The following is a 48,388-nucleotide window of genomic DNA, read 5'->3' on the forward strand; positions in this document are numbered from 1 at the left end:
CACCACGGCGGTGGTCACCGGCACCCCGGCCGGCAGGCCCTCCAGCGTCGCGACCAGTGCGGGACCGTGCGACTCCCCCGCCGTCAGCCAGCGCAGACTGCCCACGGTCATCGGCCCTCGCCGTCGAGGGGCAGGCCGGCCTTGCCGCCGTGCAGCCACTCGACCTTCTGGTACAGCTCCTCGGGGGTGAAGGCGGAGAGCATGGCGTTGCGCTCCTTCGCCGCCTCGCCGATCGGGTGGTAGAGCTGCCTGCCCATCTCGCGGGCGGTCAGCTGGGTGGCGCCGGTGCGCTCGCTGCGCTCGCCGTTGAACTTCTCGAAGCGCTGCCCGAAGTCGGCGGGCTCGGTGCCGATCAGGTCGCCGAGCCAGACCGCGTCCTCCAGGGCCTGGCAGGCGCCCTGGGCGGCGTACTGGAGCATCGGGTGCGCGGCGTCGCCGATCAGGACCACCCGGCCGTCGGTCCACTTCTCGACCGGGTCGCGGTCGCAGAGCACCCAGGACTTCCAGTCCTCGCCCAACTCCAGGAGCTGGCGCGGGATCTCACCGAGGTCGGGGAACTCGTTCAGCACGAAGTCCTTCTCCACGGACTTGCCGATCACGGCCTCGGTCGCGGCGTCGTCCCGGGTGGCGGCCAGGTTGAAGTACTTGCCGCTGCCGATCGGGTAGTGGACGAAGTGCCACTTCGGCCCGGCCCACAGGGTGACGGTGTTCCAGCGCAGTTCCTCGGGCACCTTCTCCATCGGGATCACCGAACGGTAGATGGTGTGGCCCGAGACCTTCGGGTAGCCGTCGCCGATCATCTGCTTGCGGACGTAGGAGTTGATGCCGTCCGCGCCGACCAGGGCGTCGCCGTGGACCTCCTCGCCCGAGGCGAGGTGGGCGGTGACCCCGGCGGCGTCCTGCGTGTAGTGGGTCAGCCTGGCGTCGGTGCGCAGCTCGATGGTGTCCAGGGCGCGGCAGGCGTCCAGCAGCGGCTCGTAGATGTCGATCCGGTGGACCACCGCGTACGGGTTGCCGAAGCGGGTGCGGTAGTCGCCGGTGAGCGGCATGGAGGCGACCTGCTCGCTGGTCGTGCCGTCCATGAAGCGCAACTCGTCGATGAAGACGGCGCGTTCGCGGACCTGGTCGCCGACCCCGAGCCGGTCGAGGGCGTAGAAGGCGTTCGGGCCCAGCTGGATGCCCGCGCCGATCTCGGTGAAGGTGTCGCGGGACTCCAGCACCACCACCCGGTGGCCCTGGCGGGAGATGCTGAGCGCGGTCGCCAGCCCGCCGATGCCGCCGCCGGCAATGACTATCTTCGCCATCCTGGCTCGTGTTCCTCTCGTGTGTCGTCCGGCCGGTGGCCGGCGAATCGTGGGCTTGGGGGTCGGCCGTGCGGGCTCCGGCAACGCGCCGCCGGGGACGGGGCGGGCCCGCCGGGAGCGCGGGAGCTGCGCCGGCCGGCACCGGCGGATCGCGCTAGCGGGCCTGCTCCCCGAACAGGCGCCGGAGTTCGCGGTGGAAGTCGGGGAAGGTCTTGGCCACGCAGTGGGGGTCGTCGAGGACGATGCCCGGGGAGCGGAGGCCGAGGACCGAGAAGGCCATCGCGATGCGGTGGTCGCGGTGGCAGGCGATGGTGGCCGGTCCCGGGGTGCCCGGGTGGACGGTGATCCGGTCCGGGCCCTCCTCGACCCGGATGCCGAGGGCGCGCAGGTTCCGGGCGACCGCGGCGATCCGGTCGGACTCCTTGAGGCGGGCGTGGGCGATGCCGTGGATGGTGATCGGCGCATCGGCGAGCGGGGCGATGGCGGCCATGGTCATGAAGGTGTCGGAGATGTCCCCCATGTCGACCTCGAAGCCGCCGCGCAGCTGCCCGCCGCCGGTGACGGTGGTGGCGTCCTCGCCGATCTCCACCCGGGCGCCCGCCTTGGCCAGGACGTCGACGAAGTGCAGGTCGCCCTGGAGGCTGTCGCGGCCCAGGTGGGGTACGGTCACCCGTTCCCCGGTGACCGCCGCGGCGGCGAAGACGTACGAGGCGGTGGAGGCGTCCGGCTCGATCCGCAAGCTGGTCGCGGTGTAGCCGCCGGTCTCGACCCGCAGGACCAGCTCGCCGTCCGGGTTCTGGGTGGCCGTCACCCGCCCGCCGAAGCGGCGCATCAGGGCGATGGTCATCTCGATGTACGGGCGGGAGACGAGGCCGGAGACGGTGACGGTCAGCGGCTCGCGCATCAGCGGGGCGGAGAGCAGCAGGCCGGTCAGGTACTGGCTGCTGGTGGAGGAGTCCAGGTGGAGTTCGCCGCCGCGCAGTCCTCGGGCGGTGATCCGCAGGGGCAGGCCGCCGCCGGCTCCCGCCTCGACCTCGGCGCCGAGTTCGGCCAGGGCCCGGGTGAGCGGGCCGAGCGGGCGGGCGGTCAGCTGGGCGGAGCCCTCGAAGAGGAACTCGCCGTCGCCGGTGGCCGCGAGGACCGGCAGGAAGCGGGCAGCGGTGCCCGCGTCGTTGCACCAGATCCGGGCCGGGCCCGCCGGTCCGTGGCCGCAGCCCTGGACCTCCCAGTGGGCGGCGTCCACGGTGACGTCCAGACCGATGTCGGTGAGCGCGGTGCGGAAGGCGACGGTGTCGTCGCTCTCCAGCGGGTCGAGCAGCCGGGTGCGGCCGGTGGCCGCTGCGGCGAGCAGCAGTACCCGGTTGGTGATGCTCTTCGACCCGGGGATCCTGGCGGTCTTACCTGTCACGGTTTGGCTCCGGTCATCGCTCTGCGGTCCTCGGTCTGGCTGCGGTCTGCGCGGGTCCGGCCACGGCGGCCGGCCGGCGGCTCTCAGCGGCGCTTGTCGAGCTGGACGGCGATCTCGTCCAGCAGCTCGGCCCAGGAGGCGTCGAACCTCTCCAGGCCGTCCTGCTCCAGGGTTTCGAGCAGCTCCGGGTAGGAGATCTCGAACCAGTTCAGGTAGTCCCTCACCCGCTGGGCGTCGGCGTAGTACCGCTCCATCCGGTGGCGGCACGGCACCCTGCCGTGGTCGGCGACCGCGTCCAGGGTGGCCTCGGGCATGGTGTTCACGGTGTCCGGGGCGATCAGCTCGTCCACGTACCTGGTGTCGGAGTAGCCGGGGTCCTTGACGCCGGTGGAGGCCCAGAGCAGGCGCTGCGGGCGGGCGCCGTGGGCCGCCAGGCGGTCCCAGCGACCGGTGCCGAAGACCTGCCCGTGGTGCCGGTGGGCGAGGCGGGCTCCGGCGATCGCGGCCTGGCCGCGCAGTGCCCTGGTCTCCGGGGTGCCGAAGGCGTCCAGGCGCTGGTCGACGGCGGTGTCGACGCGGCTGATGAAGAAGGAGGCCACCGAGGCGATCCGGCTCAGGTCCCGGCCGGCCCGGTGGGCCTGCTCGACACCGGCCAGGAAGGCCTCGGCCACCTGCTCGTACCGCTCCGGCGAGAAGATCAGCGTCGCATTGACGCCGATGCCCTCGGCCAGGCAGCGGGTGATCGCGGGCAGTCCCTCGACCGTGGCCGGGATCTTGATCAGCAGGTTGGGCCGGTCGATCGCCCACCACAGCGCCCTGGCCTCGGCCACGGTGGCGTCGGGGTTGCGGGCGAACCTGGGGTCGACCTCGACGGACACCTGCCCGTCCCGGCCGCCGGTCTCCCGGTGGACCGGGCGCAGCAGGTCGCAGGCCCAGCGGATGTCGTAGGTGGTCAGTTCGCGGACGGCCTCCTCGGCGGTGGCCCCGCGGACGGCCAGGTCCTGCAGCTGCTCGGCGTAGGCCTCGGCGTCGGACGCCAGGGCCTGGGCGAAGACGGTCGGGTTGGAGGTGACCCCGACCACGTGGCGCTCGCGGATCAGCCGCGCGAGCCCTCCGCCGGCCAGCCGTTCCCGGCTGATGTCGTCGAGCCAGACCGACACGCCTTCGCGGGACAGTCTGCGCAGGATGTCACTCATCAGAAGGTGACCGCGACGTCGAGCACCATGTCGTGCCCGACCACGAAGGCGGCGTCGTCGCTGGCCAGCCAGAGGATGGTGGAGGCGACCTCGTCCGTCTTGGCGATCCGGTCGGTCGGCAGGTCGGCGCCGGCCCAGGTGGTGGGCCCGGCCGCGACGGCCTGCTCGGCGAGGCTGCGCTCCAGCTCGGGGTCGACCGAGCCGGGGCTGATCGCGTTGATCCGGATGCCGTCGGCGATGTACTCCTGGGCGGCGGCGCTGGTCAGGGTGGAGAGCGCCGCGGTGGAGGCGGCGAAGGCGCCGAAGCCGGTGTTGCGGGCGTGCAGGCCGACGTTGGCCGCGGTGTTGATGATGACGCCGCCGCCGTTGTCCTTCATGTAGGCGATCTCGTGCTTCATCAGCTGCCAGACGGCCGTCAGGTTGGCGGAGAGCAGGTCGCCCCAGGCGGCCTCGCAGACCTCGGCGAGCGGGCTCGGGTTGCCCTTGGCACCGGTGTTGTTGAAGGCGATGTCCAGGCCGCCGTGGCGTTCGACGGTGGTGCGGATCACCTTCATGACGTCCATGCTGTGGGTGACGTCGGCGGGGATGGCGTCGACGACGCCGCCCTCCTTCTCGATCAGCTCGACGGTCTCCATCAGCTCGTATGGTTCTCGCCCGGCCACCATCACCGTGGCACCCTCACGGGCGAAGGCCAGCGCGGTGGCCCGGCCGATGCCGGTGCCGCCTCCGGTGACCAGGGCGACCTTGCCGGCGAATCGTGCGGTCATCAGGTTCCTCCTGTGATGGGGGCTGGTGCTGTGCGCGCTCCGCGGGGCGCGGGTCAGGAGCGCCCGAAGACGAGCGCGGGCGGTGTCACGCCGCTGCGGGCAGAGGGGTGAGTTCACCCGCGGTGGCCCGGATCTCATCGACCACTGCCCGCAGTGCGTCGGTGAAATAGGCATCGGTGGCCTCGAGGAACCGGCTCTCCCGGATCACCTTCTCGATGCCCTCCGGGGCGAGGTGCACGGAAATGGTCAGCGTCGGGCCGCCGTTGTCGTCCCGGCCCACCTGGTTGACGATGGATTCGACGTCCGGGTCGCCCGGCTGGTGGTAGACGATCGACCGGCCCGGTTCGATCTCGACCCGCTGGAACACCCAGCTGCCGTCCCGGACGATCTCCCGGGTGAAACCACCGGGAAAGCGGTCCAGAATCGTGCACTCGGTGATCGCGGGGACGTACGGGACCGGATTCTCGGCTTTGCGGAGGAGCTGTTCCCAGAGCTGGACCGCGGTTATCCGCGCCGCGTCCCGGGTGCTTCCGGTATTCACCGGAACGTCCCAGGAGATCACCATCGCCGACATCGAACTCCCCCTGCCGAACCCGCCGGAATCCTTTTCCGGTAAAACTCTGCGGCAGCCGGGGCGAATGCGGCAACATGCCTTGGTCGACTTCGTCAGCTGCTCGCGCGATTCACCGGAAAACCGGTGCGGCCCGAAAACGGCGCAAGGGGACTCCGGCGAACCGGAATCCCCTTGCGCGGAGCGGGTGCGGCGGATCAGGACGCCTGCAGGCCGATCTTCAGCGCCGTGGCGATCTCGACCGCGCGGCGGGCCTGGAACTCGACCGCGCCGAGGTTCTCCTCGCCGGGCGGGTTGGTGTTGTTCGAGACGTGGCTGGCGCCGTAGGGGTTGCCGTTGCTCTCGGCGAACTGGATCGGGTCCGCCCAGCCCGGGGCCACGATGATCGCGCCCCAGTGGTAGAAGGTGTTGTTGAGGGCCAGCAGGGTGCTCTCCTGGCCGCCGTGGACCTGGCTGGTGGAGACGAAGGAGGAGGCCACCTTGTTCACCAGCTTGCCCTGGAACCACAGGCCGCCGGCGGTGTCGATGAACTGCTTGAGCTGAGCGGCCGGCAGGCCGAAGCGGGTCGGGGTGCCGAACAGGATGACGTCCGCCCACTCCAGGTCGGCCAGGGTGGCCTCCTCGACGTCGGCGGTGGCGGCGACGTGCTCGGCCCAGGCCTGGTTGCTCGCGATCGCGCCCTCGGGGGCGAGCTCGCGGACCTTGCGCAGACGGACCTCGGCGCCGGCCTTCCCGGCGGCTTCCGCGGCCGCCGCGGCCAGGGTGTGGGTGTGCCCGGTGGACGAGTAGTAGATGACGGCGACGTTGGTCACGTCCGCACTCCATTTCGGGGTGTAACTGATGGCCGGATGCAGAGAAGTCCTCGCTCGACTGTCGCCCGCCCGGACGGGGACCGGCAAACCTGCCGCGATGACTTCATCACCTTGCTTCCGCCCTGCGGAAGCGGGGAGTCGGTGCCGCGGGCGCCCGTTCAGCTGATCTGCATGTTGCCCATCATCCCCATCGCCCCGTGGTCGAAGAGGTGGCAGTGGTAGGGGTAGACGCCTTCGTAACTGTCGAACGTGATCAGCAGTTTGACGATCTCTCCGGGGAAGAGCCGGACGGTGTCCTTGAGGCCGCCCTCGGACGGGTCGGGGGCCTTCCCGTTGCGCTCCAGCACCCGGAACTGCACCTGGTGCAGGTGGAAGTTGTGCGGCGCGTACTGGTTGGCGTTGCTGACCGTCCAGACCTCGGTGGTACCCCAGGCGATCTTGGTGTCGATCCGGTTGGCGTCGTAGGTCCTGTCGTTGATGTAGGCGGCGGCGTCCGGCCGGCCGTCCTCGTCCATCCGCAGGACGAAGGTCCGGTTCACGGTTGCGACCTGCGGAGCCGCCAACTCGCCGAGCTGGTCCGGGACTTCGCTGGGGTCCGGCGCGGTGCGGGTGACGTCGAAGCGCAGCACCTGGCCGGTCTCCGGCGGCCCCGGCATCCCGGGGTTGGTCAGCACCAGCCGGGTGCCGATCGGGTATCCGGAGAAGTCGATCACCACATCGGCGCGCTCGCCCGGCGAGAGCATCAGGCCCGCGGTGGTGTGCGGCTTCTCCAGCAGGCCGCCGTCCGAACCGATCTGCACGAACGAGGTGTTGTCGGAGAGCGCCAGCGAGAAGATCCGCGAGTTGCTGCCGTTCAGGATCCGGAAGCGGTACTTGCGCGCCGCCACCTGGAAGTAGGGCCACGGCCGGCCGTTCACCAGGATGGTGTTGCGCAGGAGGTGGTCGTCCAGCTCGTAGACCAGCTGCCCGTTGGCGTCGAACCGGCCGTCGCGCAGGATCAGCGGGACGTCGTACTCCCCGCCGGGCAGCGGGAGCGAGCGCTCCAGGTCGTCGCTGAGCAGGTAGAGCGAGGTCAGACCCCGGTAGACGTTCTCGGACTCCATGTGGTGGGCGTGGTCGTGGATCCAGAGCGTCGCGTTGTCCTGGTCGTTCGGGTAGGTGTAGTTCTTCGCGCCGCCGGGAGCGATCAGGTTCATCGGCGAACCGTCGCTGTCCTGCGGGACGTTGCCGCCGTGCAGGTGGACCGAGACCGGGGTGCCGAGGTTGTTGATCTGCTTGACCACCACCCGCCGCTGGAACCTCGCCTTGATGGTCGGCCCGGGAAAGCTGCCGTTGTAGGTGTACACCTCGGTCTTCGTCTCGGGGACGATCGAGGCGTACGCCTTCTGCATCGTCACCGTGTAGTAGTCCGTGGTGGCCGACGTGGAGGTCGGGGCGAGCACCGGCGGAACGGTCAGCGGGACAGCGAACTGCGGGATCACCGCGGGCGGCGCCGTGCCGGTCGCGGTGGGGCCGGGCGCACCGGCGTCCGCGCCACCGCTGGTGTCGGCCGCGGCGTGCGGCAGGTACGGCACCAGCAGACCCGCGCCACCGACCAGCCCGGTGGTCACGCCGGCTTTCAGGGCATTTCTCCGTGACAGCATCGCTCCCCGTTCCTCCTGCGTCAGCCACGACCGGCCGGTACCAGTCGGTCAGGCCGAAACCATGCAGAGATTGTGAAGATTCGATCAACCGTCCATCGCTGATCGTGTCAGATGTGTGAAACGCCATGACAATTCCTTGTTAAACAGAGTTGTCCGGGGCACGGCGAAAGGGGCTGCGGGGCCCTCGCGATCTGACGGAGTAAGGCAGGATATGTGTCGAATCACAGACGGAGATGACTCTGTGTCAACGCGTTCCTTTAGGAGAGCGACCGGCTGCCTAAGCTGAGAAATACCAGGGGGAGATGGCGGGTCGAACCCAGTCCGACCCCGTCCCCACCTCTGCAGAAGGAGTTCCACCGACCATGCGTGCAGATCACAAGTCAGTGGTGGACCACACGAGGTTGTCCCGCCAGGCAGCCACCCGCGCGGCGGTACTCGGCTCCCCGGTCGACCAGTCCCTCTCACCCACCCTGCACCGGGCCGCCTACGCGGCCATGGGCCTCGACTGGGGCTTCGAAGCGATCGAGTGCGACGAAACCACGCTGTACGGGATGCTCGACTCCCGGAACAGCACCTGGGCCGGTCTCACCCTCGCCATGCCGCTCAAGCGGGCCGCCCTGCCCTGGCTCGACGACGTCACCGATCTCGCGCTGGACGTCGGCGGCGTGAACACGGTCGTCTTCCGCAAGGGCCGCAGCTTCGGCGACAACACCGACGCCCACGGGATCACCCTCGCACTGCGCGAGGCCGGGGTGGACGCCCCCGCCTCGGCCCTGGTGCTGGGCGGCGGCGCCACCGCCTCCTCGGCCCTCGCCGCACTGCGCGACCTCGGGATCAGGGAACCCAGCCTGGTGGTCCGCGAACACCGGCGCGCGGCCGAGGCCGCCGCCGCAGCCGGACGGCTGGGCATGGCCGTGGACGTCCACACCTTCGACCGGCTCGACGAACTGCTGCACAGCGCCGGACTGGTCATCTCGACGCTGCCGGCCGGGGCCGCCGATCCGTACGCGGCGGCGATCGTGCACTCGCGGGCGGCGGTCCTGGACGTGGTCCCCTCGGCCTGGCCGACCCGACTCGCCAAGGCCGCCGGGTTCGCCGGCAGCACGGTGGTGGACGGGCTGTCGATGCTGGTCCACCAGGCCGCCCGGCAGGTCGAGTTGATCACCGGGCGGAGCGATGTGCCGGTGGACGCCATGCGCGAGGCCGGGCAGACCGAACTGGCCCGCCGCGCGGGCTGAGCCGTCCGCCGGGGGCCGCCTTCAGCGGCCTGGTTTTCAGCGGTCGGGCTTTCGGGGACGGGCCCTTCGGGAACCGGGCGTTCGGGGGTCGATCCTGCGGAACGGGCCTTTCGGGAACCGGGCGTTGAGGGAACCGGGCGTTCGAGGCCGGGGCGTTCGAGGCCGGGGCGGACCCCTGCGGGGCGCGGGGAAGTGCGCGGAGCCGAAGGCGACCGCCTTCGGCCGGGCCCGGTGGGCCGGTTGCACCTCGTCGATCCCGGTGGAGCGGTGCGTCCTGCTCCCCTGGGGGACGACGCGATCCGGCGCTCTCCGCTGCACACGGCTCCCCGCGCCCACGGTCCGGCCGGCCGTTGCCCCTGCGGGTGACCGCGAGTGGGCCTGGCCGACCGGGCCCCTCCGGTGCGCGCAACTCCCCGCGCCCCCGGTCCGGTGGATCCCCGGAGCCGCTAGGCGGAGAGTTCCTGGGACTTGTCGAAGCCCTGGCGGCGGGCCGAGGAGAGGACCGAGATCGCGTGTGCGACCGAGCACAGGGTCGCGTGGCGGTGCCAGCCCGCGTAGCTGCGGCCCTCGAAGTCGCGCATCCCGACCTTGGCGCTGACCTCGGAGAAGTCCTTGGCCACCCGGCGGGTGAGCCGGCCCAGGCGCAGCAGTGCCACCGGCGGCACCTCCACCATGTTGGAGAGCCACAGCTCCGGCGGCTGCCCCTTGGACCCCGACCAGCCGCCGACCAGGGTCAGTGCCCGCTCGGGCAGACCGGGCGAACCGGGGCGGCGGATCGAGGGCATGGTCACCCGGGTGCCGCTGACCAGGATCGAGCGGGTGATCGAGTAGTCGGGGTCGACCCAGCCCACCGGCCGGGAGAACCGCTTCGCCCACTCGATCAACTGCTGTGCCTGGAAGAGCCGTTCGCCCCGTCCCGGCAGGCTGAGGTCGAAGCCGACCAGCCGGGTGGCACCGCCGACCCGCATCACGAAGGGCACGCCCCGGCGGGTGAACTCCTCGACCAGCGCGGTGGCGTCCAGTTCACGGGCGTCCAGTACGGCCGGGCGGCGGCGCAGGCCCCAGTCCGGGCCGGCGAGTTCCACCACGGTGTTGACGGCGCACAGTTCGGGGCTGGCCGCGGCGACCTCGTCCGGTATCTTGGCGCGCCGACGGCGCTCCTCGTTGTCCAGCCACCCCGGGGGCAGGAAGAGCCCCCAGTTCACCGGGGCGCTCATGTCCTCGTTGGCGAGCCACACCCCGTACGCCTGCTGGCTGTTGACGACCCGTCCGAGCTCGGTGCGGAAGGACTCCTCGACTCCGACGGAGTGTGCACCGGCCTTCGGGACGGCCATCGAGCTCAGTACCCAGGCCTGCGGCAGCACCACGCGGTCCAGGTGGCGGGCCAGCGTGTGCCTGACCTTCTCCCAGCACCACGAGGAGTCGCTGATGAAGTGGTGCAGGCTCTGCTCGGCGGCGCCGTAACCAGCCACCGAGGCGAGCGCTCGCATCGACTTCCGCCCCGGCACCGACAGCAGCCCGGAGATGTACCACTCTCCACGGGCCCGCTGGTCACGGCGCTTCAGCGAGGCGAGCATCCGGCGGGAGAAATCCGTGACGAAGTCGTCCGCCACGTCCCCCCAGATTCTGTCCGGAACATCCTTCTCGATCCGCTCCACAGCCCCCGTCCCCCTCTTCTGCGGTTGCACTCGCACCTCCGGGCGTGACGCCGGGAGGCCAGACGTGTGGTGCTGGCAGGGAGTCACGATACCGAACCGACTGGTTGGTTTTGAATACTTCGTCAGAACCTTTATGGAGATTCAAAGAACCTGCCCGGAAGAGAGTGATACCGCACAGTTGGTTTGTTAAGCTGCCGTACACGCACATCTGCGCCACCCGTCAACCGGGCGGCAGTCGGCCGGACGGCGGAGTGACGGGCTTGCTGCACCCCGGCCGGCCACCCACCTCCGCCGCCCGGCCGCCCAGCACGAGGGAGAGGCCATGCCCCGCCAGGAACGGGCCGAACGCACCAGGCAGTTACTGGTCGAGGCCGCCGCCGCCTCCTTCGACGCCGACGGCTACGCGATGACCGGCCTGGGGGACGTCACCAGGCTCTCGGGCATGTCGAAGGGCGCCCTGTACTTCCACTTCGGCTCCAAGGAGCAGCTGGCGGAGGCGGTCCTGGCCGGCTCCCGGGACGGGCTGCGGGAGAGCATCCGCGAGGCTCGCGGACCGGGCGGTTCGACCATCCAGTACCTGATCGACCTGTGCCACGGCCTGGCCCGCCGGGTCGATGACGACGTGGTGTTCAGGGCCGGCCTGCGGCTGACCGCCGACCCCGGCCTGGACTCGTCCATCTGTCCGTCGCCGCACGGCAGTTGGGTGAGGATGGTGCGGCTGCTGCTGAAGCGCGCGGCCGACCGGCGAGAGGTCCGCACGGACGCCCCGGTGGAGGTGACGGCCACCCTGCTCGCCGCCGCCGTGACGGGCGTCGAGGTGCTGGCGCGGCAGGACGCGCAGTGGCTGGACCGCGAGGTGATCACCCGGCTCTGGCGGGCGGTGCTTCCGACCCTGGTGCCGCCCGAGGAGCTGGGCCGGCTGGACGCCTCGGGGTCGGAACCCGAACCGGACCCGCTGCTTCCGGCTCCGGGTGCCATGCTCTCCGGCCCGGACCCGGCGGGTCGTTCCCAGTCGGAGGCCGCACCCGCGCAGGCCCCAACTCCACCTTCGCGCACCGGACATGACAAGTGAGAGGGCGCGACGCTCCACACGTCGCGCCCTCAACCGGAACGCTTATTACTGGAACAGCTCGCTGCCGCCCTCTTCCGGCGGGAGCAAGGCGCGAGCCCCCCGGCCCGGCGCCGTGTCCAACCGCGCCAGCGTGGATGGTGTCGCCACGCATGGCAGGAGGTGCTGCCACAGGATCGAGATGCGCCGCTCCAGATCCGCCATTCCCGAGACGATCTGAGAGAAGGACTGGATGCCGTTGAAACAGCCGACCACCAGCTCAGCCGTCTCCTTGGCGTCAACCTGGGGCAGCGTCTCGCCCTGCGCCTTGGCCTCCTCGACCAGCCCCTGGCAGACGTCGGCCCAGGCGATCAGCGGATTGCTGTCGGCGAAGTCCACCGACCCCCGCTCCAGGGCGAGCCTGACCCCGGCCCGAAGCATCGCGTCCCCCGGCAGGGCATGCGCCACCGCCATCGTGACATCCACCAACTGCTGTAGTTTGGAGGCATTCTGAGCCAATCGGAGGTGCAGGGTCTGCTCCTGCATCACCCCTCTGGCCAGTGCCTCCTTGGAGGGGAAGTGGAAGTACAGCGCACCCTTCGTCACCTGCACCCTCGCGAGGATCTGCTTGATGGACGCCGCGTCGTAACCGAACTCGTCGAAGACTTCCGCAGCCCCCTGCAAGATCACCTGGCGCGTGCGGATCGCGCGCTCCTGCTGTGCCATCAGGGTTCTCCTGTCGTACTCACTGCACCGCGTCCCGCCCCCCATGCCACAAGATTGAGCGGCGGAACGACTCACAAATAAACCGGCTGACCTGTATTGTGATTCCAGGGCCATGAGGGCCCTGACCCACGCTCTTCGTGATCCTCGGGGGAGGGGACATGATCGAGTCGCCATCCGTCGCTGCAGCTCCAGACTGCGCGCTGTTCAGTCCACCCTATGGCTACAGTCCGGCCCGGCTGCCCGCGGCAATGACGCACTTCACTGCCACTGTCCCCAAGGAACTCGTCCACCGCGCCGCCGTGGCCGAGGTCCTGCTGACACGCTGGTTCCGGCTCGACGACACTCGCTTCAGCGCCTCCGCACAGTGGCCCAGAGGGCACAGTTTCTTCACATCTCCCGACGGCCTTCACCATGACCCCGTACTCATTGCGGAAACCATCCGACAGGTCGGTACCTTACTTGCTCATGCCGAGTTCGGCGTACCGATGGACAGCTATTTCCTGCTAGAGACGTTGCACTTCGACACCGACCTGCGGGGACTGGAGGTCAGGAGGACACCGGCCGACCTGGAGCTGGCGGTCACCGCCACCAACCTCCGGCACAGCGGCGGCCAGCTGAGCTCTGTCTGCTACGAGGCCGAGTTCCTGCGCGATGGCGTCCGGGTGGCAACCGCCCAGACCCGCGCCAGCTTCCTCAGGCCGGCCGTCTACCACCGAATACGCGGCGGCCGTCTGCTGGCACAGCCGAGCTCACCGCTGCTGCCCGCGCCGGTGGAACCCGCACTCGTCGGCCGCCGGGTCGACTCCGATGTCGTGCTCGCCCCCACCGGGGTCCCGCAGCGCTGGCTGTTGCGAGCGGACATCCGGCACCCGATCCTCTTCGACCACCCCAACGACCACCTCCCCGGGATGGTGCTCATCGAGGCGGCCCGTCAGGCGGCCAGGATCCTGGCACCGGAGGCCGAGACGATCACCTCACTCGACAGCTGCTTCACCCGGTTCGTGGAGTACGACGCGCCCTGCTGGATCGAGGCCCAGGAGGTGGCCACGGCGAACCCGGCCGTCCGTCAGTTGACCGTCCGCGGTGAGCAGTTCGACCAGACGGTCTTCACAGCCACGGTCTCGGCACCCGCACGGGTTCCCGTCACCGCGTGACACCCCGGTGGGACGTCGTGGGAACGGAAGGACGAGAGGGTGCCGGCTCGGTTGTCGAGCCGACACCCTCTTCGTGGGGCCGGGCAGAGCACCCGCACCGGGTCAGAGCCGGGATCCACCACTTGCGTCGATCCGCTGCCCGGTGATCCAGCGGGAGTCGTCCGAGGCGAGGAAGGTGACAATGTCTGCCACATCCTCGACCTGGCCGACTCGTTTGAAGGCCGAGTAATCCTCCAGTGCCGCGACCGCCTCGGGAGTCGTCCGCCGACGGGCGTTCATGTCCGTGGCCACGAAACCCGGGGCGACCACGTTGACCGTGATCCCTCGGCCGCCCAACTCCTTGGCCAGCGCCAGGGTGAGAGTCTCCAGCGCTCCCTTGGTCATCGCGTACGCCACCCCTTCGGGGAAGGCGATCCTGGTGGCAGCCGAGGAGACGTTGACGATCCTCCCCCCGTCCCGCAACCGGGGCAGGCCCTGCTGAACGAGGAAGAGCGGGGCCTTGGCATTGACCGCGACCAGCCGGTCGAAGTTCTCCTGGGTCACCTCGCCGATGCCGGCGGGGACACTGATGCCGGCATTGTTGACCAGGATGTCCAAACCGGGGCGCACACCGAGGCCATCGAGCGCCGCGTCGAATCGGGCGTAGAGCGTATCGACGTCGTCGGGAACACCGAGTTCGGCGCAGACCGGGAAGGCCCGGCCGCCGGCCTGCTCGATCAGAGCGACAGTCTCGTCGGCCGCCGCCCCATTGCCACCGTAGTGCACAGCGACGAGAGCGCCGTCCTGGGCCAGACGCCGTGCGATGCCTCGGCCGATTCCGCGGCTCGCCCCGGTGACGAGAGCGGTCTTCCCGTCGAGTGCCCCCACGGGGCGCCCCCCTTCGGTGTCGGTGATCACCCCGGCTTTCACACCACAGAGTCGTGGCTCGAGGTCTGCGACCTGCCAGATTCGTGGCTGGCCGGGTTTGCGGCGGTCAGCCCAGCGCGGCCACTGCCTGCCGCGGCCAGACCTCGCCCGCCTCGGCCTGTGCGTCCAGGGTGCGGATCAGGGCCTCGTCGATCTCGTCGAGGGAGTCGACGATGTGGCGCACCCCGGCTTCGCGCATCAGCCGGCGCTGGAAGCCGTGCCGGAAGTCCGAGGGATGACCGATGAAGGGGACGCCGAGCGCCCTCGCGTGTTCGCCGACCCGGGCCACGTCGTCGATGAAGAGCACCTCGTCGTGGTCGAGGCCGAAGACCTCGGTGACGATCTCCGTGACTCCCGGGCGGAAGTCGTTGGTGCAGACGTACCCGGGCCGGTCGAAGAGGCCGGTGTGGTCGCCGAGGTGGCGGTCGAAGTGGGAGCGTTCCAGGCCGCCGTAGCAGACCGTGCGCAGACCGAGCGCGCGCAGTCGCCCGACCAGCGGGACGGCGCCGGCCAGCAACCGGTTCGGGTCCCGCACCAGGTACTCGGCCCGCTCCTGGAAGTACACCTCCAGGGTCCGTTCCACCGACCAGTCGACTCCGGCGGCCTCGGCTATCACCACGGCGGCGTCGGCCTGCCGCTGGGAGAAGATCCGGCGCTCGGTCTCCGCCGAGTACCGGCCTCCCCGGCTGGTGATGAAGTGGTGGATCACCGGGCTGAAGGTGTCGTTCAGCATCACGCCGTCGATGTTCACGGCGACGGCCTTGAGCCGTCTCAGCGGTCCCGTCATGGTGGCGCCCCCTCAGGTCTGCGCCCATGTTAGGGGGGGAGGACTGGTGAAGATCAACTATTGGTGTACGAGGTAATCGGTATTTCACATATGAACTCCTATGACAGAAGCGGCATATGTGACAGGAGTGGTCAGGTGGGACTCCTTCACCGGCCGACCTGGAGCCGCAGGTCGGCCAGCGTCAGCCCGGCCGCGTACTGGGCCGCACGGGCGGCGTCGGCCGCGGCGTCCCGGGCCGCGAGCAGCACCGCGATCCGCCCGGCCACCGCGCGTGACGGTCCGTTGGCCGCCACGCTGAAGGTGGCCAGCCTGCGGTAGATCGGCGTGCGGACCGCGATCACCGTGCGGAGCCGTCCCCGCGGATCGTCCGCCAGCAGCGGACGGGTCTCCGCCGTACCGATCCGGGCCGCCAACTGCTCGGCCCGGACCGCGAGGTGGATCACCGTGTGCTCCCGCAGCAGCCGCTGGGTGGACTCTTCCAGCACCGCTCCCCCGCCCACCGCCAGCACGCCCCGGTGTTCGGCCAGCGCCCGGCGGACCGCCTCGCGCTCGCGCACCCGGAAGTGGGCCTCGCCCTCCTGCTCCAGGAGCTCGGGGATCGGACGCCCCGCGGCCAGCTCGATGTCCGCGTCGGTGTCCCTGAACCGCACACCGAGGTGCCCGGCGAGCAGCCGTCCCACGGTGGACTTGCCGGAGCCGGGTGCGCCGATCAGAACGGCCACCGGTCGGTCCATCTGAACTCACCGTCACTTCCGTGCTGTTGGAGCGGATCAGGAGCGGAAACAGGACCGGACCCAGGGCCGGAACCAGGGACAGCACCGGCGCCGGAGGCGGGACCGGCCGCGGAACCCGGTGCGGACCCCGGCTGCGGACTCGGCTGCGGACCCGGGGGTCAGGAGCGGTGCCGGGAGCGCTCAGGCGCCTTCGAGCGCCAGGCCGAGGCCGGACAGACCGGCGAGCGCCGCCAGCTGGTGGGTGCCCTCGGCGGTCGCCTCGACGTCGAAGGCGAACCGGTGGCTGGGCGGGTAGCCGATCAACTCGGCGGCCCGGGGCGGGATCTGCTGTGCGGCGGCCTCGGCCGACTCCCAGAGGAAGATCGCACCCCAGCGCCCGCTCTCCCGGTCCGAGATCCAGGTCTTCAGCACCAGCCCCGGGAAGCCGGTGAACCGGTCCACCGCCTCGTTCCGCAGGAAGTCCCGGAGATCGTCGATGCTCCGGTCGGACTCGGCCAGGTCCCACCAGACGACTACGGCACGCATGTGTTCTCCTCACGAGGGATGTCGCACCACCGGGGGTGCACGGGGCCCGGCCGGCCGGGAAGCTGCCCGAGGCGCGGGGAACCGCACGGCCGGCGCACCGGCGAAGTCACCGGACCGGCGGCGCGGTTCCCCGCGCCCTACGGGCTCACGCCAGCAGGGAGGTCAGCGCGTCGGTGATGATGGCCAGGCCGTCCTGGCTGAGCACCGACTCCGGGTGGAACTGCACCGAGCGGAAACCCGGACCGCGCAGGGCGTGGATCTGGCCGGTCTCCGGGTCACGGCTCACCTCCACCTCCGCTTCGAGGCCGGGGACGGAGACGGCGACCCGGTCGGCGTCGCTGCGCCCGGCGAAGGTGTTGTAGAAGCCGACCAGTTCGGTCCGGCCGAAGAGGTCGATCTTCTTCGCCACGCCCTGGTTGGGCAGTTCCCGGCGCACCAGGTCGAAGCCCAGGGCCCGGCACAGCACCTGGTGGCTCAGGCAGACCGACAGGAACGGCAGCTCGCCGCCCAGCAGCCGGCCGGTCGCCCCACGCAGGTGGGCGATCTTCGGGTGGTCCGTCTCCTGCGGGTCCCCCGGTCCCGGGCCCAGGATCACCAGGTCGTACCCGTCGAAGCTGTACTCCTCGTCGAACCGCCGTACCGTGACGGCGAGTCCGAGCGAGCGCAGCTGGTGGTCCCACATCGCGGTGAAGGTGTCCTCGGCGTCCACCACCAGCACCCGGCGGCCGGCCAGCGCCGGGACCGGGCGGGTGCGGGTGTCAGCCGACTCCAGCCAGAACGGCGCCAGCGCGACGTTGCGCTGTGCCAACGCCTCCAGGACGTCGGGGTGCCGGGCCAGCCCGGCGCCCGTCACCGTACCGCCGGCGCCGGTCCCGGGGGCACCCTTCGCGCCGAAGGCGGCGAGCAGCCCGGCGGCCTTCGCCGTCGTCTCGGCCACCTCGGACTCCGGCTTGGAGTCGCGGACCAGGGTGGCGCCGACGCCGATCTGCAGCCGCCCGGAGGCGTCGATGTCGGCCGTCCGGATCAGGATCGAGGAGTCCAGGGTGCGGCCGCCCTCGGCGTCCCGTCCGATCAGGGCCACCACGCCGCTGTAGTAGCCGCGGCCGGCCGGCTCGTACCGGCTGATCACCTTGGCCGCGCTCTCCAGCGGGCTGCCGGTGACGGTGGGCGCGAACATCGTCTCGCGCAGGATGTCGCGCACGTCGCGGGTGGTGTGCCCCTCGATGAAGTACTCGGTGTGCGCGAGGCGGGCCATCTCCATCAGGTGCGGGCCGGTCACCCGGCCACCGGACTCGCTGATCCGGGCCATCATCTTGAGCTCTTCGTCGACCACCATGTAGAGCTCGTTGGCCTCCTTGGGGTCGGCCAGGAAGGAGAGCACGCCTGCGAGCGTCGGCCCGGTCTCGGGGTAGCGGTAGGTGCCGCTGATCGGGTTCATCACCGCGACCCCGCCGGAGAGGCTGACGTGCCGCTCGGGGGTGGCTCCGACGAAGGTCCGGTCACCGGTGTGGATGACGAAGGTCCAGTACGCGCCGCGCTCGCGCTCCAGCAGGCGGCGGAAGAAGGTGAGTGCGGCGGCGGTCGAGTACCCGGAGATGTCGGCCACGAAGGCCCGCCGGATGACGAAGTTGGCGCCCTCGCCCTGCCCGATCTCCTTCGCCAGGATCTCCTTGACGATCTCGGCGTACGCCTCGTCGTCCACGTCGAAACGGCCGTCCACCAGCTCGATCGGCAGGTCCGGCAGCCGGTCGACGGCCTGGGCGACCGGAAGGGCGCCCTGCTCGGCAACGGTCAGGGTGATCAGCGGAGAGCCGTCGTCGGCGGCCGCGAAGCCGCGCTCGGCGATCTGCCGGTACGGGACCAGCGCCAGCACCTCGTGCTCCACCCGCCCGGTGGCCGGCGCCCCGGCCGGGGCGGTGGGCAGCGGGATCTCCGCCAGCGTCGCGACCTCGGACACCGCACCGATCAGCACCTCGATCTCGTCCGCGGCACCCGTCTCCGGACGGTGCAGCAGCGCGAAGGCCGGCGGCTGCTCGGCGAGCACCCGTTCCAGCAGCGCAAGGCTCTCCGGGCTCCCGGCCCCCGTGTACGTCATGGTGTTCCCCTCCAGGTCGGCGTGCGGTCGGCGTGCGGTCGGCGCACGCCGGCGTACGGTAGGTGCGAGTCGGCGGCGGCAGTGACTGATGAAGCGTCAGACCTGCGCTGGATCAGGCGAGTTGGTCGAGCACGGTCTTCGCGGTGACCACCATCGCGCAGCGCTCCGCCGCATAGGTCAGGGCCCGGTGGTGGTACTCCAGCGAGAAGTCGGCGATGGCGTCGCCGACCAGGAAGGGCTGGATGTCGAGCGTGAAGGCGTCACAGGTGCTCATCAGCACGCCGACATGCGCGTACACGCCGCAGACGATCAGCTGGTCGCGCCCCTGCTCCCGCATGAACTGCTGGAGTTCGGTCTTGTGGAACGCGCTGTACCGCCACTTGGTCAGCACCAGATCGCCCTCGGCGGGCCGGATCGGCTCGACCACCTGCTTGTGCTCCGGGTCGATGGTCATGCCCGGTCCCCAGAAGTCGTTCAGCAGGCCGCGCTGCTCCGGCGTCATCCCGCCCGGCTGGGCGGTGTACGCCACCGGGATGCCGAGTTCGGCGCACCGCTCGCGCAGCAGGGTGGCGTTGCGGACCAGGTCGGTCACCGGGGACTCGCCGGCCGGGAAGGGCTTGAGGAAGTACTTCTGCATGTCGTGGATCAGCAGGACCGCGCGCTTCGGGTCCACCGTCCACCGGGCGATGTTCTCCGGCAGGTCGCCCTGCCCTGGCATCGGGTAAGCCGTGATGGCGGGGATTCCCATGGAGATGTCCTCTCAGCTGGAAGGTGTCGCCGGGCGACGGCGGCCGGTGGCGGGGAGGCCACCGGCCGCCGCGCTCGGCGGCCGGGGTGCGCTCGGTGGTCGAGCCGCTCCGCGGCCGTGGTGCTCAACGGCCCTGCAGCGCAGCGGCCTTGGTGCTCGGCGGCCTCAGCGGCCTCGGTACTCGGTGAGGCCTCAGTGACCGGGGTCTCAGTGACCGAGGGCCGCGCCGCCGTCGACGGTGAGTTCGTGCATGGTGATGTGCGCGGCCATGTCGGAGAGCAGGAACAGCACCGCGTCCGCGATGTGCTCCGGCTGAGCGATCCGCCCGAGCGGGATGCCCACCCGGTAGGCCGAGGCCACACCGTCGATGGAGGCCCTGGCCGCACTGCTGTCCTCCCAGAGGGAGCTCAGCATCGGGGTGTCGGTCGAGCCGGGGGCCACCACGTTGGCACGGATGCCGAACTTGGAAACCTCCAGCCCGAGGGTCTTGGTGAACATGGTCGCCGCGGCCTTGGAGGCCGAGTACGCCGACATGTCCATGCGCGCCGTACCGGCCGCGTTCGACGCCACCGTGACGATGGCGCCGCGCCGTCCCTGGGCCAGCATCCGGTTGACCACCGCACGGGAGGTGAAGAAGACCCCGGTGGTGTTGACCGCGAAGGTGGTGGTCCAGTCGTCGTCGGTGAGGTCTCTGGCCTGCCCGAGCCGAAGCACGCCCGCGCCGTTGACCAGGTAGTCGATGCCGCCGAGATGCTGCTCGACCTCGGCCACCACGCTCTCGACGGCGGCGCTGCTGGTCACGTCGACGGGGAACGCCTCGGCCCGTCCGCCGTCGTTCCGCAGCTCCTTGGCGAGCTCCTCCAGCCGGTCGCCGTTCCGGTCGACCAGGGCCACCGTGACTCCGCGCCCGACCAGGGCCCGAACCACGGCCTCACCGATACCTCCGGCCGCACCGGTGACCAGCGCGACCTTGTTTTCCATCCCATGGACACTCATAACGACCCCACCGATCGAAGATGATCGACCATTGCCGGTCGGATATTCCTGAGGCGGCTGCGGTCACCGCTCAGCCTGTTCGTGCAATTACTAGACCCGCCAAGCACCGACGACCTCTAGGGCCTGCTCCGGGTTCAGCCGGGGGTCGCAGAAACTGGTGTACTTCTCGCCGACACCCGCCACGCAGTCCGCGTTGTGCGCGCATTCCGTGACATCGTCCGGCGTGGTCTCCAGGTGAATTCCGCCGGCCACGCCACCGGCTTCGGTGACGGCCTTCTGGAACTCCGTGACCTCCTTGATCACGGTCTCCACCAGCCGGGTCTTCAGACCGTCGGGACCGCTCACGGTGTTGCCGTGCATCGGGTCCGTGAGCCAGATGACCGGGTGACCGGCCGCCCGGACCGCCACCACCATCTCCGGCAGCCGGTCGGCCACCTTGTCGGCGCCCATCCGGGCGATCAGGGTGAGCCGGCCGGGCTCGCGGCCCGGGTCGAGCTTCTCGCATAGGGTGAGCACGTCCTCGACGGACATGCTCGGGCCCACCTTGCAGGCGACCGGGTTGGCCACCGAGGCCAGCAGGGCGACGTGCGCCCCGTCCAGCTGGCGGGTCCGGTCCCCGATCCACGGCCAGTGGGTCGAGGAGAGGTACGTGCGGCCGAAGTCGTCGTACCGGATCAGCGGCACCTCGTAGTCGAGGAGCAGCGCCTCGTGGCTGGTCCAGACCGGCGCGCCGACTGCGGGGAGCCGGGCGGCGGACCGGGCGCGCAGGGTCTCCATGACCGTGCCGGCGGCCTCGTAGCCGGCCAGCAGGCGGTTCGGGTCCGGACGGCGCAGCTCGGGGTCGGGCTCCGGGCTGTTGACCATGTGGCCGCGGTAGACCGGCAGTTCGACGCCGTCCACCACCTCGGTCGGGTTGGAGCGGGGCTTGCCGAACTGTCCCGCCATCCGGCCGACCCGGATCACCGGGCGCAGCGAGTTCATGGACATGGCGCCGGCCAGTGCGTCCAGCAGGCCAACCTTGCGGGTGACGTAGCCGGGTTCGCACTCGGCGGGGTCCTCGGCGCAGTCACCGGTCTGGATCACCTGGACCCGGCCGGCCGCGACCTCGGCCAGCAGGGCGCGGAGCTCGGCGACCTCGGCGGAGTTCACCAGTCCCGGGCGGTCCGCGAGCACTGAGGTGACCTCGGCCAGGAGGTCCGGGTCCTCCCACTCCGGCTGCTGCTTGGCGGGGAACGACTTCCAGTAGTCGATCCCGCTTTCCGACAGCGTCGGACCGGCGGCAGCCGGTCGCGTCGCAATTGCGTCGCTACTCACTCATTACCTCCGTGGTCATGAATTGTTCACTTGCCCGGAAATCGGAGACCGCCAAATTCGCCCACAGCGCCGAGTGCACCGCGCCGGCCAGGCCGCCCGCATTCGTACTGGATTCCGAGAGAAGGGCCGACCTTTTCCACGAGTCTGTGCAGGCGAAACACCGGGGTCAACGGCCGTCCGGCATCTTCGTCAAGTATCGAGCACTCTGTCAATTTCGCTCATGAACGCATTGTGAATAGTCTTCCCAGCCTTCCGAAAAAAGCCACGGGAAATCATCATCTGGCCATTTATCGGAATAGTCGTCCGGAATTTCGGTCAGCTGTCCCGGCATCCGGGAAGCAGTCGGAGGACTTCGCCAGAACGGCCTCAGGGGAGGGAGTGGCCCCGGCACTGCGTCAGGTCCCGGCGCTGCGCCGGGACGGGGCACTGCGCCGGGTCAGGGCCGAAGCCGGGGAACGCCGGAGCCGGGGAACGCCGAAACGGCCGAGGGCCCGACCACCCCTGATGGGGTGATCGGGCCCTCGGCCGTCGCTGCGGGTCTCCGCCGGGCGGTCAGTCCCGGCTGCGCGCCTTCGCCAGGCTGCTGCGCGCGTGGGCGGCGACCCGCTCGGGGGTGAACCCGAACTGCTCGTACAGGGTCTGGTACGGCGCTGACAGGCCGAAGCGGTCCAGGCCGACCGACTCGCCGGCCTCGCCGACCAGTGCGTACCAGCCGAGCGAGGAACCCGCCTCGACCGAGACCCGGGCCCGGACGCCGCGCGGCAGCACCGACTCCCGGTACTCGGCGTCCTGTTCGTCGAACCACTCGACGCACGGCATCGAGACCACCCGGGTCGCGGTGCCCTCGGCCTGGAGGATCTCCCTGGCCCGCAGCGCGATCGGCACCTCGCTGCCGGTGGCGATCAGGATCACCTCCGGGGCGCCGCCGGCCGCCTCGGCGAGGACGTAGCCGCCTCTGGCCGCGCCTTCGGCGGCGGCCAGACCGGTGGCGGGGGTGCGCTCCAGCACGGGCAGGTTCTGCCGGGAGAGGCAGAGGCCGGCGGGCCGGTCGGTGTTCTCGATGATGGTCCTCCAGGCGACGACGGTCTCGTTGGCGTCGGCGGGACGGACCACGTCCAGCCCGGGGATGGCGCGCAGGCTCGCCAGGTGCTCGACCGGCTGGTGGGTCGGACCGTCCTCGCCGAGGCCGATCGAGTCGTGCGTCCAGACGTAGGTGACCGGGAGGTTCATCATCGCGGCGAGCCGCACCGAGGGGCGCATGTAGTCGCTGAAGACCAGGAAGGTGCCGCCGTAGGGGCGCGTACCGCCGTGCAGCGCGATGCCGTTGAGGATGCCGCCCATCCCGTGCTCGCGGATGCCGAAGTGCAGGGTGCGGCCGTAGCGGTGGCCCTTGAAGGCGGCGGTCTGGAGCTCCTCGGGGACGAAGGACGGCTCGCCCTTCATCGTGGTCAGGTTGCTCTCCGCCAGGTCGGCGGAGCCGCCCCAGAGTTCGGGCAGTACGGGTGCCAGCGCCGAGAGCACCTCGCCGGAGGCCTTCCGGGTGGCCACCTCGGTACCGGCCGGGAACTCCGGCAGCGCCGAACTCCAGTCCGCCGGCAGGGTCCTGGTCGAGATCCGGTCGAACTCGGCCGCGCGGGCGGGCTCCGCGGTCCGCCAGTCCCCGAAGGACTTCTCCCACTCCTGCCGGGCCCGCCGACCGCGCTCGACCACCTGCCGTGCGTGGTCCAGGAGTTCGGCCGGGACGTCGAAGGACTTCGCCGGGTCCAGGCCGAGCGCCTGCTTGGTGGCGGCGACCTCGGCGGCACCGAGCGCGGAGCCGTGGATCTTGCCGGTGTTCTGCTTGGTCGGCGCGGGCCAGCCGATGATCGTCCGCAGCGCGACGATCGAGGGGCGGCCGGTCTCGGCCCGCGCCGCGCTGAGCGCGCCGTGCAGCTGTGCGACGTCCTCGACGTACTCGCCGGTCTCGGTCCAGTCCACCCGCTGCACGTGCCAGCCGTACGCGGCGTACCGGGCCAGCACGTCCTCGGAGACGGCGATCTGCGTGTCGTCCTCGATCGAGATGTGGTTGTCGTCGTAGAGCACGACCAGGTTGCCCAGCTTCTGGTGGCCGGCGATCGCGCTGGCCTCGTGGCTGATGCCCTCCTCCAGGTCGCCGTCGGAGGCGAAGACCCAGATGGTGTGGTCGAACGGGCTCTGCTCCGGCGCCGCCCCGGGGTCGAAGAGGCCGCGCTCGCGGCGGGCGGCCATCGCCATGCCGACCGCGTTGGCGAAACCCTGGCCGAGCGGTCCCGTGGTGGTCTCGACGCCGGGCGTGTGGCCGTACTCCGGGTGGGCGGGGGTCAGGCTGCCCGCGGTGCGCAGCGCCTTGAGGTCGTCCAGGGTCAGGCCGTAGCCGGACAGGAACAGCTGGATGTAGAGCGTGAGGCTGGAGTGGCCGCAGGAGAGCACGAAGCGGTCCCGGCCCGCCCACGCGGGGTCGCTCGGGTCGTGCCTGAGCAGCCGCTGGAACAGCAGGTACGCCGCCGGGGCCAGGCTCATCGCGGTGCCCGGGTGTCCGTGTCCGGCGGCTTCGACCGCGTCCGCCGCCAGGGCCCTGGCCACGTCGACGGTCCGGCGGTCCAGCTCGGTCCACTCGAAATCGGTTGCACTGCTCGGGATCTGAGTAGTCATCGGCTGCTCAGGGCTCCTCTCCAGGGGTGCTGCGGCTCGGTTGCACGGGGAGTCTGCAGAACGGGCGCAGGGCACTGAGAGGCCGTCATCGACGCTGCTGTCGCAGCTTCCGCCGGCGCCGTCCGAGGCACAGCGGGCAAGCCGCAGACCGGAGCCCACGGCCCTGCCCACGCCCGGAACTCTGCTTGAGCCCCGTCGGGACCGCCAACCGCCCCCGGCCGACTTCGTCACCTGAAACCGGCCACACCGGGGCGCCCGCGTGACGCGGTGGCCGAGCGGAACCGCCCGCCGAGGGAGCTCGTCTCCGGACTCGAACAGGTGGAGACGCTGTCGGCGGACGTGGCGTGCGACCGGGAGCGTCCCGCGACCCCGTTCCGCGGATGTTCCACCGGCGCTGGACGGAGGCGGGACGGCGGCGGGTCACCGTGGCGCGGGAACGCGAAGGGCGGGTACCGACTGCTTGCCGGTACCCGCCCTGAGTTGGGACTACGCCCACGTGCGGAGGGTGTCGGATTTGGACCCACGGTGACGGGTCACGCCACGACAGTTCTCAAGGGTTCGACGTCCGGAGTCATCTCGCCTGCCGCGAACCGGCCCGACGGTTGGTCCGAGCCGCATCGTCGTGGCTCACGGGACACACCTGGGGCAGGACCTGACACACGACGTGTTGCGGCAGCTCCGCAGCAGGTCAACGATGGTTCGCCGGGCACAGTCCGAGGTGGACGAAAGCCTGCATCACTTCCCCGGGCAGCAGGTCGCAGCCGTGCTGTGAGGGCTCGGCAGGCCGTCGGCGCGGCCGCCTGGTCGGCGGGACGAGAAACCTCCTGAGCACCCGTCAGCGGGACCCTGTCGCAGCCCGCCGATCGGCAGGTGCCCGCTGCGGCCCCGTGTGTATCCACGAAGCCGGGGGCGTCGGCCCGATTCCGGAGGGCCGGGAGCTTTCCTGTACTCCGGTCGGCGCTGTCACCACTCGTCCCAGTCGCCGATCACCCGGAAGCTGCCCGCGACGCCATCGCCACCGAACAGGCCCCCATGGACGGTACGGGTCACAACGCCATCGGTTTCGCCGTAGGGACCCACGACGGCGACCGGAGCACCGTTGTCGCAGGCAAAGCCGCGGAAGACCTCGACGGTCTTCCGGCTGTCATTGAAAATGCTGAAGCTACTGGCACCCAGTCCGCTGGCCGCAGAGATGCAGCCCTCGACGGCGGCGGGGTACTCGCGTTCGTTGAAGTAGATCCTTCCCTCTTCCTTGTGGCCGTAGCCGCGTCCGCCGCCCTCGCGGTCGCGGCCCTCGTCCCTCTCCCCGCTTGCGCGTCCGCCGCCCTCGCGGTCGCGGCCCTCGTCCCTCTCCCCGCTTGCGCTGCCGCCGCCCTCGCGGTCGCGGCCCTGCGCCTTCTCTCCGCTTGCGCTGCCGCCGCCCGAGGTAGCCACGGCAAGGGTGGCCGGCTGGACAGGCTGGGCCGCCCGCTGAACAGGCGGGGACGCCGGGGTGGATCCGGCGGTCGAGGCGTAGGTGATGCTGGTGGCTGCAAGGACCGCCGCGTTTCCGGCAGCGACCACGACTAATGTGCGCATGCGCATGTCAGTTCTTTCTGTCACACGGACGTCGGCCGGGCGACCGACCTGCGACGAACGTAACGACAGCCCCTATAGCTGTCATTTCGGACATGTCCGAGGTGTGACACCTGGAGTCCAGCCAGGTGGAAATGCGACACGCATCGCATGCCGGTGAAACATCCACCCTTCGCAAGGTGCCCACTCCTGGAAGACTCGCGTGGGCGCCGCAATCGGTACTGCGGCGATAGCCCCCTGCGGCCGCCGCTGGACGACCCGGTCGCCGTACCCCCGCTGCTCCATCAGCGACCACTGGTCACCTACGCGCTGAACCCCGGCCACCAGCAGCCCCGACGGCACTGCGGTGAGCATGGCCGCGGCGATGGCTACGACCTGGGCGGACAGGGCGGGCCCGGAAGGTGCTCGACGGCAAGCGGGACCAGGCCGGCGAGCAGATCGAGAGGGCACCGAGGGAGTCCCGGGAGCAGGACGACAGCCCGTCGAAGTAGTGGCCCACGCTGGCCCGCAACCGGCCCACACGCCGGTCGGGACCGGCACACGGGTGGGGCACCGAGGGACGACAAGCGACAGGGCGGGTACCGGCAATCAGCCGGTACCCGCCCTGATCTGGGACTACGCCCACGTGCGGAGGGTGTGGGATTTGAACCCACGGTGACGGGTCACGCCACGACAGTTTTCAAGACTGTTCCCTTAGGCCGCTCGGGCAACCCTCCTGGCGGAGGTCAGCCTAACGGGTCCGGAGGGATTCGGTGCACACCCTTTTCCGGGACGGGCCGTTTCCTCAGCGGGTCGTTTCCGGAGTGGGGTGGTTCACCGGCAGGGCGTCAGGGGGTGTCGCCCTTGCGCTCGCCGAGGGTCACGGTGGTCTTGGCGGTCTTGCCGTCACGGGTGTACTCGACGGAGACCTTGTCGCCGGGCTTGTACGTCCAGATCTCGCTGACCAGGGTCGGGGCGCTGTCGATCGGGTGGTCGCCCAGCTTGGTGATGACGTCGCCCGCCTTGAGGCCGGCCTGGTCGGCGGGGCCGCCCGGGGTGACGGCCGGGGTGCCCTGGACCGGGCCGGTCTGGATCTGGGCGCCGTCGCCCTTGTAGTCGTCGTTGCGCAGGATCCCGAGGATCGCGTAGACCGGCGTACCGGTCTTGATCAGGTCCTGGGCCACCCGGGCGGCCTGGTTGACCGGGATGGCGAAGCCCAGGCCGATGCTGCCCGCCCGGCCGTTGGAGCCGCCGGTGTTGGACTGGATCGCCGAGTTGATGCCGATCACCGCGCCGGCGCTGTTGAGCAGCGGCCCGCCGGAGTTGCCCGGGTTGATCGAGGCGTCGGTCTGCAGCGCGTTCATGTAGGACGACTGCGCGCCGGTCTCGTCGCCGGAGGCCACCGGACGGTCCTTGGCGCTGACGATGCCGGTGGTGACGGTGCCTTCGAGGCCGTACGGCGCGCCGATGGCGATGGTGGCGTCGCCGACCGCGACCTTGTCGGAGTCGCCGAGCGGGAGCGGGACCAGCTTGTCCTTCGGCGGGTCGTCGAGCCGGATCACCGCCACGTCGTAGCCCTGGGCCCGGCCGACCACCGAGGCGGTGTAGGCGGAGCCGTCCGAGAACTTGACGGTCAGCTTGCCGCCGTTGGCCGCCGGGGCGACCACGTGGTTGTTGGTGAGGATGTGGCCCTCGGTGTCGAAGACGAAGCCCGTACCGGTGCCGGACTCCTGCGAGCCCTGGGCCTTGATGGTGACCACGCTGGGCAGCGCCTTGGCGGCGATCCCGGCGACCGACTCGGGCGACCGGTCGACGGTCCTGTCCCCGGCCTGGATGGTGGTGCTGGTGTGGCTGGCGCCGGAGTTGGCCGTGCTGCCGACGTTGCCGTTGACCGCGGCGCCGACCGCACCGCCCGCGAGACCCGCCACCAGGGCGACCGCCGCGATCAGGGCGACCAGGCCGCCGCGCTTGCGGGTCGGCGGCTTCGGAGCGCCGAAGTCGTCCGGGTAGCCGGGGACACCGGGCTCGCCCGGACCGGCCGGGGGCGCACCCCAGCCGCCGAGCGGCTGGCCTGCGCCGAACGGGTGGTGCGGCTGCCCCTCGGCGGCGAACGCGGTGGTCTGCTCGGCCGGGGCGCCCGGCGCCGCGTACGGGTTCTCGGCGGGCGGCGCGGCCTGGACCACCGGCGGCGGCGCGTCCAGGTAGCCCGGCGCGGCCGGGGCCGCGGGCGGCGGGGCGTCCAGGTAGCCGGGGGCCGGCGCGGCGGGAGCGGACCCGGCCGGCGCGGAGGAGGACGCAGAAGGGGCGGACTCGGAAGACTCGGCGTCCTCCGAGGCGCTCAGCTTGGTGAAGGAGAGCGTCGGCGCGGACTCGACGACCGGCGGCGCGTCGGCCGTCCCGGTGTCATGAGCCGGACCCACCACCCCCTGACCGTCGGAGGTGCGCGCCTCCTCCGGCCCGGTGGACCCACTCGCGTGCTCGGTGCTCACGGACGACCTCCATAGCTGACAGGACCTTGGCCCATAGTTTTTCGCATCCGGGATTCAGATGCCGTAAGGAGCGTTCTGAAGAACTCGTGAGAATCCTTAACCAATCCCGACATGCCCCCGACAGATACGCCACCGACAGGGTGCACCGTCCGTCCGTGATCCGGACAGCCGCCCCCGGGCCTTGGGGGTTCCGGCGCCCGGCGGTTACCCTGGCCGCTCCAAACTGACACGCGGGAGCTTGGACCGTCCAGGCTGAGAGTGCGCCGATCGGACCGTACGCCATTCATCATGGCGGCGGGCACGAGGGGGCGCAGACCGCTCGAACCTGTCCGGGTAATGCCGGCGTAGGGAGCATCGGCCATGTCGGCTGTCTCTGCACCATCCTCCGACGCGTCCGCGAGAGCCTCCGAGCGCTCCGAAGCACCGCTGACGCTCGACACCGCACCGCCGCGCACGCTCGGCTTCCGCGACCAGTTCGCGCTCTGGGCCAACCTCGGGGTCAGCCTGATGGGCTTCAGCGGTGCGGCCACCGTGCTCGGCGCGGCCGGGTCCGAGCTGTCCTTCACGGCGGCCGTGACGGCGATCGTGGCGGGCACGGTGATCGGTACCGCGATGCTCGGCGTGGCCGCGCTGATCGGCGCCCGGACGGGTGCCCCCGCGATGGCCTCGCTGCGCGGCCTGTTCGGCACGAAGCTCTCCTACCTGCCGACGGTGCTGAACATCGCCCAGTGCATCGGCTGGGGCGTCTACGAGCTCATGGTGATCGCCATGGGCGCGCAGGCGGTGGTCGGCACGGACGGCTGGCGCTGGCTGTTCGTGGTGCTGGCGGGTGCGGTGACCACGGTGCTGACCATCTGGCCGCTGGGTTCGATCGCGGTGCTGCGCAGGTACGTCGCCGCGGCGGTGGGCCTGGCGATGGTGTACTTCACCGTCCAGCTGGGCCGTCTGGGCTTCCCCGACCCGGGCGCGGGCAACTGGAACGGCTTCCTGCACGCGACCGACGCGATCGTGGCCGTCTCGATCTCCTTCGTCCCGCTGGCCGCGGACTACACCCGGCACTCGCGCACCCAGGGCGGCGCGTTCTGGGGCACCTTCTCCGGCTACACGGTGGCCCAGGTCTGGTGCTACGTGCTGGGCCTGATCGCGCTGCTGCAGTCCGGCGGCGACGTCTCGAAGATCTTCTCCTCGTTCACCGGGGTCGCGGCCGGCTGGGTCTTCCTGCTGGTGCTGGTGCTGCGGGAGACCGACCAGTCGTTCGCCAACGTGTACTCGACCGCGATGTCGGTCCACAACCTGTTCCCCCGGGTGGACCGCCGCGTGCTGACCGGCGGGATCGGGGTGCTGGTCACCGTGCTGGCGCTGCAGATCCAGGAGTTCACCGCCTCGTACTACAACTTCCTCGGCCTGATCGGCTCGGTGTTCGTGCCGCTGCTGGCGGTGCTCGCGGTGGACTACTTCCTCGGCGCGGGACGCCACGGCTGGAACCTCGACCAGGACGCCCCGACCCGCTGGCTGATGCTGGCGCCGTGGCTGCTCGGCTTCGCCACCTACCAGTTCCTGGCACCGACGCCGATCGCCGACTGGTGGACCGGTCTGTGGACGGACCTCCAGTCCGCCGTGCACTTCACGCCGCAGGAGTGGAGCTCCGCCTCGCTGTTCGGTTTCCTGGTACCGGCGTTGGCCACCTGGCTGCTGACCCTGGTCCGCCGCGACGAGACCGTCGGCTGACCCGATCCGCCCTTCCCGAAGTGATCCGTCCCCGGAGCGAACCCGGGGACGGATTCGTTTTCCGCCACATTTCTCCCGGCACAGGTTTTCTTCACCACGAGTTCCCCGTGCCGACGGCTCCGGTCCATCCGGGGCCTCGTAGGCTTGGCGCCGTGGAAACCCGGAACCTCTCAGCGTCGGCGCCAGGAACCCTCGACCGCGAGGCCGTCCGGGTCATCGCGCACCGGGGCTCCTCCGCCGCCCTCCCCGAGCACACCCTCGCCGCCTACCGCCGGGCGATCGAGGAGGGGGCCGACGGCCTGGAGTGCGACGTACGGCTGACCGCCGACGGCCAGTTGGTCTGCGTCCACGACCGTACGGTCCGGCGCACCTCGAACGGGCAGGGCACGGTGTCCGCGATGACGCTGGCCGAACTCTCCCGGCTGGACTTCGGCTCCTGGAAGTCGCCCGAGGCGCCCGAGCCCAGCCCCGTCCTCACCCTGGCCGAGCTGCTGGAACTGGTCGCCGACGCCGGGCGGCGGATCGAGCTGGCGATCGAGACCAAGCACCCGACCCGGCACGGCGGCCGGACCGAGACGGAACTGCTGCGCATGCTGGGGCACTACGGCCTGCTGCCCGCGATGTCCGGCGAGTCCGCGGTCCGGGTCATGAGCTTCTCCGAGCTCTCGCTGCGCCGGATCCGCCGTGCCGCACCGGCGATCCCCACCGTCTACCTGCTGGAACGCCGACTGCCGCTGCTCGGCCGGACCAGGGCGCTGCCCGGCGGCGCCCGGATCGCCGGCCCCGGCATCGAGCTGATCCGGGCCGACCCCGGCCTGGTACCGGCGCTCCGGCGGGCCGGGCACCGGGTGCACGTGTGGACGGTGGACGACCCGGCGGACGTCGAGTACTGCCTGGAGCTCGGCGTGGAGGCGCTGATCACCAACCGCCCGCGCGAGGTGCTGGCCCAACTGGGCCGCTGAGCAGGCCACCAGGCACCCCGGCGGTACTCCTGCCGCGCCTTCGGCGGTACCCCTGCCGCTCCCCCGTGGCAGGAGCGGCGACAGGACCGGCGACAGGACCGGCGACAGGCGCCGCCAGTGGCAGGTGAATTGGTGCACGCGGGCGTGAAGCGGGCGCAAACAGCGGCGCAAACACGGCTCAAGCCACTCGTGTTGGCGAATTCCATACGCTTTCACAACAGTGCGTGAGCAGGTAATCACCATTTGCGTACCGTGAGTTGCGGCACCGGGAAATGTCCGGCCGGGTTCACCGACCGGTCGTTTCCGACGGATTCCCAGGGGGCATCCATCCCTCGGCGAATGCTGAAGGAGGTCCGGGGGTGGCTTTGATGGTCGCGCACGCTGTGCTTGTCAAGTCCGGTCCCACTTCATCGACCATGGCCGTACCGCACGGCCCTGCCAGTGTCGCAGTCGCGCGGCGAAGGCTGCGGCGTGATCTGGGGGACCGCGAGATACCGGATGCGGTGATTGACGATGCAGTACTGATCCTTTCCGAACTGCTCAGCAATTCCTGTCGATACGCCCGTCCACTGCCGATCCCGGCGGCGCTCGGCGACGAGGTGGAGAGCGCCGCGGCGGCCGATCTGCTCGACCCCGATCTCGGCGAGACCGGCGGGATCCTGGTCCGCTGGCAGTTGCACGGCGAGGACCTGCTCGCGCTGGAGGTGACGGACGGCGGCGCAGCCACCCGGCCGCTGCCGGCCCGGCCGTCGATGACCTCGCGCGGCGGCCGCGGCCTGGGCATCGTCGGGCAGTTGGCGAGCGACTGGGGCGTGCGGGACGCGCCCGGCCAGGTGACCGTGTGGGCCCTGCTGCCCGTCCGGGCGCACTGCACACCGACCGCCAGGAGCGCCTGACCCCGGGAGCGCCCCGCTTCGGGCACCGCCGGCTTCGGCGTCCTGATCCGGACGCCTCCGGATCCGGTGGCCTGATGCGGGAACACCCGGATCCGGTCGCCGCCCGGTTCGGACTGACGATCAGGCGGACTCACGATCAGCCGGCCTGCGGGGCGCGCTCGGGCGTCCGGCCGGGGGCAGGCGAGGCCCAACCGGCCCGCCGGGCCCGGCCGCTCGCAGCCCTCCTCCGGTTCGCACACGGCTGACCGGACCAGGCCCCGTGCCCCGGGCGTCGACGAGGTGCCCGACATCGGCGGGAAACCTCAGTAGGCTGCCCGGGAGCAAGTCGTCGCCGTTCCCGGGAGAGCCGCACCATGGCCAAGAAGGCCGCGAAGAAGTCGCCGCAGCGCCGTCCGTCCACCACCGTGAGCACGGGAGAGGTCCCCGTCGTCGGTGCCCGTGAGGACTGCCCGTGCGGCTCGGGCCGCCGCTACAAGGCCTGCCACGGCCGGGAGGCCGCACACGCGGTGCAGGAACTGGTGCACCGTCCGTTCGAGGGCCTGCCGGGCGAGGCCGACTGGGTCGCACTGCGCGAGCTGGTCCCGGCCGCGACCGCGCCGCTGACGCTGAACGCCGAGGCCGCCGCGAGCGCGGTCGGCGAGGTGCCCTCGGTGACCCTGGCGACCGTGCTGCCGCTGGCCTGGCCCGCGCTGCGCCGCCAGGACGGCTCGATCCTGCTCGGCCTGCAGACCCAGTCCTCCTCCGGCGACCTGAGCCGCGACCTGGCCGACGCCCTCGAACTGGCCCTGGCCACCGAGCCCGGCACCCCGGTCCCGGCCCGCCGCACCGTCGCCGGCGGCCGCCGTCTGCAGGAACTGCTCGACGTGAACGCCGAGTTCGCTCCGACCGTGTTCAGCGGCTTCGAGTTCTGGCTGGAGGACGCCGAGGGCGCCACCGGTGAGGTCGCCGCCTCGCTGGAGCGCGCCAACGCCTCCGCCATCCCGACCGAGAAGCTGGCGTCCGTGGACGCCGCGTACTGGTGCGCCGCCACCGACAAGAACCACCTGCGCTGGGTGATGACCGTCCCCGAGGAGCACCTGCTGGACGCCCTCGCCCGGCTGACCGCCGCCGACCAGTCCTCGCTCGGCCAGGACACCCGCCTGGTCGGCTCGTTCCGCGCGCACGGCCTGACCGTGCCGGTCTGGGACCTGCCCTCGACGATGACCGCCGACGAGTGCGAGAAGCCCGCTGCCGAGTTCGCCGAGCGCCTCGCGGACACCCTCACCGCCCTGGCCTCGGCCGACGCCACCCCGCTGACCGGCGACGAGCGCCGGGCCCGGGCCAACCTGGTGAACCGTCAGGTGACGCTCAACTGACAAGCCATCAGAAAGAAAAGTGACTCGCGTCACATTACCCCTCGGTTTCCCCCTCGATTCGGGGAAATCACCAGGTGACACGGCTCGTGGATGACCCGTGGACAAATTGGCGCGGACGCGGATCTTTGTTAGCATTTAAACAGTCCGGTCGCTGGTGCATCCCCCGTCGCCAGCGGCCGGATCTTTCATTTTCCGGGGCGCCCGGCCGGGGTGTTCTCCCGGGGCGCCCGCAGCGTGGAACCGCACCGCCCGCCGACGTCAGAAGGCCAGTCGACTGCCCCCCGGGGCGGCCCGGCTCGCCGCGATCAACCCACCCAGCAACGGCTCCACTTGGGGCAGCACGGGCATCCCCTCGGACGGCGTCCGCACCCAGCGGACCGAGCCCGCTCCGGTCCGCGAGGGCGGCAGCAGCAGATAACCGTCCGGCCCGTGGAAGCGCAGCGAACCCGGCACCCAGGGCAGGTCCGCGAGCAGCCCGCCGAGCCCCTCCAGCGTGTAGGGCGCCACCAGCAGGACGTACCGGTGCCTGCTCGCCAGCACCGGGCCGAGCGGCAGCCCGAGCAGGTCGAAGTACGCCAGCGCCCGCTGCCCCGCCTCCGCCGGGAGGCTCACCGCGCAGACCGCCCGGCCGGTGGCGAGCAGCACGGGCGAGTCCGGACTGCGCTCACCCCACCACCAACTCACCATCCGCGCGTCGGTGCTGGCGGCCAGCAGCGGCGGGTCGTGCGGGTGCGCGCCCGGCACCGGGCACCTCGGGTCGTCGCAGGAGCACGGCCCGAGCAGTCCGGGCACGGCGTACGCGCCGGGGAGCACCGGCCAGCCGCGCCCGGCCGCCGCCAGCGCGGTGCGCAGCAGCGCGGCCCGCATCCGGCGCCGACTGCCGGGCCAGCGCAGCCAGTTCCGGCGCGGCCACCGGGCGTGCGGCCGGCGCGCCCCGGAGGAGGGCCGGCCCTGGGAGTTCCGGCCCAACCAAGTCAGCCGGGAGCTCGTACGTTGCATGAGCACTCGTTCCTTTCCGCGACCGTTGGGCTCAGGCGCGACCGTCGGGGCTCGGGCAGCGACCGGCGGGCTCGGGGAAGCCGTCAGTCCGTCGGATCGTCGGACCGGTTCGGGCTGCTCGGGCCGTTCGGACTGCACCGGCTGTTCGAACTGCACTGGCCGCACTGGCGGTTCGGACCGTTCAGGCCGGCTCGAACCGACGGTGCACCACGACAGGACATCACAACAGGGCATCACGACACGGGACGCGAACGGGCAGGCACGGACCTCGGGTCGGCCCCTGGAACGAGAATCGCCCATCCGACTGGACCGACGCGGTCGGGAGCACAACGGTTCCACCGTACGGGTGAGTCGAATCCGGCCGCGCCGGGTCCCGGACCGCCGGAGCCTACGATCCGGAGCGCCCTGCGGGCATCGCGGACGGCCGCGGCCTGCGGCTCACCGGGCCCGGACCGGACCGCCCGACCTCGTCCCGATTCTGGACATGCCCCGATCGGCCTGTGTACAAGTGGTGGATTGGTGCCGAGTAGTGACGTAGCAATGCTTTTGTGCGGTGCGATCCTTTTGTGTACCGCAGTCCTCTGTGCGCTCCTGGGAGTCCTGCGTGACACACACCAGTCTGTGGGGAGTTGGGGCGGAATGACCGACGCCAAGCCGCTCGACCTGCCGCTGCCGGGGCCCGCCGGCCCGGCCGGCCCGGAAGCCGTACCCGGCCCGCCGCCGGGGCCCGCCCCGGGGCTCGCCCTGCTCGCCCCCGGTGCCGACCGCTGCGGCGGGGAGCCCTCCCCGACCGGGCATCCCGCCGGGAGCCCGCTGCTCGCGGACCTCACCGGCCCGGCGGGCACCGGCGCGAGGAGCGCCGACGCGTACCCGGCGGGACCGGACCGTGCGGCCGACGGCGAGTACCCCGCCGAGGCGGACGGCTCGCCCGCCCTGCAGGACCGTTTGACCGGATGGCTGTCCGATTTCACCGCGCTCCACGAACACACCGGCCGGCTCGCCGCCACCCGCGGGCTCGCCGCCTGCCTGACCACCGTCCTCGACTCCGGCGCCGCCCTGCTCGGCGCCCGCCGGGGACTGATCACCACCACCGTCCCGGGCTCGGGACGCCCGGTCGGCCTCGGCCTGGACCGGGCCGGGATCGGCGCGCTGGAGACCGTGCCCACCGAACACGGCCCCTTCGCCGGTCTGCTCAGCCGTCCGGGCAGCCCCGGACAGCTGCTGATCGCCGACCTCGCCACCGATCCCGCCGCCGGCCCGCGCTTCCGCGAGGTCGCCGGCCAGCTCGGCCTCGGCGCCTGCTACGCCCTGCCGCTCGTCACCGAGGAGGACGGACCGCTCGGCGCCGTCGCCTGGTTCTACGACGAGCCCGCCGAACCCGACCTGCGCCGACGCCGGCTCGCCCGGCTGTACTGCGAGTTCGCCGCACGGCTGCTCGCCGGACAGCTGGAGGCCGACCGCACCCGCCGGGCCACCGAGGCGCTGCGCCGCGGTCTGCTGCCCGACCGGCTGCCCACCGTCCCCGGCCTCAGACTCGCCGTCCGCTGCGTCCCCGCCGAGCTCGAGTGCTCCACCGGCAGCGACTGGTACGACGCCATCTCTCTGCCCGACGGCACCCTCGGCCTCACCGTGGGCAGCGTCTCCGGCGACGGCCCGGGGGCCGGACCGGCCTCCGCCGCCGGGGCGACCGCCGCGATGAGCCGGGTGCGGGCCGCGCTGCGGGCCTACGCCGTCCTGGAGGGGGAGGACCCGGTCTCCGTCCTCGGCGACCTCGAACTGCTGCTCAAGACCACCGAGCCGGCCCGCACCGCCACCGCCGTCTACGCCTGGGTGCAGCCCGAGGAGCGGCAGATCACCCTGGCCGGTGCCGGCCACTGCCCGCCCGTCCTGGTCACCCGCTACGGCGCCAACTTCGTCGAGACCTCGCTCTCCGCGCCGCTCGGCATGCTCGCCTGCTGGGAGGCGCCCGGGGTCGAGCTCGACGCCGAACGCGGCGACCTGCTGCTGCTCTACACCGAGGGACTGGCCCGTCGCTTCGGTCCCACCCTGCACGCGGGGCAGGCCGCGCTGCGGCGTGCGGCGGCGGACGCCCCGCGCGACGTCCGCCTGGACCCGGACCGCTTCTGCGCCCACCTCCTCGCCATCTGCCCGGCCGTCGGGGGCGGCACCGAGGACGGCACCGCACCGGCCACCGACGACCTGGTCCTGCTGGCGGCCCGCTTCGAGTGACGGACGGCCCGGCCGGGACGGGTGTTCTCCAGGGCCCCGGGCACACCCCGCAAGGCGACCGGGCCCGGCCGGGCCCGGTGGGCCGGAGAAACCGGGCAACCGTTCGGCCGGGCATCCGTACCATGGGACGCACGACCGCCCACGCGCGTCGCGATCCGACGCGTCCGGGGCGGTACCACTCGCAAGGAGGCGACGTACGTGACCGAGGACCGCACCCCGGCGGCAGCGGAGAACCCCGAAGGCGCTGCCGACGGCGGCCTGGAAGCCACCGAGCAGCCCGTCCAGGGCCGGAAGAACGGCCTCTACGGCGGGATCTCCGACGAACTCGCCGCGTCGATGAAGTCCGGCTGGGCCGACACCGAGCTGCACGACCTGCAGCCGGTCGAGCAGGCCTCGTACGCCGCCGAGCGCCGTGCCAAGCTCTCCGCCGCGTACCCGGGCGAGCGTCTGGTGATCCCCGCGGGCAACCTGAAGACCCGCTCCAACGACACCGAGTACAACTTCCGCCCGGCCAGCGAGTACGTCCACCTCACCGGTGACCGGACCGAGGACGCGGTCCTCGTCGGCGAGCCGACCGGCGGGAGCGGCCACGAGTTCCACCTCTACCTGCTGCCCCGCTCCAACCGTGAGAACGGCGAGTTCTGGCTGGACGGCAACGGCGAGCTCTGGGTCGGCCGCCGCAACAGCCTCACCGAGGCGCAGGCGCTGTTCGGCCTGCCCGCGCGGGACGTCCGCAAGGCCGCCGAGGAGCTCGCCGAGGCCGCCGCGGACGGCGTCCCCACCCGGATCGTGCGCGGCTACGACGCCGGCCTGGAGGCCGCGCTGGCCACGGTCCTGGACGCCGCCAAGGACGACGAGCTGAAGATCTTCCTGAGCGGTCTGCGCCTGGTCAAGGACGAGTGGGAGATCGGCCAGCTGCGGGCCGCCTGCGCCGCCACCGTCAACGGCTTCACCGACGCGGTCCGGGAGCTGGGCCAGGCCGTGGCCACCTCGGAGCGCTGGATCGAGGGCACCTTCTGGCGCCGCGCCCGGGTCGAGGGCAACGACGTCGGCTACGGCTCCATCTGCGCCGCCGGTCCGCACGCCACCACCCTGCACTGGGTCCGCAACGACGGCGAGGTCCGCCCCGGCGAGCTCCTGCTGCTGGACGCGGGCGTGGAGACCCACACCCTCTACACCGCCGACGTCACCCGCACCCTCCCGATCAACGGCCGCTTCAACGATCTGCAGCGCAAGATCTACGACGCCGTGTACGCCGCCCAGGAGGCCGGTATCGCGGCCGTCAAGCCGGGCGGACGGTTCCGCGACTTCCACGAGGCCTCGCAGCGCGTCCTCGCCGAGCACCTGCTCGCCTGGGGCCTGCTCGACTCCTCGGTCTACGACGTCGAGAAGGTCATCGAGCTGGGCCTCCAGCGCCGTTGGACCCTGCACGGCACCGGGCACATGCTCGGTCTCGACGTCCACGACTGCGCGGTGTCCCGCCGCGAGGAGCACGTGGACGCGCTGCTCCAGCCCGGCATGGTGCTGACCGTCGAGCCCGGCCTCTACTTCCAGCTGGACGACCTGACCGTCCCCGAGGAGTACCGCGGCATCGGCGTCCGGATCGAGGACGACATCCTGGTCACCGCCGACGGCAACGAGAACCTCTCGGCCGGGCTGCCCCGCCGCTCCGACGAGGTCGAGGCCTGGATGGCGGGCTTCGCCGGCTGACCGGCCCCGACCCCGAACGGCCGGGCTCCCCCTTTCCACCGGGGAGCCCGGCCGTCCCCGTTCTCCCGCAGGGTTCCCCCGCAGGGTTCTCCCGCCGGCCGGCCGCGGTGCTCCCCGGTCCCTTGCGGCGCCGCCCTCCGCCGACCCGGACACCCGGCCCAGACGGTGGCGCGAACCACTACACTCACGAAGATTCCGCCAGTGGAGGATTCCGCCAGCGAGGGAGAGGCCGGCACATGTCCACGGAGCAGGCTGCGGGCAACCTGGTCGCGGTGACCATCGGGCGCCGGCCGGAGCCCGTCCACACCGTCGCGGTGTACGCCTTCGACGGCATGGCGCCGTTCGAACTCGGCGTGGTGGTCGAGGTGTTCGGCCTCGCCCGGCCCGAGCTCGGCGGGCTGCTGGCGGCCCCCTGGTACGGACTCAAGGTCTGCGCCGACCGGCCGGGCACACCGCTCGCCGCGGTCGGCGGCTTCTCGATCACCGCCGAGTACGGACTGGACGAACTCGCCGCAGCCGACACCGTGATCGTGGTCGGCGTGCCCAACCCGTTCGGCGGCGCGGGGGAGCATCCCGGCCGCCGGGCCGGGGGCGTCTCCCCGGGCCTGGTCGCCGCACTGCGCACCGCCCACGAACGCGGGGCCAGGATCGTCTCCATCTGCTCCGGCGCCTTCGCACTCGCCGCGGCAGGACTGCTCGACCACCGCACGGCGACCACCCACTGGCGGTACGCCGAACTCCTCCAGCAGCGCCACCCGTTGGTGACGGTCGACCCCGACGTGCTGTACGTGGACGACGGCGACGTGCTCACCAGCGCGGGCAGCGCCGCCGGGATCGACCTCTGTCTGCACCTGGTCCGCCGCGACCACGGCGCCAAGGTCGCCAACACCGTCGCCCGCCGCTTCGTCGTGGCGCCCCACCGGGACGGTGGCCAGGCCCAGTTCATCGAGGCGGCGGTCAAGCCGGTCGAGGAGGAGGACGACGGTGTCGCCCGCTCCATGCAGTGGGCCCTGGCCCACCTGTCCGGGCCGCTCACCGTCCCCCTGCTCGCCCGGCAGGCCCGCATGTCGGACCGCTCCTACCTGCGGCACTTCACCGCCCGCAACGGCACCAGCCCGATGCGCTGGGTCGTCACCCAGCGCATCGCCGCCAGCCTGCCGCTGCTCGAGTCCCCCGACGGCACGGTCGAGGAGATCGCCGCCGCCGTCGGCTTCGAGAGCGCCGCGACCTTCCGCCACCACTTCGGCCGCACCATGCGCACCTCACCGACCGCCTACCGGCGCACCTTCGGCCGCACGGCGGCCTAGGCCTGCGGTCCGGACGGCTGGGTGCGGTGTTCCGCGTTGGCGAGGATCGCGTCGTGCAGCCACTGGGCCAGGCCGGGGGCGAGGTCCTCGTAGGTGGCGGTGAAGCGGGGGTCGGCGGTGTACATGGCGCCGAGGCAGCGGTGGATCTCGTAGGTGCAGTCGTAGAAGTTGTCGCTGATGTGCCGCCGGTGGGTCTCGGCGAGTTCCATGGCCTCGGCGCCGTCGGCGGGCCGGCCGGCCTCGAACACCTCCACCAGGCGGGAGTTCAGCGCGTCCGTCTCGGCCTTGATCCGCTGCCAGTCCTCCTTGCCGTACCGGCTGGTGCGGCTCTGCGACTGCTTCCAGGCCTCGGTGTTGCCCCAGCGCCGCTCGGCCTCGTCCTCCCACTCCTCCTGGTAGTCGCTGCCGAAGACCTCGAACTTCTCCTCGGGCGTCAGCTGAATGCCCATCTTCCTTGCCTCCATGGCGTGTTCGACGGCCGCGGCGAGTTCCTGGAGATGGCTGATCCGTGCGCTGATCAGCTGGTGCTGACGGCGCAGGTGCTCGGTCGGGCTGACCGAGTCGTCGTCCAGGATGGCCGCGATCTCTTCGAGGGGGAAACCGAGTTCGCGGTAGAAGAGGATCTGCTGCAGCCGGTCCAGGTCCGTCTCCTCGTACCGGCGGTAGCCAGCCGGGGTTCGGCCGCCGGGCGACAGCAGTCCGATCTCGTCGTAGTGGTGCAGGGTCCGTACGGTCACCTTGGCGATCGACGCCACCTGTCCCACCGAGTACGTGCTCATCGGACTCGCTCCCTCCTTGATGACCTCAGCCTGCTGCCTCACGTTGCGTGAGAGTCAACCCGTTGGGGCCGACCCGTGGAAGCCGCTCCGTGAGAGCCTCCCCGGCGCGGCGGCCGGACCGGGCTCCAGCGTGCACCCGGGCATTCCCTCGGACCGGAAGCCCCGGCCGGGTCACCCGAATTGCCCGGAGAATATGCGTTGGTGCCCTTTTCCTTGGACCGACCGTCCGCCGATCCCGAGTGCGTCCGGGTACATCCGAGTGCGCCCGAGTAAAACTTCGCAGAGAAGAATCCGGCCGACAGACCGGCACCCGCCAGCACGTTCAACAGATTGTTGCAGCTCAGCACGGCGTGGTGGCACTGCGTGAACAGTGAATGACTTTACGCGTCCGAGCGGGCCGGGGACGACCGGGAGTACGGTTCCCGAGGAATCGCCGGGAATCACCGGAACCCGCCCACGAGCGGGCCGGGACGGGTAAACCGGCGGCATTCGCCATGCCTTGGACAGCCACAGCGGGAAGCAGCCACAGCGGGAAACGGTGCGGAGTATGGATCGCGGCAGCAACGCGCAGGACCCCACGGGAGCCACCCGCCCGTCGGTCCCGGGGCTGCCGGCCGAAGTCCTGCGCGGGATCGCCCAGGTGGACTTCATGCCCAGCGCGCTGTGCGGGCTGTTCTTCACCGCCGCGCTGTTCGCCGCCGGCTGGCGGTACGGCCTCTACGGGCTGCTCGGGAGCGCGGTCGCGACCGGCACGGCGTACGCACTGGGCCTCGACCGCGAAGCGGTCGGGCGGGGCCTGCACGGCTACAACGGCTGCCTGGTGGCCCTGGGCGCAGCGGTCTTCCTCGGGGCGGACCACCTCGGCACCGTCCCGGTCGCCGTCGCCGGTTCCGTCGTCTCGGTGATCGTCACCGCGGCGCTCGGCGCGGTGCTGACGGCGTGGAACCTGTCGGCGCTGACCGCCCCGTTCTGCCTGGTGGCGAGCGTCATGACGGTCGGAGCCCCCGCCTTCCGGCGGCTCTGGCACGGCACTCCCGGGCTCGCGGCCCTGCCCGCGCCCGCCACCGGTGCCACCGGCCCGAGCTGGGAGCAGCTCTGGCACGGCTTCTTCGCCGACTTCGGGCAGGTCTTCTTCATGCCCCAGTGGTACGTCGGCCTGCTGTTCCTGGCCGGCATCGTCGCCGCCGACCGGTGGGCGGGCGTGATGGCCTGCGCCGGCAGCGCCACCGCGCTGCTGACCGCCTGGGCGCTCGGCTCGCCCGCCGACGGCGTGGGCCGGGGCCTGCTCGGTTACAGCGGGGTACTGACCGCGATGGCGCTGAGCGGGGTGTTCGTCGTCCGCAGCGCCTGGAGCGTGGCGTACGCCCTGGTCGGGGCCGCCACCGCCACCGCGCTGACGCCCGCGCTGGCGGCCCTGACCGCGCCGTTCGGGGGGCACGCGTTCACCTGGCCGTTCGTCCTGACGACCCTCGCGTTCCTGGCGGCGGTGCCCGCCGTGTCACGCCTGCAGCGCGTCTGAACGGTCCGTCAGAAGGCGCTGCGGGGGCCCGGGGTGTGGCCCCGGGCCGTACGCGAGGGCCGGTCGGGGCGCTCCTACCGGGTGAAGAAGGTCTTCGCGGCGAGCACGGACTCCTCGTCGTCGACGACGTCACCGGGACGGTTGGCCCGGCCGACCAGGGTCCCGCCCCAGCCCATGCCGAAGTAGCCGGCGCAGCGCTCCAGGGTCGCGGCCAGCAGGTCGGCGTCGGAGCGCGCGGCGGCGCACGAGGAGACGCCCCAGAGCGTCAGCCCGCCCATCCGCCGCTTGAAGTCCAGCCCGGGGACGGACAGCCAGCCGGCCCAGTGGTCCAGGTAGAGCTTGGTGCTCGCCGAGACGGAGTACCAGTAGAGCGGGGAGACGATCACCAGGTCGGTGGCGTCGAGGGTGGCGTCCAGCAGGTCGCCGAGTGCGCCGGTGGGGCGGGAGAAGCCGTCACCGGCGTGGCGGAGGTCCTCGAAGGCCGGCAGGTGCAGCTCGTCGAGGCGCATCCAGCGCTGCCGGACCTCGGCCGGAAGCTGCTCGGCGGCGAGCCTGGCCAGCAGTTCGGCGTTGCCGTCGCGGCGGGCGCTGCCGAGCACGAAGAGGAATCTGCGAGTAGCCGGGTCGGCGGTCCCGGCCTGGTCGGTGCTCCCGGCCGGGGCGTGGTCCGGCGTGCTGTAGTCGCTCATCCGATGATCGTATCGATCAAGCGCGGTGCACGGGGCCGGAGTTGCCGCCCCGGTCGACCGGTGCTCAGCCGGCCACGGCGCCCACCGCGGTCACGTGGTCGATCCGCACCCTGACCAGCAGGCTTCCCGGGACGCCGTTGCGGGCCGCGAACTCCTCCCGCCGGTCCGCGCCCATGTAGCGCGCTCCGAGCAGCCCGGCCCACTCCCGCACCTCGGCCGGGTCGTCGCCGAGCGCCGCCGTCCCCCGGACCAGGGCGAAGGAGAACGGCGGCCGCTCGTCGTCCACACAGAGCATCACCCGGTTGTCGCGGGCCAGGTTGCGGCCCTTGACGGTGTCCCGGCCGGTGTTGAAGACGAGGTCGTCGCCGTCCAGCAGGAACCAGACGGGCGCCACGTGCGGGCTGCCGTCGGCATTGGTGGTGGCCAGCTTTCCGGTACGGGTACCGGCGGAGAGGAAGGCCCGCCACTCGGTCTCGGTCATCTGAGGCATGCGGCCCATGCTGACCCAGGCAGACCGGACATACCAGGACAACTCGCCGGGTCGACCGATCGGTTGACCCGGGGCGGCCGAACCGGGGCGAGGATGGGGGTACCGGGACGGACATCCTGCCGGAATCCCGGCTCGACCACCCGGCCCCGGCCATCCGGCCCCCGGCCCCCCGGCCCCAAGCCATCGAGCCCCCAAGTCACCAAGCCACCAAGCCACCGATTCGGAAGGAGCCCGGCGTGCCGGCACCACACCGCGCGGACGGGCCCCCGTCGCCCGCCGGTCCGGGAACGACCGCCGGTCCGGGAACGCCCGGGTATCCCGGCCCCGGCACGGGCCTCGGCGCGGACGTCCCGCCTGACCGGCCCGCGCTGCTGGGCACGGTGATGTACGGCGCGTTCCTGCTCCTGCTGGTCGCCTCGCTCACCCGCTTCCTGCTGCACCACGGCGAGAGCGGACGCGCCGCCTGGGTGGTCGGGCTGAGCGCCGTGCTGGCCCTGGTGCAGCTCGCCGGGACGGCGCTGCCCGGCGGCCGGCGGCAGCGCCCGGTCCGTCCGGGGCCGGCGGGATGGGTCGCGCGGGTGCCGCTGCCCGTGCTGCTGCTGGTGCTGGTGGTGGGTCTGTGGGTGGTACTGGTCCTGCTCGCCCCGAGCTTCGCCTGGTGCGCCGTTCCGCTGGTGTACACCGCGCTGCGCACGCTCCCGGCCCGTGCCGCGATCCCGCTGGTCGCGGCGATGACCGCGCTGGTGGTGCTCGCCGAACGGCGGCTGACGGCGGGCTTCGACCCGGTCGCGCTGCTCGCCCCGCCCGCCGTGGCGGGGCTGGCCACGGCGGTCTTCCTGCACATGGAACGGCAGGCCGCACGCCAGCGTGCGCTGATCGCGGACCTGGTGCGCACCCGCCGCGAACTCGCCGCCACCGAACGCCGCGAGGGCACCCTCGCCGAACGCCAGCGCCTCGCCATGGAGATCCACGACACCCTGGCCCAGGGGCTGTCCAGCCAGCAGATGCTGCTCCAGGCCGCCGACCGGACCTGGGACGGCGACCCCCGGACGGCTCGGACACACGTCCGCACCGCCGCCGGGATCGCCGCCCGCAACCTGGCCGAGGCGCGCCGCTTCGTCCACGACCTCGCCCCCGCCGAGCTCGCCGGCGGCGCCGGACTCGACCAGGCCCTGCGGGCGCTCGCCACCCGCGAGTCCGCCGAGAGCGGCCTGCCGGTGCACTGCCATCTGGACGGCACCCCGGTACCGCTGCCCGCCGCCGTGCAGTCCGCGCTGCTGCGGATCGCCCAGGGCGCGCTGGCCAACGTACGGGAGCACGCGCACGCCCGGACCGCCGCGCTGACCCTCTCCTACCTGGGCGACCAGGTCGTCCTGGACATCAGCGACGACGGCACCGGCTTCCGGTCCGACCTCACCGCCACCGGTCCCGCAGCCACCGGTACCACCGGCACCACCGGTGCCACAGCCCCCGACCGGGGCCACGGCCTGCCCGCGATGCGAGCCCGGGTACGGCAGTTGGGCGGCACCCTGACCGTCGAGAGCACTCCCGGCGAGGGCACGGCCGTGTCCGCCGCCATCCCCCTGGACCCACCCCCCGTGGAGGACCGATGAACACCGGGAACCGGATCCGCCTGCTGGTCTGCGACGACCATGCCGTGGTCCGCGCCGGACTGCTCGCGCTCCTCGCCAGCGCGGACGACATCGAGGTGGTCGGCGCAGCCGGCAGCGGTGAGGAAGCCGTCGCCATGACGGCCAAGCTCAAGCCGCAGGTCGTCCTGATGGACCTCCAACTCGGCGCGGGCATCGACGGGGTGGAGGCCACCAGGCGGATCACCGGCCGGAGCGCGGAGCGCGGCGCGGCCCGGGGCGCCGACCAGGACACCGACCGGCCGGGGCCGCCGTACGTCCTGGTCCTGACCACGTACGACACCGACGCCGACATCAACCGGGCGATCGCCGCCGGGGCCACCGGCTACCTGCTCAAGGCCGAGCGCCCGGAGGAGCTGTTCGCCGCGGTGCACGCCGCCGCCCGGGGCCGCACCACGCTCTCGCCGCCGGTGGCCTCCAGGGTGATGGCCCAGCTGCGGACCCCCGTACCGCACCTCACCGACCGGGAGCAGGACATCCTCGCCCAGCTCGCCCAGGGGCTGGGCAACCGCGAGATCGCCCGCGCCCTGTTCATCAGCGAAGCCACCGTGAAGACCCATCTCGGCCGGATCTACGCCAAGTTGGGCGTCGACACCCGCTCGGGCGCCGTCGCCGTCGCCAAGGAGCGCCGACTGCTGCGCGACTGACGGCACCGGGGTGACGGCCGGTCAGATCACCTCGGACAGCTCCCGCAGCAGCTTGGCCTTGGCCCGCGCGCCGACCATGCTCTTCACCGGCTGCCCGCCCCGGAAGACGATCAGCGTGGGCATCGACAGCACCCCGTACGCCGCCTGGGTCTCCGGGTTGGTGTCCACGTTCAGCTGGACGATCCGCAGCCGGTCCGCCTCCTCCCGGGCGACCTCGGCCAGCACCGGCGCGATCATCCGGCAGGGCGGGCACCAGTCGGCCGTGAAGTCCACCAGCACCGGCAGTTCGGACGCCAGCACCTCCGCCGCGAAGTTCTGGTCGGTGACCGACTCGACTCCCGTGATCTGCACCATGGTTCAGTTCCCCTCTGTCTCGGTCGACGTCTCGGTCGACGTCTCGGTCGACGCCCCGGTCGGCGCCTCGGTCGGCGTCCCGGCCCGCGTAGCGGCCGGATGCGCGGTCAGCTCACAGCGCGGCTCGGGCCCTCCGGGCTGCGCGGCCTCGGCCTCCAGCTCCGCCCTGGCGAGCTGGGCGCCCACCTGGTCGCGGACCTCCTGGAGCCGGGAGATGCACCGGTCCAGCTCGGCCAGCTTGCTGCGGTAGACCTCCAGCGAAGCCGGACAGGAGTCCCCGGCCCGGTGCCCGGCCCGCAGGCACTCCACGAACGGCCTGGTGTCCTCCAGCTCGAAACCGAAGTCCTGGAGCAACCTGATCTGGTGCAGCAGCCGCAGGTCGTCCTCGCCGTACGACCGGTAGCCGTTGCCGCTGCGCCGCGCGGGCAGCAGACCGCGCGACTCGTAGTAGCGCAGGGTGCGCGTGGTGGTGCCCGCCTTCTCGGCCAGTTCTCCGATCCGCATGGGGACGACCGTAGACCTTGACCCCGACGTCAACGCCAGCACTTCCCTGCCGCGCACCCGGTCCACCGGCGGCGCCGGGAGGTGCGGGCCCGGTTCCGGAACGCGGCCTAGTAGGGCTTGGTCATGTTGGTGCAACGGTGGCGTGTCCATGGGGCAGTTGTGTCGTTGATGGTGTGTGACACCTGGCGAGATGCCTGAGGTCCGGGAGGACCTGGAGGCGTTCACGGCGGAGCTGTTCGAGGCGTTCACGCGCAACGATCAGCGTCGTTGGGGGCGGGTGTATGTGCGTGGGCTGTTGATGGACGGCGGTCGCAAGTCAGTGGAGCCGATGGCTTCGCGGCTTGGTGAGGATGGCAACCGGCAGGCGCTGGCGCACTTCGTGACGACCAGTCCGTGGGATCCGGCGCATGTGCGGGCCCGGTTGGCGTGGAGGATGCAGGCGGAGCTGAAGGCGACGGCGCTGGTCATCGACGACACCGGGTTCCTCAAGGACGGTGACGCCTCGGCGTGTGTGTCGCGGCAGTACACGGGTACTGCGGGCAAGGTCACCAACTGCCAGGTGGGCGTCTCGCTGCACCTGGCCGTCGACTGGAGACTGTTCCTCCCGCAGTCCTGGGATCCGGCCTCCGAGAAGGCTGAACCGGCGAAGGTGGCCCGCCGTGAGCGGTGCCGGGTCCCCGTCGACCTGGGGCACGTGGAGAAGTGGCGGCTCGCCCTGGACATGGTCGATGAGACCCGTTCCTGGGGTGTGCACGTCCCGCTGGCCATCGCGGATGCCGGCTACGGCGACGCGGTGGCGTTCCGCCTGGGCCTCAACAAGCGCGGTCTGAACTACGTGGTGGGGATCTTCAGCACCCTCAGCGCCCAGCCGGGCTCCGCGAGGCCGTTCACCCCGCCCTACAGCGGGACCGGACGGCCGCCCGTGACCAGGTATCCGGATCCGGCGAAGAGCGTGAAGGCGCTGGTGAAGGATGCCGGGCGAAATGCGACCAGGCCGGTGTCCTGGCGTGAGGGGATCCCGCCCGGGCAAGGGCCGTTCCAGAGTCAAGCGCATGTATTCGCGCTTCGTCGCACTGCGGATCCGCCCTGCCGGCCGCGAGATTCGCGAGGCCACCGACGGCGTCGAGCTGCCCGAGTGCTGGCTGCTGGCCGAGTGGCCCGCCAAGGAGGCCGGGCCGGTGCAGTTCTGGCTCTCCGACCTGCCCGCCGACACCCCGCTGACCACCCTGGTCCGCCTGGCCAAGCTCCGCTGGCGCATCGAGCACGACTACCGCGAGATGAAGCAGGCCCTGGGACTTTCCCACTTCGAGGGCCGCACCTTCAACGGCTGGCACCACCACGTCACCCTCGTCGCACTCGCCCACGCCTTCTACACCCTGCGGAGGCTGGCCCGAGCCCCAAAAGAAACGGCAGCGGCCTGAGCCTCTACCAGGTCGTCCGCGAGCTGCAGACCATCCTGGCCACCTGGGCCGGCTCCTGCCCCATCTGCCACCGAGACATACCCACGCGAGAACACACCTGACCAAGCCCTACTAGGCGGTCGACGGCGTCTTGCGGCAGGGCGTCGTCCCCACAGGCGGGGAGTAGCAAGAGCAGACGGGCATAAGGGTCCGTAGTGGTGCCGCCGGGCAGGCCATTGTCCGCCACGGCGACCAGCTCCGGCCAGGACAGGCCAGGGCCCATGAAGTGTCCGTCGTCGCGCGCGAGCAACTCGGCGCCATCCCAATCGGGATGGTGCACCAGATAGTCGACCCCCGCCTCGTCGGGATGGGCGTGGTAGTCAGAGGGCATGCGGTAGACGACGTGCAGCCGCAGGCCCGCTGCCAGCGGAATGGTGAATACGGGCCAGTCAGTCCGTTGCCACAGCCGCTGCTGGTAGGTCCGGTGATCCGCCCAGGCATAGTCCGGTCCGAAGAACAGCCCCCGAGCTCCGCCGGCACCCCAGGTGTAGAGGTGCCTCATCCAGAACAACCTCTCGTCCAGCAGTTCGGGGCACCGGTTGAAGGGGCCGTCGTGGTAGCCGGGGATCCGTACGGGATGCAGATCTACATCGTTGGTCACGCGGGCCATCATGCCGCGTCGTCGTTCAGCCAGCGACTGGCCCGCTCCCAAGCGATCTTTGCGGGACAGCCCTTAGAACTCGTAACACGATCACTGACCTTGGGTGTTGAGGCGTCGCCAGCAGATGACCGCGCAGGCGAGTGAGACGAAGGCGTTGTGGAGGTCGA

General features: G+C 71.5%; 41 protein-coding genes, 1 tRNA gene, 1 pseudogene and 1 riboswitch. Of the genes and pseudogenes, 14 read left to right on the plus strand and 29 right to left on the minus strand.

All coding sequences use genetic code 11. The annotated features are described in order from the left end of the window. The 8 genes from ACFC1R_RS30025 to ACFC1R_RS30060 all read right to left on the minus strand — a co-directional run. The coding region (locus ACFC1R_RS30025; protein WP_375943974.1) for a chorismate synthase at positions 1–105 on the minus strand (105 nt) is incomplete at its 3' end. 2 nt (positions 106–107) lie between these two features. Beyond that, positions 108–1,304, minus strand: a complete 1,197-nt coding sequence (locus ACFC1R_RS30030; RefSeq protein WP_375943905.1) for a 3-hydroxybenzoate 6-monooxygenase — start codon at positions 1,302–1,304, stop codon at positions 108–110. A 154-nt stretch (positions 1,305–1,458) separates the two neighbouring features. Then, on the minus strand, positions 1,459–2,712 hold the full coding sequence (gene aroA, locus ACFC1R_RS30035) for a 3-phosphoshikimate 1-carboxyvinyltransferase (RefSeq protein ID WP_375943907.1): 1,254 nt from the start codon (positions 2,710–2,712) through the stop codon (positions 1,459–1,461). A gap of 83 nt (positions 2,713–2,795) precedes the next feature. Next, on the minus strand, positions 2,796–3,908 hold the full coding sequence (tal, locus tag ACFC1R_RS30040) for a transaldolase (RefSeq protein ID WP_375943909.1): 1,113 nt from the start codon (positions 3,906–3,908) through the stop codon (positions 2,796–2,798). Next, positions 3,908–4,675, minus strand: coding sequence for an SDR family NAD(P)-dependent oxidoreductase (locus ACFC1R_RS30045; protein WP_375943911.1), 768 nt, complete (start codon positions 4,673–4,675; stop codon positions 3,908–3,910). Before ACFC1R_RS30045 ends, tal begins: the two co-directional genes overlap by 1 nt. Positions 4,676–4,760: 85 nt before the next feature. Continuing rightward, positions 4,761–5,240: an AtaL-like protein gene (locus ACFC1R_RS30050; protein WP_375943913.1), complete on the minus strand. Its 480-nt coding sequence runs from the start codon at positions 5,238–5,240 to the stop codon at positions 4,761–4,763. Between the two features lie 203 nt (positions 5,241–5,443). Continuing rightward, positions 5,444–6,058 carry an NAD(P)H:quinone oxidoreductase gene (gene wrbA, locus ACFC1R_RS30055; protein WP_375943915.1) on the minus strand — a complete coding sequence of 205 codons (615 nt, stop codon included), beginning with the start codon at positions 6,056–6,058 and terminating at the stop codon, positions 5,444–5,446. 158 nt (positions 6,059–6,216) lie between these two features. Further along, positions 6,217–7,701, minus strand: a complete 1,485-nt coding sequence (locus ACFC1R_RS30060; RefSeq protein ID WP_375943917.1) for a multicopper oxidase family protein — start codon at positions 7,699–7,701, stop codon at positions 6,217–6,219. A gap of 362 nt (positions 7,702–8,063) precedes the next feature. Here ACFC1R_RS30060 and ACFC1R_RS30065 point away from each other — a divergent pair, with 362 nt between their 5' ends. Further along, positions 8,064–8,939: a shikimate dehydrogenase gene (locus ACFC1R_RS30065; protein WP_375943919.1), complete on the plus strand. Its 876-nt coding sequence runs from the start codon at positions 8,064–8,066 to the stop codon at positions 8,937–8,939. A 446-nt stretch (positions 8,940–9,385) separates the two neighbouring features. Here ACFC1R_RS30065 and ACFC1R_RS30070 read toward each other — a convergent pair whose 3' ends face one another. Further along, positions 9,386–10,552, minus strand: coding sequence for an IS701 family transposase (locus tag ACFC1R_RS30070; protein WP_375943921.1), 1,167 nt, complete (start codon positions 10,550–10,552; stop codon positions 9,386–9,388). A gap of 367 nt (positions 10,553–10,919) precedes the next feature. Here ACFC1R_RS30070 and ACFC1R_RS30075 point away from each other — a divergent pair, with 367 nt between their 5' ends. Beyond that, complete coding sequence (locus tag ACFC1R_RS30075; RefSeq protein WP_375943922.1) at positions 10,920–11,669, plus strand: ScbR family autoregulator-binding transcription factor; 750 nt, start codon at positions 10,920–10,922, stop codon at positions 11,667–11,669. Positions 11,670–11,714: 45 nt separating this feature from the next. Here the strand turns inward: ACFC1R_RS30075 and ACFC1R_RS30080 are convergent, their stop codons facing one another. Continuing rightward, positions 11,715–12,371, minus strand: coding sequence for a ScbR family autoregulator-binding transcription factor (locus tag ACFC1R_RS30080; protein ID WP_375943924.1), 657 nt, complete (start codon positions 12,369–12,371; stop codon positions 11,715–11,717). 248 nt (positions 12,372–12,619) lie between these two features. Here ACFC1R_RS30080 and ACFC1R_RS30085 point away from each other — a divergent pair, with 248 nt between their 5' ends. Then, entirely contained in the window at positions 12,620–13,525 is a 906-nt protein-coding gene (locus ACFC1R_RS30085) for a ScbA/BarX family gamma-butyrolactone biosynthesis protein (protein ID WP_375943976.1), read from the plus strand. Between the two features lie 102 nt (positions 13,526–13,627). Here ACFC1R_RS30085 and ACFC1R_RS30090 read toward each other — a convergent pair whose 3' ends face one another. From ACFC1R_RS30090 to ACFC1R_RS30145, 12 genes are all read right to left on the minus strand, one after another. After that, entirely contained in the window at positions 13,628–14,392 is a 765-nt protein-coding gene (locus tag ACFC1R_RS30090) for an SDR family oxidoreductase (RefSeq protein ID WP_375943926.1), read from the minus strand. Between the two features lie 106 nt (positions 14,393–14,498). After that, positions 14,499–15,218, minus strand: a complete 720-nt coding sequence (locus ACFC1R_RS30095; RefSeq protein WP_375943928.1) for an HAD family hydrolase — start codon at positions 15,216–15,218, stop codon at positions 14,499–14,501. Positions 15,219–15,364: 146 nt separating this feature from the next. Then, positions 15,365–15,952, minus strand: coding sequence for a shikimate kinase (locus ACFC1R_RS30100; RefSeq protein WP_375943930.1), 588 nt, complete (start codon positions 15,950–15,952; stop codon positions 15,365–15,367). A 180-nt stretch (positions 15,953–16,132) separates the two neighbouring features. Then, positions 16,133–16,477: a hypothetical protein gene (locus tag ACFC1R_RS30105; RefSeq protein ID WP_375943932.1), complete on the minus strand. Its 345-nt coding sequence runs from the start codon at positions 16,475–16,477 to the stop codon at positions 16,133–16,135. Positions 16,478–16,622: 145 nt separating this feature from the next. Next, a complete protein-coding gene (locus ACFC1R_RS30110; protein WP_375943934.1) occupies positions 16,623–18,572 on the minus strand; it encodes an anthranilate synthase family protein in 1,950 nt (649 codons plus the stop codon). Between the two features lie 112 nt (positions 18,573–18,684). Next, positions 18,685–19,320 carry an isochorismatase family protein gene (locus ACFC1R_RS30115; protein ID WP_375943936.1) on the minus strand — a complete coding sequence of 212 codons (636 nt, stop codon included), beginning with the start codon at positions 19,318–19,320 and terminating at the stop codon, positions 18,685–18,687. A 207-nt stretch (positions 19,321–19,527) separates the two neighbouring features. Next, the gene (locus tag ACFC1R_RS30120) at positions 19,528–20,301 is read right to left on the minus strand and encodes a 2,3-dihydro-2,3-dihydroxybenzoate dehydrogenase (RefSeq protein WP_375943938.1); all 774 of its coding nucleotides are present in this window, start codon (positions 20,299–20,301) and stop codon (positions 19,528–19,530) included. 105 nt (positions 20,302–20,406) lie between these two features. Next, positions 20,407–21,630: a 3-deoxy-7-phosphoheptulonate synthase gene (locus ACFC1R_RS30125; RefSeq protein ID WP_375943940.1), complete on the minus strand. Its 1,224-nt coding sequence runs from the start codon at positions 21,628–21,630 to the stop codon at positions 20,407–20,409. A 552-nt stretch (positions 21,631–22,182) separates the two neighbouring features. Next, positions 22,183–24,300, minus strand: a complete 2,118-nt coding sequence (gene tkt / locus ACFC1R_RS30130; protein WP_375943942.1) for a transketolase — start codon at positions 24,298–24,300, stop codon at positions 22,183–22,185. Positions 24,301–25,263: 963 nt separating this feature from the next. After that, positions 25,264–25,884, minus strand: coding sequence for a hypothetical protein (locus ACFC1R_RS30135; RefSeq protein ID WP_375943944.1), 621 nt, complete (start codon positions 25,882–25,884; stop codon positions 25,264–25,266). Between the two features lie 619 nt (positions 25,885–26,503). Further along, positions 26,504–26,591 (minus strand) — tRNA-Ser (locus ACFC1R_RS30140). A 111-nt stretch (positions 26,592–26,702) separates the two neighbouring features. Then, complete coding sequence (locus ACFC1R_RS30145) at positions 26,703–28,343, minus strand: S1C family serine protease (protein WP_375943946.1); 1,641 nt, start codon at positions 28,341–28,343, stop codon at positions 26,703–26,705. 220 nt (positions 28,344–28,563) lie between these two features. Beyond that, a riboswitch (TPP riboswitch) is annotated at positions 28,564–28,711 on the plus strand. Between ACFC1R_RS30145 and ACFC1R_RS30150 the strand changes: the two genes are divergently transcribed. The 4 genes from ACFC1R_RS30150 to ACFC1R_RS30165 all read left to right on the plus strand — a co-directional run bounded on the left by ACFC1R_RS30150 (position 28,704) and on the right by ACFC1R_RS30165 (position 33,284). Further along, the gene (locus tag ACFC1R_RS30150; RefSeq protein ID WP_375943948.1) at positions 28,704–30,071 is read left to right on the plus strand and encodes a purine-cytosine permease family protein; all 1,368 of its coding nucleotides are present in this window, start codon (positions 28,704–28,706) and stop codon (positions 30,069–30,071) included. It overlaps the preceding riboswitch by 8 nt. A gap of 152 nt (positions 30,072–30,223) precedes the next feature. Next, the gene (locus ACFC1R_RS30155; RefSeq protein WP_375943950.1) at positions 30,224–31,033 is read left to right on the plus strand and encodes a glycerophosphodiester phosphodiesterase; all 810 of its coding nucleotides are present in this window, start codon (positions 30,224–30,226) and stop codon (positions 31,031–31,033) included. Positions 31,034–31,449: 416 nt separating this feature from the next. Beyond that, the gene (locus ACFC1R_RS30160) at positions 31,450–31,929 is read left to right on the plus strand and encodes an ATP-binding protein (protein ID WP_375943978.1); all 480 of its coding nucleotides are present in this window, start codon (positions 31,450–31,452) and stop codon (positions 31,927–31,929) included. A 353-nt stretch (positions 31,930–32,282) separates the two neighbouring features. Continuing rightward, positions 32,283–33,284 carry a DUF5926 family protein gene (locus ACFC1R_RS30165; protein WP_375943952.1) on the plus strand — a complete coding sequence of 334 codons (1,002 nt, stop codon included), beginning with the start codon at positions 32,283–32,285 and terminating at the stop codon, positions 33,282–33,284. A gap of 258 nt (positions 33,285–33,542) precedes the next feature. On the opposite strand, the gene ACFC1R_RS30170 is transcribed toward ACFC1R_RS30165, so the two are convergent. Beyond that, the gene (locus ACFC1R_RS30170) at positions 33,543–34,151 is read right to left on the minus strand and encodes a bifunctional DNA primase/polymerase (protein ID WP_375943980.1); all 609 of its coding nucleotides are present in this window, start codon (positions 34,149–34,151) and stop codon (positions 33,543–33,545) included. 771 nt (positions 34,152–34,922) lie between these two features. On the opposite strand from ACFC1R_RS30170, the gene ACFC1R_RS30175 reads away from it, so the two are divergent. The 3 genes from ACFC1R_RS30175 to ACFC1R_RS30185 all read left to right on the plus strand — a co-directional run bounded on the left by ACFC1R_RS30175 (position 34,923) and on the right by ACFC1R_RS30185 (position 39,529). Continuing rightward, a complete protein-coding gene (locus tag ACFC1R_RS30175; protein WP_375943954.1) occupies positions 34,923–36,512 on the plus strand; it encodes a PP2C family protein-serine/threonine phosphatase in 1,590 nt (529 codons plus the stop codon). Between the two features lie 198 nt (positions 36,513–36,710). After that, the gene (locus ACFC1R_RS30180) at positions 36,711–38,222 is read left to right on the plus strand and encodes an aminopeptidase P family protein (protein WP_375943956.1); all 1,512 of its coding nucleotides are present in this window, start codon (positions 36,711–36,713) and stop codon (positions 38,220–38,222) included. 236 nt (positions 38,223–38,458) lie between these two features. Beyond that, positions 38,459–39,529, plus strand: coding sequence for a helix-turn-helix domain-containing protein (locus tag ACFC1R_RS30185; protein WP_375943958.1), 1,071 nt, complete (start codon positions 38,459–38,461; stop codon positions 39,527–39,529). Here ACFC1R_RS30185 and ACFC1R_RS30190 read toward each other — a convergent pair. Continuing rightward, positions 39,526–40,308 carry a MerR family transcriptional regulator gene (locus ACFC1R_RS30190; protein WP_375943960.1) on the minus strand — a complete coding sequence of 261 codons (783 nt, stop codon included), beginning with the start codon at positions 40,306–40,308 and terminating at the stop codon, positions 39,526–39,528. The genes ACFC1R_RS30185 and ACFC1R_RS30190 overlap by 4 nt on opposite strands. Before the next feature lie 547 nt (positions 40,309–40,855). On the opposite strand from ACFC1R_RS30190, the gene ACFC1R_RS30195 reads away from it, so the two are divergent. Beyond that, positions 40,856–41,827: an urea transporter gene (locus ACFC1R_RS30195; RefSeq protein WP_375943962.1), complete on the plus strand. Its 972-nt coding sequence runs from the start codon at positions 40,856–40,858 to the stop codon at positions 41,825–41,827. A 74-nt stretch (positions 41,828–41,901) separates the two neighbouring features. On the opposite strand, the gene ACFC1R_RS30200 is transcribed toward ACFC1R_RS30195, so the two are convergent. Further along, positions 41,902–42,516 (minus strand): flavodoxin family protein, encoded by a 615-nt coding sequence (locus ACFC1R_RS30200; RefSeq protein WP_375943964.1) that lies wholly within the window; start codon positions 42,514–42,516, stop codon positions 41,902–41,904. A gap of 64 nt (positions 42,517–42,580) precedes the next feature. Further along, positions 42,581–43,015 (minus strand): PPOX class F420-dependent oxidoreductase, encoded by a 435-nt coding sequence (locus ACFC1R_RS30205; RefSeq protein WP_375943966.1) that lies wholly within the window; start codon positions 43,013–43,015, stop codon positions 42,581–42,583. A gap of 374 nt (positions 43,016–43,389) precedes the next feature. On the opposite strand from ACFC1R_RS30205, the gene ACFC1R_RS30210 reads away from it, so the two are divergent. Together ACFC1R_RS30210 and ACFC1R_RS30215 are read left to right on the plus strand one after the other, a co-directional pair. Next, positions 43,390–44,619, plus strand: coding sequence for a sensor histidine kinase (locus ACFC1R_RS30210; RefSeq protein WP_375943982.1), 1,230 nt, complete (start codon positions 43,390–43,392; stop codon positions 44,617–44,619). Continuing rightward, on the plus strand, positions 44,616–45,302 hold the full coding sequence (locus tag ACFC1R_RS30215) for a LuxR C-terminal-related transcriptional regulator (protein WP_375943968.1): 687 nt from the start codon (positions 44,616–44,618) through the stop codon (positions 45,300–45,302). Before ACFC1R_RS30210 ends, ACFC1R_RS30215 begins: the two co-directional genes overlap by 4 nt. Positions 45,303–45,323: 21 nt before the next feature. Here the strand turns inward: ACFC1R_RS30215 and trxA are convergent, their stop codons facing one another. Both trxA and ACFC1R_RS30225 read right to left on the minus strand, forming a co-directional pair. Next, positions 45,324–45,656, minus strand: a complete 333-nt coding sequence (trxA, locus tag ACFC1R_RS30220; protein ID WP_375943970.1) for a thioredoxin — start codon at positions 45,654–45,656, stop codon at positions 45,324–45,326. Positions 45,657–45,659: 3 nt separating this feature from the next. Continuing rightward, on the minus strand, positions 45,660–46,160 hold the full coding sequence (locus ACFC1R_RS30225) for a MerR family transcriptional regulator (RefSeq protein ID WP_375943972.1): 501 nt from the start codon (positions 46,158–46,160) through the stop codon (positions 45,660–45,662). A 190-nt stretch (positions 46,161–46,350) separates the two neighbouring features. Here ACFC1R_RS30225 and ACFC1R_RS30230 point away from each other — a divergent pair. Then, a pseudogene (locus ACFC1R_RS30230) lies at positions 46,351–47,581 on the plus strand (IS701 family transposase). 4 nt (positions 47,582–47,585) lie between these two features. Here ACFC1R_RS30230 and ACFC1R_RS30235 read toward each other — a convergent pair. Beyond that, positions 47,586–48,230, minus strand: a complete 645-nt coding sequence (locus ACFC1R_RS30235) for a hypothetical protein (RefSeq protein ID WP_375943984.1) — start codon at positions 48,228–48,230, stop codon at positions 47,586–47,588. Positions 48,231–48,388 lie beyond the last annotated feature (158 nt).

The sequence above is a fragment of the Kitasatospora sp. NPDC056138 genome (assembly GCF_042264695.1).
GTDB lineage: Bacteria > Actinomycetota > Actinomycetes > Streptomycetales > Streptomycetaceae > Kitasatospora.

What these genes read in the sequence shown, in the direction of transcription:
- ACFC1R_RS30060 (WP_375943917.1), bottom strand. Translation starts at nt 7,701, where the DNA reads ATGCTGTCACGGAGAAATGCCCTGAAAGCCGGCGTGACCACCGGGCTG.
- ACFC1R_RS30175 (WP_375943954.1), top strand. Translation starts at nt 34,923, where the DNA reads ATGACCGACGCCAAGCCGCTCGACCTGCCGCTGCCGGGGCCCGCCGGC.
- ACFC1R_RS30120 (WP_375943938.1), bottom strand. Translation starts at nt 20,301, where the DNA reads ATGGAAAACAAGGTCGCGCTGGTCACCGGTGCGGCCGGAGGTATCGGT.
- ACFC1R_RS30150 (WP_375943948.1), top strand. Translation starts at nt 28,704, where the DNA reads ATGTCGGCTGTCTCTGCACCATCCTCCGACGCGTCCGCGAGAGCCTCC.
- ACFC1R_RS30050 (WP_375943913.1), bottom strand. Translation starts at nt 5,240, where the DNA reads ATGGTGATCTCCTGGGACGTTCCGGTGAATACCGGAAGCACCCGGGAC.
- ACFC1R_RS30115 (WP_375943936.1), bottom strand. Translation starts at nt 19,320, where the DNA reads ATGGGAATCCCCGCCATCACGGCTTACCCGATGCCAGGGCAGGGCGAC.
- ACFC1R_RS30065 (WP_375943919.1), top strand. Translation starts at nt 8,064, where the DNA reads ATGCGTGCAGATCACAAGTCAGTGGTGGACCACACGAGGTTGTCCCGC.
- ACFC1R_RS30135 (WP_375943944.1), bottom strand. Translation starts at nt 25,884, where the DNA reads ATGCGCATGCGCACATTAGTCGTGGTCGCTGCCGGAAACGCGGCGGTC.
- ACFC1R_RS30110 (WP_375943934.1), bottom strand. Translation starts at nt 18,572, where the DNA reads ATGACGTACACGGGGGCCGGGAGCCCGGAGAGCCTTGCGCTGCTGGAA.
- ACFC1R_RS30080 (WP_375943924.1), bottom strand. Translation starts at nt 12,371, where the DNA reads ATGGCACAGCAGGAGCGCGCGATCCGCACGCGCCAGGTGATCTTGCAG.
- ACFC1R_RS30100 (WP_375943930.1), bottom strand. Translation starts at nt 15,952, where the DNA reads ATGGACCGACCGGTGGCCGTTCTGATCGGCGCACCCGGCTCCGGCAAG.
- ACFC1R_RS30200 (WP_375943964.1), bottom strand. Translation starts at nt 42,516, where the DNA reads ATGAGCGACTACAGCACGCCGGACCACGCCCCGGCCGGGAGCACCGAC.
- trxA (WP_375943970.1), bottom strand. Translation starts at nt 45,656, where the DNA reads ATGGTGCAGATCACGGGAGTCGAGTCGGTCACCGACCAGAACTTCGCG.
- ACFC1R_RS30160 (WP_375943978.1), top strand. Translation starts at nt 31,450, where the DNA reads ATGGCCGTACCGCACGGCCCTGCCAGTGTCGCAGTCGCGCGGCGAAGG.
- ACFC1R_RS30105 (WP_375943932.1), bottom strand. Translation starts at nt 16,477, where the DNA reads ATGCGTGCCGTAGTCGTCTGGTGGGACCTGGCCGAGTCCGACCGGAGC.
- ACFC1R_RS30075 (WP_375943922.1), top strand. Translation starts at nt 10,920, where the DNA reads ATGCCCCGCCAGGAACGGGCCGAACGCACCAGGCAGTTACTGGTCGAG.
- ACFC1R_RS30045 (WP_375943911.1), bottom strand. Translation starts at nt 4,675, where the DNA reads ATGACCGCACGATTCGCCGGCAAGGTCGCCCTGGTCACCGGAGGCGGC.
- ACFC1R_RS30085 (WP_375943976.1), top strand. Translation starts at nt 12,620, where the DNA reads ATGACGCACTTCACTGCCACTGTCCCCAAGGAACTCGTCCACCGCGCC.
- ACFC1R_RS30195 (WP_375943962.1), top strand. Translation starts at nt 40,856, where the DNA reads ATGGATCGCGGCAGCAACGCGCAGGACCCCACGGGAGCCACCCGCCCG.
- ACFC1R_RS30095 (WP_375943928.1), bottom strand. Translation starts at nt 15,218, where the DNA reads ATGACGGGACCGCTGAGACGGCTCAAGGCCGTCGCCGTGAACATCGAC.
- ACFC1R_RS30185 (WP_375943958.1), top strand. Translation starts at nt 38,459, where the DNA reads ATGTCCACGGAGCAGGCTGCGGGCAACCTGGTCGCGGTGACCATCGGG.
- ACFC1R_RS30225 (WP_375943972.1), bottom strand. Translation starts at nt 46,160, where the DNA reads ATGCGGATCGGAGAACTGGCCGAGAAGGCGGGCACCACCACGCGCACC.
- ACFC1R_RS30205 (WP_375943966.1), bottom strand. Translation starts at nt 43,015, where the DNA reads ATGGGCCGCATGCCTCAGATGACCGAGACCGAGTGGCGGGCCTTCCTC.
- ACFC1R_RS30190 (WP_375943960.1), bottom strand. Translation starts at nt 40,308, where the DNA reads ATGAGCACGTACTCGGTGGGACAGGTGGCGTCGATCGCCAAGGTGACC.
- ACFC1R_RS30165 (WP_375943952.1), top strand. Translation starts at nt 32,283, where the DNA reads ATGGCCAAGAAGGCCGCGAAGAAGTCGCCGCAGCGCCGTCCGTCCACC.
- tkt (WP_375943942.1), bottom strand. Translation starts at nt 24,300, where the DNA reads ATGACTACTCAGATCCCGAGCAGTGCAACCGATTTCGAGTGGACCGAG.
- ACFC1R_RS30030 (WP_375943905.1), bottom strand. Translation starts at nt 1,304, where the DNA reads ATGGCGAAGATAGTCATTGCCGGCGGCGGCATCGGCGGGCTGGCGACC.
- ACFC1R_RS30235 (WP_375943984.1), bottom strand. Translation starts at nt 48,230, where the DNA reads ATGGCCCGCGTGACCAACGATGTAGATCTGCATCCCGTACGGATCCCC.
- tal (WP_375943909.1), bottom strand. Translation starts at nt 3,908, where the DNA reads ATGAGTGACATCCTGCGCAGACTGTCCCGCGAAGGCGTGTCGGTCTGG.
- ACFC1R_RS30210 (WP_375943982.1), top strand. Translation starts at nt 43,390, where the DNA reads ATGTACGGCGCGTTCCTGCTCCTGCTGGTCGCCTCGCTCACCCGCTTC.
- ACFC1R_RS30215 (WP_375943968.1), top strand. Translation starts at nt 44,616, where the DNA reads ATGAACACCGGGAACCGGATCCGCCTGCTGGTCTGCGACGACCATGCC.
- ACFC1R_RS30170 (WP_375943980.1), bottom strand. Translation starts at nt 34,151, where the DNA reads ATGCGGGCCGCGCTGCTGCGCACCGCGCTGGCGGCGGCCGGGCGCGGC.